General features: G+C 64.3%; 58 protein-coding genes, 1 tRNA gene and 1 pseudogene (2 of these 60 running past the window's edge). 29 read left to right on the top strand and 31 right to left on the bottom strand.

Annotated features, from left to right (window positions below):
* The 3 genes from MESCI_RS04805 to MESCI_RS04795 all read right to left on the bottom strand — a co-directional run.
* Positions 1–696, bottom strand: the 5' portion of a protein-coding gene (locus tag MESCI_RS04805) for a Bax inhibitor-1/YccA family protein (RefSeq protein ID WP_013528823.1). It extends 84 nt beyond the left edge of the window; the window shows 696 of its 780 coding nt (coding positions 1–696); it begins with the start codon at positions 694–696; the stop codon falls past the left edge of the window.
* Between the two features lie 227 nt (positions 697–923).
* Complete coding sequence (locus MESCI_RS04800; protein ID WP_013528822.1) at positions 924–3,473, bottom strand: ABC transporter permease; 2,550 nt, start codon at positions 3,471–3,473, stop codon at positions 924–926.
* On the bottom strand, positions 3,473–4,168 hold the full coding sequence (locus MESCI_RS04795) for an ABC transporter ATP-binding protein (RefSeq protein WP_013528821.1): 696 nt from the start codon (positions 4,166–4,168) through the stop codon (positions 3,473–3,475). Before MESCI_RS04795 ends, MESCI_RS04800 begins: the two co-directional genes overlap by 1 nt.
* 88 nt (positions 4,169–4,256) lie before the next feature.
* Between MESCI_RS04795 and MESCI_RS04790 the strand changes: the two genes are divergently transcribed.
* A complete protein-coding gene (locus tag MESCI_RS04790; RefSeq protein WP_013528820.1) occupies positions 4,257–4,901 on the top strand; it encodes an arylesterase in 645 nt (214 codons plus the stop codon).
* Positions 4,902–5,026: 125 nt separating this feature from the next.
* Positions 5,027–5,623 carry an RNA 2',3'-cyclic phosphodiesterase gene (thpR, locus tag MESCI_RS04785; protein ID WP_013528819.1) on the top strand — a complete coding sequence of 199 codons (597 nt, stop codon included), beginning with the start codon at positions 5,027–5,029 and terminating at the stop codon, positions 5,621–5,623.
* Here thpR and MESCI_RS04780 read toward each other — a convergent pair.
* Complete coding sequence (locus MESCI_RS04780) at positions 5,527–6,045, bottom strand: low molecular weight protein-tyrosine-phosphatase (protein WP_013528818.1); 519 nt, start codon at positions 6,043–6,045, stop codon at positions 5,527–5,529. The genes thpR and MESCI_RS04780 overlap by 97 nt on opposite strands.
* Before the next feature lie 50 nt (positions 6,046–6,095).
* On the opposite strand from MESCI_RS04780, the gene MESCI_RS04775 reads away from it, so the two are divergent.
* The 3 genes from MESCI_RS04775 to MESCI_RS04765 all read left to right on the top strand — a co-directional run bounded on the left by MESCI_RS04775 (position 6,096) and on the right by MESCI_RS04765 (position 7,650).
* Positions 6,096–6,392 carry a 4a-hydroxytetrahydrobiopterin dehydratase gene (locus MESCI_RS04775; protein ID WP_013528817.1) on the top strand — a complete coding sequence of 99 codons (297 nt, stop codon included), beginning with the start codon at positions 6,096–6,098 and terminating at the stop codon, positions 6,390–6,392.
* Between the two features lie 121 nt (positions 6,393–6,513).
* Positions 6,514–6,876: a YkvA family protein gene (locus tag MESCI_RS04770; protein WP_013528816.1), complete on the top strand. Its 363-nt coding sequence runs from the start codon at positions 6,514–6,516 to the stop codon at positions 6,874–6,876.
* A gap of 270 nt (positions 6,877–7,146) precedes the next feature.
* Positions 7,147–7,650, top strand: coding sequence for an invasion associated locus B family protein (locus tag MESCI_RS04765; RefSeq protein ID WP_013528815.1), 504 nt, complete (start codon positions 7,147–7,149; stop codon positions 7,648–7,650).
* 56 nt (positions 7,651–7,706) lie between these two features.
* Here the strand turns inward: MESCI_RS04765 and MESCI_RS04760 are convergent, their stop codons facing one another.
* The gene (locus MESCI_RS04760) at positions 7,707–9,056 is read right to left on the bottom strand and encodes a chloride channel protein (protein ID WP_013528814.1); all 1,350 of its coding nucleotides are present in this window, start codon (positions 9,054–9,056) and stop codon (positions 7,707–7,709) included.
* A gap of 379 nt (positions 9,057–9,435) precedes the next feature.
* On the opposite strand from MESCI_RS04760, the gene rlmN reads away from it, so the two are divergent.
* The 3 genes from rlmN to MESCI_RS04745 are packed head-to-tail and all read left to right on the top strand — an operon-like array spanning position 9,436 to position 11,596.
* Positions 9,436–10,671, top strand: coding sequence for a dual-specificity RNA methyltransferase RlmN (gene rlmN, locus MESCI_RS04755; RefSeq protein ID WP_013528813.1), 1,236 nt, complete (start codon positions 9,436–9,438; stop codon positions 10,669–10,671).
* On the top strand, positions 10,668–11,117 hold the full coding sequence (locus tag MESCI_RS04750) for a hypothetical protein (RefSeq protein WP_013528812.1): 450 nt from the start codon (positions 10,668–10,670) through the stop codon (positions 11,115–11,117). The genes rlmN and MESCI_RS04750 overlap by 4 nt, the downstream gene beginning before the upstream one ends.
* A complete protein-coding gene (locus MESCI_RS04745; protein ID WP_013528811.1) occupies positions 11,117–11,596 on the top strand; it encodes a hypothetical protein in 480 nt (159 codons plus the stop codon). Before MESCI_RS04750 ends, MESCI_RS04745 begins: the two co-directional genes overlap by 1 nt.
* Positions 11,597–11,602: 6 nt before the next feature.
* Here the strand turns inward: MESCI_RS04745 and MESCI_RS04740 are convergent, their stop codons facing one another.
* On the bottom strand, positions 11,603–12,244 hold the full coding sequence (locus tag MESCI_RS04740) for a LysE family translocator (RefSeq protein ID WP_013528810.1): 642 nt from the start codon (positions 12,242–12,244) through the stop codon (positions 11,603–11,605).
* A gap of 125 nt (positions 12,245–12,369) precedes the next feature.
* A pseudogene (locus tag MESCI_RS04735) lies at positions 12,370–13,311 on the bottom strand (putative bifunctional diguanylate cyclase/phosphodiesterase); the annotation flags it as partial.
* Between the two features lie 215 nt (positions 13,312–13,526).
* Between MESCI_RS04735 and MESCI_RS04730 the strand changes: the two are divergent.
* Both MESCI_RS04730 and MESCI_RS04725 read left to right on the top strand, forming a co-directional pair.
* Positions 13,527–14,750, top strand: a complete 1,224-nt coding sequence (locus tag MESCI_RS04730) for an argininosuccinate synthase (RefSeq protein ID WP_013528809.1) — start codon at positions 13,527–13,529, stop codon at positions 14,748–14,750.
* A gap of 5 nt (positions 14,751–14,755) precedes the next feature.
* A complete protein-coding gene (locus MESCI_RS04725; RefSeq protein ID WP_013528808.1) occupies positions 14,756–15,277 on the top strand; it encodes a hypothetical protein in 522 nt (173 codons plus the stop codon).
* Positions 15,278–15,350: 73 nt separating this feature from the next.
* Here the strand turns inward: MESCI_RS04725 and MESCI_RS04720 are convergent, their stop codons facing one another.
* On the bottom strand, positions 15,351–16,148 hold the full coding sequence (locus MESCI_RS04720; protein WP_013528807.1) for a lytic murein transglycosylase: 798 nt from the start codon (positions 16,146–16,148) through the stop codon (positions 15,351–15,353).
* A gap of 141 nt (positions 16,149–16,289) precedes the next feature.
* Between MESCI_RS04720 and MESCI_RS04715 the strand changes: the two genes are divergently transcribed.
* The 7 genes from MESCI_RS04715 to rpsP all read left to right on the top strand — a co-directional run bounded on the left by MESCI_RS04715 (position 16,290) and on the right by rpsP (position 23,184).
* Positions 16,290–17,537: a flavin monoamine oxidase family protein gene (locus tag MESCI_RS04715; RefSeq protein ID WP_013528806.1), complete on the top strand. Its 1,248-nt coding sequence runs from the start codon at positions 16,290–16,292 to the stop codon at positions 17,535–17,537.
* Positions 17,538–17,628: 91 nt separating this feature from the next.
* The gene (locus MESCI_RS04710) at positions 17,629–18,726 is read left to right on the top strand and encodes a zinc-binding metallopeptidase family protein (RefSeq protein WP_013528805.1); all 1,098 of its coding nucleotides are present in this window, start codon (positions 17,629–17,631) and stop codon (positions 18,724–18,726) included.
* 63 nt (positions 18,727–18,789) lie between these two features.
* Positions 18,790–19,389 (top strand): DUF1236 domain-containing protein, encoded by a 600-nt coding sequence (locus tag MESCI_RS04705; protein ID WP_013528804.1) that lies wholly within the window; start codon positions 18,790–18,792, stop codon positions 19,387–19,389.
* A gap of 170 nt (positions 19,390–19,559) precedes the next feature.
* Complete coding sequence (locus MESCI_RS04700; protein ID WP_013528803.1) at positions 19,560–20,510, top strand: CPBP family intramembrane glutamic endopeptidase; 951 nt, start codon at positions 19,560–19,562, stop codon at positions 20,508–20,510.
* A gap of 290 nt (positions 20,511–20,800) precedes the next feature.
* On the top strand, positions 20,801–22,411 hold the full coding sequence (gene ffh, locus MESCI_RS04695) for a signal recognition particle protein (RefSeq protein WP_013528802.1): 1,611 nt from the start codon (positions 20,801–20,803) through the stop codon (positions 22,409–22,411).
* A gap of 7 nt (positions 22,412–22,418) precedes the next feature.
* Entirely contained in the window at positions 22,419–22,745 is a 327-nt protein-coding gene (locus MESCI_RS04690) for a chorismate mutase (RefSeq protein WP_013528801.1), read from the top strand.
* Between the two features lie 37 nt (positions 22,746–22,782).
* The gene (gene rpsP / locus MESCI_RS04685) at positions 22,783–23,184 is read left to right on the top strand and encodes a 30S ribosomal protein S16 (protein ID WP_013528800.1); all 402 of its coding nucleotides are present in this window, start codon (positions 22,783–22,785) and stop codon (positions 23,182–23,184) included.
* Between the two features lie 84 nt (positions 23,185–23,268).
* Here rpsP and MESCI_RS04680 read toward each other — a convergent pair whose 3' ends face one another.
* From MESCI_RS04680 to MESCI_RS04670, 3 genes are all read right to left on the bottom strand, one after another.
* Complete coding sequence (locus MESCI_RS04680) at positions 23,269–23,532, bottom strand: YMGG-like glycine zipper-containing protein (protein WP_013528799.1); 264 nt, start codon at positions 23,530–23,532, stop codon at positions 23,269–23,271.
* Between the two features lie 134 nt (positions 23,533–23,666).
* Positions 23,667–24,077: a DoxX family protein gene (locus MESCI_RS04675; protein WP_013528798.1), complete on the bottom strand. Its 411-nt coding sequence runs from the start codon at positions 24,075–24,077 to the stop codon at positions 23,667–23,669.
* Positions 24,078–24,198: 121 nt separating this feature from the next.
* Positions 24,199–25,104, bottom strand: coding sequence for a bestrophin family protein (locus tag MESCI_RS04670; protein ID WP_013528797.1), 906 nt, complete (start codon positions 25,102–25,104; stop codon positions 24,199–24,201).
* Positions 25,105–25,292: 188 nt separating this feature from the next.
* Between MESCI_RS04670 and MESCI_RS04665 the strand changes: the two genes are divergently transcribed.
* Positions 25,293–25,700 carry an ACT domain-containing protein gene (locus tag MESCI_RS04665; RefSeq protein ID WP_013528796.1) on the top strand — a complete coding sequence of 136 codons (408 nt, stop codon included), beginning with the start codon at positions 25,293–25,295 and terminating at the stop codon, positions 25,698–25,700.
* Positions 25,701–25,856: 156 nt separating this feature from the next.
* Here MESCI_RS04665 and MESCI_RS04660 read toward each other — a convergent pair whose 3' ends face one another.
* Positions 25,857–26,891 carry an aspartate-semialdehyde dehydrogenase gene (locus MESCI_RS04660; protein ID WP_013528795.1) on the bottom strand — a complete coding sequence of 345 codons (1,035 nt, stop codon included), beginning with the start codon at positions 26,889–26,891 and terminating at the stop codon, positions 25,857–25,859.
* A 107-nt stretch (positions 26,892–26,998) separates the two neighbouring features.
* Entirely contained in the window at positions 26,999–27,148 is a 150-nt protein-coding gene (locus MESCI_RS32215) for a hypothetical protein (protein WP_164753489.1), read from the bottom strand.
* Between the two features lie 198 nt (positions 27,149–27,346).
* On the opposite strand from MESCI_RS32215, the gene MESCI_RS04655 reads away from it, so the two are divergent.
* Positions 27,347–29,221 (top strand): DEAD/DEAH box helicase, encoded by a 1,875-nt coding sequence (locus tag MESCI_RS04655; RefSeq protein ID WP_013528794.1) that lies wholly within the window; start codon positions 27,347–27,349, stop codon positions 29,219–29,221.
* 117 nt (positions 29,222–29,338) lie between these two features.
* Positions 29,339–30,049, top strand: coding sequence for a DUF805 domain-containing protein (locus tag MESCI_RS04650; RefSeq protein WP_013528793.1), 711 nt, complete (start codon positions 29,339–29,341; stop codon positions 30,047–30,049).
* Here MESCI_RS04650 and MESCI_RS04645 read toward each other — a convergent pair.
* From MESCI_RS04645 to leuD, 6 genes are all read right to left on the bottom strand, one after another.
* Complete coding sequence (locus MESCI_RS04645) at positions 30,039–30,527, bottom strand: GNAT family N-acetyltransferase (protein WP_013528792.1); 489 nt, start codon at positions 30,525–30,527, stop codon at positions 30,039–30,041. The genes MESCI_RS04650 and MESCI_RS04645 overlap by 11 nt on opposite strands.
* A gap of 4 nt (positions 30,528–30,531) precedes the next feature.
* The gene (gene leuB / locus MESCI_RS04640) at positions 30,532–31,635 is read right to left on the bottom strand and encodes a 3-isopropylmalate dehydrogenase (protein ID WP_013528791.1); all 1,104 of its coding nucleotides are present in this window, start codon (positions 31,633–31,635) and stop codon (positions 30,532–30,534) included.
* Positions 31,636–31,927: 292 nt separating this feature from the next.
* Positions 31,928–32,278, bottom strand: a complete 351-nt coding sequence (locus MESCI_RS04635; RefSeq protein WP_013528790.1) for a VOC family protein — start codon at positions 32,276–32,278, stop codon at positions 31,928–31,930.
* Between the two features lie 13 nt (positions 32,279–32,291).
* A complete protein-coding gene (locus MESCI_RS04630; protein WP_013528789.1) occupies positions 32,292–32,675 on the bottom strand; it encodes a RidA family protein in 384 nt (127 codons plus the stop codon).
* 221 nt (positions 32,676–32,896) lie between these two features.
* The gene (locus MESCI_RS04625; RefSeq protein ID WP_013528788.1) at positions 32,897–33,826 is read right to left on the bottom strand and encodes a hypothetical protein; all 930 of its coding nucleotides are present in this window, start codon (positions 33,824–33,826) and stop codon (positions 32,897–32,899) included.
* 69 nt (positions 33,827–33,895) lie between these two features.
* Complete coding sequence (gene leuD / locus MESCI_RS04620; protein ID WP_013528787.1) at positions 33,896–34,501, bottom strand: 3-isopropylmalate dehydratase small subunit; 606 nt, start codon at positions 34,499–34,501, stop codon at positions 33,896–33,898.
* 128 nt (positions 34,502–34,629) lie between these two features.
* Between leuD and MESCI_RS04615 the strand changes: the two genes are divergently transcribed.
* Complete coding sequence (locus MESCI_RS04615; protein ID WP_013528786.1) at positions 34,630–35,055, top strand: GNAT family N-acetyltransferase; 426 nt, start codon at positions 34,630–34,632, stop codon at positions 35,053–35,055.
* Positions 35,056–35,131: 76 nt separating this feature from the next.
* On the opposite strand, the gene MESCI_RS04610 is transcribed toward MESCI_RS04615, so the two are convergent.
* The 4 genes from MESCI_RS04610 to MESCI_RS04595 are packed head-to-tail and all read right to left on the bottom strand — an operon-like array spanning position 35,132 to position 40,154.
* The gene (locus tag MESCI_RS04610; protein WP_013528785.1) at positions 35,132–36,298 is read right to left on the bottom strand and encodes an NAD(P)/FAD-dependent oxidoreductase; all 1,167 of its coding nucleotides are present in this window, start codon (positions 36,296–36,298) and stop codon (positions 35,132–35,134) included.
* A gap of 29 nt (positions 36,299–36,327) precedes the next feature.
* Entirely contained in the window at positions 36,328–37,929 is a 1,602-nt protein-coding gene (locus MESCI_RS04605; RefSeq protein ID WP_013528784.1) for an ATP-binding protein, read from the bottom strand.
* Positions 37,920–38,612: a response regulator transcription factor gene (locus tag MESCI_RS04600; protein ID WP_013528783.1), complete on the bottom strand. Its 693-nt coding sequence runs from the start codon at positions 38,610–38,612 to the stop codon at positions 37,920–37,922. Before MESCI_RS04600 ends, MESCI_RS04605 begins: the two co-directional genes overlap by 10 nt.
* A 3-nt stretch (positions 38,613–38,615) precedes the next feature.
* Positions 38,616–40,154 (bottom strand): DUF4153 domain-containing protein, encoded by a 1,539-nt coding sequence (locus MESCI_RS04595; RefSeq protein ID WP_013528782.1) that lies wholly within the window; start codon positions 40,152–40,154, stop codon positions 38,616–38,618.
* Between the two features lie 340 nt (positions 40,155–40,494).
* On the opposite strand from MESCI_RS04595, the gene MESCI_RS04590 reads away from it, so the two are divergent.
* Both MESCI_RS04590 and MESCI_RS04585 read left to right on the top strand, forming a co-directional pair.
* Positions 40,495–41,370 carry an HpcH/HpaI aldolase/citrate lyase family protein gene (locus MESCI_RS04590; protein ID WP_024504050.1) on the top strand — a complete coding sequence of 292 codons (876 nt, stop codon included), beginning with the start codon at positions 40,495–40,497 and terminating at the stop codon, positions 41,368–41,370.
* Between the two features lie 51 nt (positions 41,371–41,421).
* Complete coding sequence (locus tag MESCI_RS04585) at positions 41,422–41,628, top strand: DUF1737 domain-containing protein (RefSeq protein WP_013528780.1); 207 nt, start codon at positions 41,422–41,424, stop codon at positions 41,626–41,628.
* Between the two features lie 187 nt (positions 41,629–41,815).
* On the opposite strand, the gene MESCI_RS04580 is transcribed toward MESCI_RS04585, so the two are convergent.
* The gene (locus tag MESCI_RS04580) at positions 41,816–42,238 is read right to left on the bottom strand and encodes a metallopeptidase family protein (protein WP_013528779.1); all 423 of its coding nucleotides are present in this window, start codon (positions 42,236–42,238) and stop codon (positions 41,816–41,818) included.
* A 182-nt stretch (positions 42,239–42,420) separates the two neighbouring features.
* Between MESCI_RS04580 and MESCI_RS04575 the strand changes: the two genes are divergently transcribed.
* Genes MESCI_RS04575 through MESCI_RS04565 form a run of 3 tightly spaced genes read left to right on the top strand, consistent with a single transcriptional unit; the run spans position 42,421 to position 48,207 of the window.
* On the top strand, positions 42,421–43,443 hold the full coding sequence (locus MESCI_RS04575; RefSeq protein WP_013528778.1) for an ImuA family protein: 1,023 nt from the start codon (positions 42,421–42,423) through the stop codon (positions 43,441–43,443).
* Positions 43,385–44,863, top strand: a complete 1,479-nt coding sequence (locus MESCI_RS04570) for a DUF6504 family protein (protein ID WP_013528777.1) — start codon at positions 43,385–43,387, stop codon at positions 44,861–44,863. Before MESCI_RS04575 ends, MESCI_RS04570 begins: the two co-directional genes overlap by 59 nt.
* Positions 44,860–48,207: an error-prone DNA polymerase gene (locus MESCI_RS04565; protein WP_013528776.1), complete on the top strand. Its 3,348-nt coding sequence runs from the start codon at positions 44,860–44,862 to the stop codon at positions 48,205–48,207. The genes MESCI_RS04570 and MESCI_RS04565 overlap by 4 nt, the downstream gene beginning before the upstream one ends.
* A gap of 96 nt (positions 48,208–48,303) precedes the next feature.
* Here MESCI_RS04565 and MESCI_RS04560 read toward each other — a convergent pair whose 3' ends face one another.
* From MESCI_RS04560 to MESCI_RS04545, 4 genes are all read right to left on the bottom strand, one after another.
* Positions 48,304–48,543 (bottom strand): Trm112 family protein, encoded by a 240-nt coding sequence (locus MESCI_RS04560; RefSeq protein WP_013528775.1) that lies wholly within the window; start codon positions 48,541–48,543, stop codon positions 48,304–48,306.
* 9 nt (positions 48,544–48,552) lie between these two features.
* Complete coding sequence (locus MESCI_RS04555; protein WP_013528774.1) at positions 48,553–49,224, bottom strand: LON peptidase substrate-binding domain-containing protein; 672 nt, start codon at positions 49,222–49,224, stop codon at positions 48,553–48,555.
* 106 nt (positions 49,225–49,330) lie between these two features.
* Complete coding sequence (gene trxA, locus MESCI_RS04550; RefSeq protein ID WP_013528773.1) at positions 49,331–50,332, bottom strand: thioredoxin; 1,002 nt, start codon at positions 50,330–50,332, stop codon at positions 49,331–49,333.
* A gap of 84 nt (positions 50,333–50,416) precedes the next feature.
* Positions 50,417–50,914, bottom strand: a complete 498-nt coding sequence (locus MESCI_RS04545) for a prolyl-tRNA synthetase associated domain-containing protein (RefSeq protein WP_013528772.1) — start codon at positions 50,912–50,914, stop codon at positions 50,417–50,419.
* A gap of 255 nt (positions 50,915–51,169) precedes the next feature.
* On the opposite strand from MESCI_RS04545, the gene MESCI_RS04540 reads away from it, so the two are divergent.
* Together MESCI_RS04540 and MESCI_RS04535 are read left to right on the top strand one after the other, a co-directional pair.
* A tRNA-Gly gene (locus tag MESCI_RS04540) sits at positions 51,170–51,244 on the top strand.
* 195 nt (positions 51,245–51,439) lie between these two features.
* Positions 51,440–52,003, top strand: coding sequence for a type 1 glutamine amidotransferase domain-containing protein (locus tag MESCI_RS04535; protein WP_013528771.1), 564 nt, complete (start codon positions 51,440–51,442; stop codon positions 52,001–52,003).
* A 43-nt stretch (positions 52,004–52,046) separates the two neighbouring features.
* On the opposite strand, the gene MESCI_RS04530 is transcribed toward MESCI_RS04535, so the two are convergent.
* Complete coding sequence (locus MESCI_RS04530) at positions 52,047–52,838, bottom strand: SapC family protein (RefSeq protein WP_245268589.1); 792 nt, start codon at positions 52,836–52,838, stop codon at positions 52,047–52,049.
* A 232-nt stretch (positions 52,839–53,070) separates the two neighbouring features.
* On the opposite strand from MESCI_RS04530, the gene MESCI_RS04520 reads away from it, so the two are divergent.
* Complete coding sequence (locus MESCI_RS04520) at positions 53,071–53,466, top strand: DUF6916 family protein (protein ID WP_244506879.1); 396 nt, start codon at positions 53,071–53,073, stop codon at positions 53,464–53,466.
* A 159-nt stretch (positions 53,467–53,625) separates the two neighbouring features.
* Here the strand turns inward: MESCI_RS04520 and MESCI_RS04515 are convergent, their stop codons facing one another.
* Positions 53,626–54,159, bottom strand: a complete 534-nt coding sequence (locus MESCI_RS04515; protein ID WP_164919851.1) for a GNAT family N-acetyltransferase — start codon at positions 54,157–54,159, stop codon at positions 53,626–53,628.
* Between the two features lie 18 nt (positions 54,160–54,177).
* Positions 54,178–54,183, bottom strand: the end of a protein-coding gene (locus MESCI_RS04510; RefSeq protein WP_013528767.1) for a DUF8189 domain-containing protein. Its footprint extends 1,308 nt past the window's final position; 6 of the gene's 1,314 nt are visible here — the last part of the coding sequence; the start codon falls outside the window, past its right edge — the gene reads right to left on this strand; its stop codon occupies positions 54,178–54,180.

Genomic DNA, 54,183 nt, shown 5'->3' with positions numbered 1-54,183 from the left:
CTTGCGGCCGGCAACGTCCGAACTGTCGCCCTCGAAATACATCTCCTTGATCTTCTGCGTGTCATAGGCGGTGAGGCCCGCGAAGACCAGCACGCCGATCGCCGACACGGCAAACGACAGCGCCGACGACTGCAGGAAGATGTTGATCACCGACGCGATGATGATGCCGAACACGCCCATGATCAGGAACGAGCCCATCGCCGTCAGGTCGCGCTTGGTGGTGTAGCCGAACAGCGACAGCGCACCGAAGGCGGCGGCCGTGGCGAAGAAGGTCTGTGAAATGCTGGCCGTGGTGTAGACCAGGAAGATCGAAGACAGCGACAGGCCGACGAGACCGGCATAGACCCAGAACGTCGTCTGCGCCGCCGAAACGCTCATCGACTGGACGCGGAACGACAGGAACAGAACGGCGGCCAGCGGCGCCAGCATCACCACCCAGCGCAGCGGCGAGCCGAAGATCGCGTAGCCGAAGGACGTCAGCATCTCGCCGCTCGGCAGCGTCGCGACAGCCGAAGCCGGATCGGTGGTGGTGGCCAGCATGATCGTGCCGACAGCGGCAAGACCGGTGATGAGGAGGCCAAGCCCCATCAGATTGTAAACCTTGATCATGTAGGCGCGCAGGCCCTGATCGATGTCGGCACCGACGCCGACGCCGGGCACGGCGCGCGTCTGGTAGTTGCGAATGGGATCAGCCATTGTAGTCCTCTATTGCTTCTGCCCCGTCCGGTGTCAGGTCCTTCCGGACCCAGGCGCCGCTGGCAGGGCTCCAGCATGCCTGTGGCGAAATATGATGGTTATTCGCGTCAAGAACAAGACCGTAACCGGATGTAACGGTTCGTGAGAGGGCGAAGCGCCGATTCCTCGGCTTTTCGGACGGCTTTCTTACCAAGATTTAATCCATGGTGCCCGTTCCGGGCCTGTCGTCACAGGTTGCGCAGCACCGGTGCTGCCTTGTGGCCGAGCACCCGCCAGGTGCCGGCGAGACCAATGCCGACCGTGATCACCAGCGAAAACAGAATGGTTGCCACCGCCACCTCCGGCATGAAATGCGACGGCAAAGTCATGATGCGCGCGACGACGAACCAGGCGGCTGCGCTGCCCGCCGCCAGCGCGAAAATGGCGGTGGCCAGCCCGATCAGCATATATTCGAGCGAGAAGGCCGATATCAGCATCGTGCGTGTCGCGCCCAGCGTCTTCAACACCACCGCATCATGGATGCGCGCCCGGTTGCCGGCTGCAAGCGCGCCGGCCAGCACCAGCACCGAAGCGATCAGCGCCACGCCAGCGGCCGCCCGGATCGCCGTGCCGAGCTGCCCGACCAGCCGGTTGACGACGTCGAGCGCGTCCTTGACCCGCACCGTCGTCACCGCCGGGAAGGCGCGGGTGACGGCGTTGAGGATGCGGGCGTCGTCGGCCGTCGATGCACTCTTTTCGGTCAGCGTCGCCATCCAGCCATGCGGGGCGCCCGCGAATGTGTTGGGCGAGAAGACCATGACGAAATTGATACCCATCGTCTCCCATTCGACTTGGCGGAAACTGGCGATCCTGGCCGTGACATTGCGGCCCAGCACATTGACGGTGATGGTGTCGCCGAGCTTCAGCCCGATCTCCTTGCCTTCTTGCGCCGAAAACGAAACCAGCGGTTCGCCGCTGTAATTTTCGGGCCACCAACTGCCCTCGGTCAGCGTCGCGTTCTCCGGCTGCCTGGTGTCATAGGTCAGGCCGCGATCCCCCCTCAGCACCCAGGCGCCTTCCGCCGGCACCTTCACCTTGTCGACGTCGACACCGTTCAGCGCCATCACCCGGCCGCGCAGCATCGGCACCTTGGCCAGCACGCCCTGCGGCGCCTCCTTGCCGATCAGCGCCGAGAAGGACGCGACATCGGCGCTCTGGATGTCGACGAAGAAGAAGTTCGGCGCCCGTTCCGGCAGGCTGCCCGAGATCTGTCGCCTGAGATTGCCGTCGATCAGCGCCAGCGTCACCAATAGCGTCAGCCCGAGCCCCAGGGACAGCACCACCGATGGCGTCAGGGCGCCTGGCCGATGGATGTTGCCGATGGCGAGCCTGAGCGCCACGAAGCGCACGCGCGGGCTTTTCCTGGCCGTCCATTGCACCAGTGCGCCGACCGCGCGCAGCACCAGGAAGGCGAAGACGGTAGCGCCGACAAAGATCGAGGCGATGCGCTGGTCGCCCGAGAACAGAATGGCCAGCGCCGCAAGCAGCAGCGCGATGCCTATGGCCGCCGCGACATAGGCGGGGCGCGGCAAGCCGCGGCCTTCCAGCCCCATTTCGCGAAACAGCGCGGTTGCCGGCACGTCGCGGGCGCGGCCGAGCGGCAGCAGCGCGAAAGCCAACGTCACCAGCAGGCCGAACAGCGCCGCCATGCCGAGCGCGCCGGGATAGAAGCCGCCTTCGGCCGGCACCGGAATGACGGATTGCAAGGCCGCGCTCGCCGCGAAGGGCATTAGTGCGCCGAGCACAAGGCCCAGCACGATACCCAATCCGGCTATGATCAGGATCTGCACGAGATAGACGGCAAAGACGAAGCCGCCCGAAGCGCCCAGGCTCTTGAAGGTGGCGATGACGCCGCGCTTGCCGTCGAGATAGGCGCGCACCGCATTGGCGACGCCGACGCCGCCGACCACCAGCGCCGTCAGCCCGACCAGGGTCAGGAACTGTGAGAAGCGTTCGATGTTGGACGACAGCGCGGGCGCCGCGTTGCTGCGCGTGCGGATCGACCAGCCGGCTTCCGGAAAATCCGTGGCGGCCTGATCCTGGATGGCCTTGAGCCTCGTCTCGTCGGCGTCCGCCGGCAGCCGGATTTTGTAGGCATTCTCGACCAGGCTGCCCGGCTGGATCAGTCCAGTGGCCGCCAACCCTTCGGTCGAGATCATCAGCCTCGGCGCGAAGCCGAAACCGTCGGACACGGCATCCGGTTCGGCGACCAGCTTGGCGCGCAGTTCGAAAGTGGCGGTGCCGAGCTTCAGCCGGTCGCCAAGCTTGACGTGCAACCGCTCGAACAGAAGATCGGGCGCTGCCGCACCGAAGACGCCGAACTCTTCGCCGAACAGTTCCTGTTTCGACAGCGCCGGCTCGGTCTCCAGCGTGCCATAGAGCGGATAGGCATGGTCGACCGCCTTGGCCTCGACCAGCGCCTGGTCGGATCCGTCGGCCAGACGCGCCATCGAACGCATGCTGGCGGTCCGCGAAACCGTGCCGAGCCCGTCAAGGAAGCTGCGCTCCGCCTGACTGGCGTCACGCTGGTTGATCTGGAAGCGAAGATCGCCGCCAAGCAGCGTCTGGCCCTGATTGGCGACACCGGCGGTGATCGAACGCGCCACCGAGTTGACGCCGCCGATGGCCGCGACGCCGAGCGCGATGCAGGCGAGGAAGATCAGGAAACCGGACAGGCCGCCGCGCATCTCGCGCAGCGAGAAGCGGACAGCGAGCCTCAACGTCCGGGACAGCGGCATCAGGCCGTCACCTTGACCGGCGCCGGTGCCTCGATCCGGCCCGAGCGCATCGAAACCTGGCGCGAACAGCGTGCCGCGAGCGCCGGATCATGCGTGACCAGCACCAGCGTCATGCCGCGCTCGGCCGCCTTTGCAAACAAGAGGTCAGCGACCTGCCGCCCGGTCGCCTGGTCCAGATTGCCGGTCGGCTCGTCGGCGATCAGGATGCGCGGCGACGGCGCCAATGCGCGGGCGATCGCCACGCGCTGCTGCTCGCCGCCCGACAATTCGCCGGGATAGTGGGTGACGCGGTCGCTGAGGCCAACCGCCGCCAGCTCGCGCGCCGCCACCGCGAACGGATCGGCATGGCCCGCCAGTTCCAGCGGCACCGCGACATTTTCGAGCGCCGTCATGTTGGGAATGAGATGGAAGGACTGGAACACGATGCCAATGTTTCGGCCCCGAAACGAAGCGATCTGGTCCTCGCTCTTGCCGTTGAGCAGCTCGCCGGCGATTCGGACCGTACCCGAATCGACCCTTTCCAGGCCTGCCAGGACCATCAGCAAGGTTGACTTGCCGGAACCCGAAGGTCCGACGATGCCGGTCGCCTCGCCGGTCGCCACATCGAGGCTCACCCCCTTCAGCACATGGACCGATGAAGCGCCCTCGCCAAGGGTCAGGGACACATCTTTCAGCGCGATGACGGCTTCTGTCAAAATGAAATCGTCCTATATCTGGGAATGAAGGCTCTGCTTGCCGGAAGCCGTCGACTGAAGAATTCCTAGCTCATATGGGGCCTGCCGCATGTCTTTCAAACGCAGTATTGCCGCAGGCTTCGTGGTTTTCCTCGCCATTTGCGGCGTCATGTCGTCGGCGCGTGCCGAGCCGTTCAAGATCGTCGGCTTCGGTGACAGCCTGATGGCGGGCTATGGCCTTGGACCCGACCAGGGCTTTACCGACAGGCTGCAGGCAGCGCTTGGCGCCAAAGGCCACGACGTGACCGTCGCCAATGCCGGCGTCTCCGGCGACACGACGAGCGGCGGCCTGGCGCGGCTTGACTGGTCGGTGCCGGACGGCACGCAGCTGGTCATCCTCGAACTCGGCGCCAACGACATGCTGCGCGGCGTCTCGCCCGACATCACCAAAAAGAACCTCGACGAGATGCTGAGCAAGCTGAAGCAGCGCAAGATTGCCGTGCTTCTGGCCGGCATGCGCGCCGCACCCAATCTCGGTCCCGACTACCAGAGCGCCTTCGACGCCATTTTCCCGGACCTGGCGAAGAAATACGACGTCGCGCTCTACCCGTTCTTTCTCGATGGCGTCGCCGGCCAGCCCGGCATGCAGCTCGAGGACGGCCTGCATCCGAGCGCACGAGGCGTCGACCAGATGGTCGAACGCATCCTGCCCGCTGTCGAGAAGGTGATCGCGGCGGTGCCGGGCGATTCCTAGCGGGTTGGAACTGTTTCCGCCCGGCGAGCTTTTAACAGGGACTGTGGCCAACAAACCTCTTGCTCCGTTTGACTATCGATGATTCGCTATGGGTGACAGTTCGATTCGAGGAAGGGAGGCTCTTCATGCCGCGTCTTTTCACCGCCCTCGAAATTCCGCGTGACGCTGCCCTTTCGCTGTCCCTGCTGCGGGGCGGCTTGCCGGGAGCCCGCTGGATCGACGTCGAAAACTACCATCTGACGCTGCGCTTCATCGGCGATGTTCCCGGCCATGTCGCCGACGAGATCGCCAACGCGCTCGACCGCGTCCACCGCCCTTCTTTCTCGCTGGCGCTGACCGGCGTCGGCGCTTTCGGCCAGAAGAAGCCGCATGCGGTGTGGGCGGGCGCTTCCGCCTCGCCCGATCTGGCCGCCCTTCAAGGTGAGATCGACCGCATCTGCCAGCGGCTCGGCATCCCGGCCGACCCGCGCAAATTCATGCCGCATGTGACGCTGGCGCGCTTGCGCAATTCGACCCCGCTGGACGTTGCCCAATATCTGTCGGCGCGCGGCAATTTCTCGACGCTGCCGTTCCGCATCGGCCGTTTCGTTTTGATGTCGTCGCGCGATTCGGTCGGCGGCGGACCCTACATCGTCGAGGAAGCCTGGCCGCTGTCAGGCACGGACGCCCGCGCCTCCAGCCTTGTCGCCAGCGCCTCCGACGCCTCGCGGATCATGCGATAGGCGGAAGCGAAGGCTTCTGCCTCGTCATGATAAGGATCCGGCACGTCGCGTGCCTTTCCCTGCGCGAATTCCAGGAACAGATGGATGCGGTCCTGCACGGCCGCCGGCGCCAGCGCCTTCAGGTCGGCGACATTCGACCGGTCCATGCCAAGGATCAGGTCGAAACGGTGGAGGTCCTGTGGCGTGACCTTGCGCGCCCTCTGCCCGGAAATGTCGACGCCGTGCCGCATGGCGACCGCGATCGCGCGTCGATCGGGGGCAGAGCCGGCCTCCCAGTCACTGGTTCCCGCCGAATCGAGCAGGATATCCCGGGCCGACCCGCGCTCGGCCCAAACGGCGCGGAAGACACCTTCCGCCAGCGGCGACCGGCAGATGTTGCCGAGGCAGACGAAGAGAATGGAATTTATAGGCTTCGCGCTCATCGATCCGTCGCTATGGTGAGGGTCGTTTTCGAATAGCACAGGATAGGGACATGGCGAGAGAGAAACTGGGCAGGCAAGCCGCTGAAGCCGCATTGACGGGCCTCGACGGCTGGGCGCTGGCGGAAGACGGCGCCTCCATCAAGCGCACATTCACCTTCGCGAATTTCTCCGAGGCTTTCGCCTTCATGACCCGCGTCGCGCTTGCCGCCGAGGCGATGGATCATCATCCCGAGTGGTCGAATGTATACAAGACCGTCGACGTGACGCTGAACACCCACGACGCCGGCGGCGTCACTGCGCTCGATATCGATCTGGCCACGAAAATGAACCGTTTTGCCGGCGCCTGAGGCCTGGTATCGCCTCGGCAGGCCCAAATCGGCACCGGCATCTTGTAGCGGGGGTCGGGTTTCACCACATTTTCCCCGCGGGCAGGCGCCGGATGCGCATGAGCCCCGCAAGGAGAGACTGATGGCGCAACAATCCGGTTTTGATTTCTTCGGCTTTGGCGGCAAGCCGTCAGACGAGAGCGAAGTGCGCGAGAAATTCTGGCGCACAGCCAAGAAGGCCGCGCGGCAGATCCCCTTCATGGAAGAGGTCGTGGCCGCCTATTATTGCGCCATGGACAAGAACACGCCGCTGCGCGCCAAGGGCATTCTGCTGGCCGCGCTCGGTTATTTCGTGCTGCCGGTGGATGTCATCCCCGACTTCGTCTTCGGGCTTGGCTTCACCGACGACATCGCCGTGCTCACCGCCGCGATCACCGCCGTCAGTGCCCATATCACCACTGCGCACCGGCAGGCCGCCAGGGACGCCATGGCCGAGAAGGGCTGAACACGCGCGCGGAACGCCGTTGAAGCCGGCTTTCGGCGACAGCGTAAAAAGTCAAACTCTTGCCGCTTTCGTGGCCTCCAAGTCGCCAAAGGGATGTCGCGCCACCCGCTCGCAGGGCGGCGGCGCGGGTATGGTGGCGGTTTCCTCGGGGTGAGGGTCCTTTTCTCTTCGGAAATTCACCGTTTGGTAACCCAGATTAAATCAAAATGAAGCGACGGGCAGGACGCCAAGCCGGCCTGCCTCCGCACCATTTGGAATACGGGAAAAGCGATGCGCGGATTGATTGCGATAGTTTCGAGTCTGGCCCTGGTGGCCGTGGCAGCGCCGGCACTGGCGCAGTCGGCGACCAAGATCGGCCAGCACAATGCCTGGGGCACCTACAGCTACCAGGCATCGGGCGGCAAGGTCTGCTATGTCCTGACCGTGCCGACCGACAAGCAGCCGCCCACGCTCGACCATGGCGATATGTTCTTCTTCGTCAGCCAGCGGCCCGGCCAGCAAGTGTCCTACGAGCCGCAATTCATTGCCGGCTACAATTTCCAGGAAGGCTCCAAGGCCACTGTGACCATCGACAAGAAGACGTTTTCGATGTTCACGCGCGGCAAATCGGCCTGGGTCGAGAATGCCGCCGAGGAGCCGGTACTGATCGCCGCCATGAAGACCGGCACCGACATGAAGGTGACGGCGAAGTCCGGCCGCGGCAATCCCACCTCCTATGTCTTCTCTCTGAAGGGCATTTCGGCGGCGCTGACATCGATCGCCAAGTGTAAATAGGCAAAGCTACTTTTTTTGAGAGAAAGGCCGGGCCGCGAAGCCCGGCCTTTTTTCTTTCATACTTGCCCCGGCCCGGCCTCCGCCCGGCGGCGCCGGATCGCCTCGGCGATGAAGACACGCGATAGCGCGTGATAGAGCGGCTCGTGCGAGATCATGCGCGCCGTGCCGTAGCCCAGCATCGAGGCCAGCATCAGCGCGATGACATTGTCGTGATTGCCGGTCATCTCCAGGATGATGACGAAGGCCGTCATCGGCGCTTGCACCACACCGGCGAAATAGCCGGCCATGCCGAGCAGTGCCGCCACCCCAGTGCTCGCGCCAAAGAGGAGGCCGAGCGAACTGCCGATGCCGGCGCCGACAGCCAGCGAGGGCGCGAAGATACCGCCCGGAATGCCCGAGATCATCGACAGCAATCCCGCCAGGAACTTTTCGGCGAAGAAGAACCACGGCAGCGGCGTGCCTTCGACGGCGCCCCGCGCCTGCACGTAACCGGTGCCGAAGGTCAGCCCGCCTGAGGCGATGCCGATCACCGCCACCGCAAGCCCGCAGATTGCGGCCACGACCAGGGCGCGCCGCAAAGGCTGCCCAGTGTTCCAGCGCCGGATCCGCCGCGTCGCCTTCAACGCCAGCAGCGAGAACAGCGCGCCGAACCCGCCGCCGATGACGCCGCAGGCAATCACCAGCGGCCACTCGGCGGCAAACGAGATGGTGTCCCTGGCGACGCCAAAATAGGTGTAGTTGCCGAGCAGCCCGAGCGAAGCGAGACCGGCCAGGATCACCGCCGTCAGCACCAGCCCGTTGGTTCGCGCCTCATAGGTGCGGCCCATCTCCTCGATGGCGAAGACGATGCCGGCCAGCGGCGTGTTGAAGGCGGCGGCAATCCCGGCGGCCGACCCGGCCAGGATCAGACCCCGGGCCTGCACCATGCCGCCCCAGCGTGCCGCCTGCAGCATCAGCGACGCGCCGACTTGCACCGTCGGACCCTCGCGGCCGATCGAGGCGCCGCAGAACAGGCCGACGATGGTGAGCATGATTTTGCCGGCCACCAGTTTGAGGGACAGGATGTGGCTGCGGTCCTCGTCGTCACGCAGATGGCGGGCGGCGATCGCCTGCGGAATGCCGCTGCCTTGCGAACCGGGAAAGAAGGTGTGGGCAAGCCAGGCGCACAGCACGAAACCCAACGGCGTAATGGCAAGCGGCAGATAGAAACGCCAGCCGCCTGCATCTCCTGTCATCAGTTGAAACAGTTCCTGCGCCCTGTCGGCCAGCACCGCGAACAGCACGCTGATCACACCGATGCCAAGCGCGCCGGCCCAGAACACCAGGCGCGGCTGCCAGACCCGCCGTGAGCCCCACATCGCGCGCGAACGCCGCAGCATGGGATATTTTCGCGATGTGCCGGCCATGTCTGTCCTCGAGCGGGGAATGTTTCGGCCTAACACAGCTGGGCAGTCTATTAAACTAGCGCCGGAAAAACCTGTCGTTGGCGCTCGCCTGAGTGCCAGGCGGAAGCATCGCTTCGGTGAAAGGTCGGCCCCCACTCCGTCGAGCTACGCTCGACGGAGTGGGGGAAGCCATCAGCCAAACGCGCTGCCGCCGCAAGACAGGCATTATCGGGAGAGAAATGCCCGCCATGACGAGGGGCGGTGCCGACGTCGTTCCAAGGCGATCGTAGATCGTAAAGCTAGCTGAGCATGACTCTGCCCTCAACCTGTGCTATGCGCCGCGCTTCCTTTCCGGCACGATGCGTGAAATCGGCCGCAAACCGCTTATATCAGTGCAACCATGACCCTTTCATTCGATCTCACCACTGACAGCGCCCGCGACGCGTTGCGTGCCCGCGCGGCACAGCCCGAAAAGCAGTCGCTGATCGGCCTGACGCGGATCGAACTCGCCGAGACTCTGGTTGCATCAGGCGCTGTGCCCGAGCGCCAGGCGAAAATGCGCGCCCAGCAGCTGTGGCACTGGATGTATGTGCGCGGCGTCTCCGATTTCGCCGGCATGTTCAACATCTCCAAGGATCTGCGTGCTGAGCTCGACAAGCATTTCACCGTCGCCAGGCCCGAGATCGTCGAGGAGCAGATTTCCGCCGACGGCACGCGAAAGTGGCTGTTCCGCTTTCCGCCGCGCGGCGCCGGCCGGCCTGTCGAGATCGAAACCGTCTACATTCCCGAAGAGGGTCGCGGCACGCTGTGCATCTCCTCGCAGGTGGGCTGCACGCTGACCTGCTCGTTCTGCCACACCGGCACGCAGAAGCTGGTGCGCAATCTGACGGCCGAGGAGATCCTCGCCCAGCTGCTCACCGCCCGCGACCGGCTCGGCGATTTCCCTGACCGCGACACGCCCGACGGCGCCATCGTGCCGGCCGAAGGCCGCAAAGTGTCCAATATCGTCATGATGGGCATGGGCGAGCCGCTTTACAATTTCGAAGCGGTGAAGAAGGCGCTGCTGATCGCTTCCGACGGTGACGGCCTGTCCCTGTCGAAGCGGCGCATCACGCTGTCGACCTCCGGCGTCGTGCCGGAAATCTTCCGCACCGGCGAGGAAATCGGCGTCATGCTGGCAATCTCGCTGCATGCCACCAATGACGATCTGCGCGACTTGCTTGTGCCGATCAACAAGAAGTATCCGCTGAAGGAACTGATCGCCGCCTGCCGCGCCTATCCCGGCCTGTCGAACGCCAAGCGCATCACCTTCGAATATGTGATGCTGAAGGACGTCAACGATTCCATCGAGGACGCCAAGGGACTGATCAAGCTGCTCAAGGGCATTCCGGCCAAGATCAACCTGATCCCGTTCAACCCGTGGCCGGGCACCAATTACCAGTGCTCGGACTGGGAGACGATCGAGAAATTCGCCGACTACATCAACAATGCCGGCTATGCCTCGCCGATCCGCACGCCGCGCGGCCGCGACATCCTCGCCGCCTGCGGCCAGCTCAAATCCGACTCCGAGCGCATGCGCAAGGTGGACCGGCTGGCTCTGGAAGCGATGATGATAGCGGGGCACGGCGAGGCGTGAACCGCCCCTTCGCCTGGCTAAGACGCCTCGCCATCATGGCGGTCGGCTATGTCGCCGCCGTGCTGACCTCGATCCTGGTGCCGGTGCTGCTGATCGCTCTTCTGGAAGGCATCGAAGACGGCAACTGGTCGATCATTTTCGCCTTCGACTGGCTTGGTTCGTTCCCGCTCGCCGTGTTGACCGTAATGATCGGCGCGCTGTTGATCGTCGGTCCGGCGCTTTTTGTCGCCGAACGGTTTTCACTTCGGGGATGGTTCTACTTCGCCGCCACCGGTGCGATCACGTCCATCGCCTTTGGCGTATCCATGCCGCGCTCGGCCAGCAGCTTTGTCTTCAATCCGGGCTTTCTGGGTTTTCTCGCCACCGCCGGCATCGCCGCCGGTTGGATCTACTGGCTTCTGGCTGGACGCAGGTCCGGCACGGGCCGGAATCTGGGCCGGGATTGATGGCGCGTCTCGTCGGCTACCTCATCCGTTTCACCGTCATCCTGTTCGGCTATGCCGTCGCCTCGCTGGCGGCGAGCGCCTTCCTCAACATCCTGTTCCTGGCATCGCTCGGCTACACGCCGGAGCATGCGCATCCGACGGCGACGGCTTCCCTGTATTTTTCAATTCCCTTCGCCGCCCTGTTCGTCGCCTATTTCGCCCTGATGCCGGCCTCTGTCGTCATCCTGCTTGCCGAAATCCTGGGCCGGCGCGACTGGCTGTTCTATGCGCTGGCGGGCGCGGTGGTTGCCGGTGTTTTCCTCGGGCTTGCCGACCACAGCGGTGACACCGCCTTCGCCGTCAGGGACACCAGCGCCATCATGGCCGTGATCGGCAGCGGCATGGTCGGTGGTATCTTTTACTGGCTCAGCGCCGGGCGCTGGGCCGCAAGCTGGTGGCAAGGCGAACCAGGATCAAAAGAGGATGGCTGGACAGGATGACGGCGCCTACTTCGCCTGCGCCGTCAGGATCTTGAGGGCGAAGGCGGAGAACACGCCGGCGAAGAGATAGTCGACCACCCGCGTAACGCGCGGGCTTGCCTTCATCGCCGCCGAAAACTTTTCCGCCGCCAGCACCATCGGCACCGTCACCGGGACCGACAGCACGATGAACATCGTGCCCAGGAAAAACAGCTTTCCCGGTGCGTTCGGATCATGTGCGGAGACGAACTGCGGCAGGAAGGTCATGAAGAACAGGATGATCTTCGGGTTGAGCAGATTGACGCCGAGGCCCGCCGCCCAGCTGCGCAACAGCGAAATCTCGGGTCCCGTCTTCTTCTCCGGCGAAAAGGCCGAGCCCCTGGTGATTGCCTGCCAGGCCAGGAAGACGAGATAGCCGGCGCCGAAGATCTTCAGCACGAAGAATGCCATCGGCGAGGCGACGATCAGCGCCGAGACGCCGACCACCACCAGCGTGGTGTGGATCAGCGTGCCGCAAAGCGCGCCGGCCATCGAGGCAAAGCCGGTGGCACGGCCCTGGCTCAGCGTGCGCGAGACGAACAGGGTCATGTCCGGCCCCGGCGTGATCGCCAGGATGACCGTGGCGATGGCGAACTGGATCAGCGTGGTGGTGTCTGGAATGAACGACATGAGCGGCCCCGGGGAATTGGGAGGCCTATACAGGATGCGCCATGTCGACGCCAGACACAGCAGCGATCCGATCTCGATCCAGCAGGCGTCTGCACGGCATTCGCTGGGCGCCGGCCGCGGCAGTCCTATGCCTGCCTGCTCAGCCGTATCCTCGCTGGCTCCTCCGCGAAGAGTCGATCGTTGCGGACATCGGTGTCCCCGGTGATCTGGTCGATCGGCTTGGGCCGGCCGAGAAAATAGCCTTGCGCCTCATTGCAGCCTTCGACCTGCAGGATGGTGAGCTGGACATGTGTCTCGACGCCTTCGGCGAGCACCGGAATGTCGAGGCTGCGGCCCAGCGTCAGCACCGCCCGGATGATGGCCTTGGCCTGCGGGCTTCGCTCGACATCGGCCATGAATGAGCGGTCGAGCTTGATCTTGTCGAAGGGAAACGAGCGCAGCGTATCGAGCGATGAATAGCCGGTGCCGAAATCGTCGATCGCGATCGTCACCCCAAGCGCCTTGACCTGGCGCAGGACATGCAGCGTGCGCACCTTGTCGGCGACGATCGTCGATTCGGTCAACTCCAGCTCCAGCCGTTTCGGCGACAGCCCGGTCTCGATCAGGATCTGATGGACGAGCTTGGCGAGATCGGCATGGGCGAACTGCACCGGCGACAAATTGACCGCGATCTTGTGGCCATTGCCCCACGAGGCCGCCTGCCGGCACGCGGTCCGCAGCACCCATTCGCCGATCGCCATGATCGAGCCGTTCTCTTCGGCAATCGGGATGAATTCGGCGGGCGGGATCATGCCATGCACGGGATGGGTCCAGCGCAGCAGCGCCTCGTAGCCGCAGGTGGCGCCGGTCGGGACCGAGGTCTGCACCTGATAGTGAAGCGAAAGCTCGCCGCGGTCGATCGCCTGGCGAAGGTCGGTGGCCAAGGCGCGGCGCGCCCGCGCCGTCTCGTCCATGGCGGATTCGTAGAAGCAGACGGCTCGCGTCACGTCGTTCTTCGCCCGGTACATGGCAAGGTCGGCGTTGCTGACCAACCTTTCCCGATCGGCTCCGTCGCGCGGATAGACCGCGCTCCGTGCTGAACTGCATCTTCTTAGTGCTGCGATGCGGGGCGCCATGGCACGGTCCCGCCAAAACGCCACGGCCCAGGCATCGCGCTCCCGCCATGCGCTGGACCAGAAGCCATGCATGCACGCGTGCTTGCTCGCTCTGCCGTTCCTGCTAAAAGGCGCTGCGACAAATCCGTGACGCCCAGGCTGGGGCGTCCGCCACCGACGGGGTAAAAATGTCCAAAACCAAAGACATCAAGAAAGTCGTGCTCTCCTATTCCGGCGGTCTCGACACATCCATCATCCTGAAATGGCTGCAGACCGAGTTCGGCGCCGAGGTCATCACCTTCACCGCCGATCTCGGTCAGGGTGAAGAGCTGGAACCGGCGCGCCGCAAGGCCGAGATGATGGGCATCAAGGACATCCGTATCGTCGATGTGCGCGAGGAATTCGTCGCCGACTTCGTCTTCCCGATGTTCCGCGCCAACACCGTCTATGAAGGCACCTATCTGCTCGGCACCTCGATCGCCCGGCCGCTGATCTCCAAGCATCTGGTCGATATAGCCCGGGAAACCGGCGCCGATGCGATCGCGCATGGCGCCACCGGCAAGGGCAACGATCAGGTTCGCTTCGAGCTCTCGGCTTACGCACTGAACCCCGACATCAAGGTCATCGCGCCGTGGCGCGACTGGACGTTCAAGTCGCGTACCGACCTGATGAATTTCGCCGAGCAGCACCAGATCCCGGTGCCGAAGGACAAGAAGGGCGATGCACCGTTCTCGGTCGACGCCAACCTCTTGCATTCGTCCTCCGAGGGCAAGGTGCTGGAAGACCCGTGGGTGGAGCCGCCGGAATTCGTTCATCAGCGCACCGTTTCGCCGATGGACGCGCCGGACAAGGTCACCGAGATCGAGATCGAGTTCCTGAAGGGCGATCCGATCGCGCTGAACGGCAAGAAATTGTCGCCGGCAACCATGCTGGCGACACTCAACGATCTTGGCCGCGACAATGGCATCGGCCGGCTCGACCTGGTCGAGAACCGCTTCGTCGGCATGAAGTCGCGCGGCGTCTACGAAACGCCAGGCGGCACCATCCTGATCGCCGCCCACCGGGCCATCGAATCGATCACGCTCGACCGAGGTGCGGCCCACCTCAAGGACGAGTTCATGCCGCGTTACGCCGAGCTGATCTATAACGGCTTCTGGTTCGCGCCCGAACGGCTGATGCTGCAGGCGATGATCGACAAGAGCCAGGAAGACGTCGAGGGCACGGTGCGGCTCAAGCTCTACAAGGGCAACGTCATGGTCACCGGCCGCAAGTCGAAGAAGACGCTTTACTCCGATGCGCTGGTCACTTTCGAGGACGACCGTGGCGCCTATGACCAGAAGGACGCCGCCGGCTTCATCCGCCTCAATGCACTGCGGCTGAGAACGCTGGCAGCGCGCAACCGCGCCAAGTAGGGCGGATGCGCGGTTTCGGTCGCTGCCTGGCGCCGCTGGTTGTTCTGGCGACGCCGGCCGCCGGCCAGGAGTTCGACCCCGCCTCTCTTGACCTTCCCGCGCTGATCGAGTGCAGGGCGGACGTTCCGACCTACAACGACTTTGCCCTGTGGCTGTCCAGCGCACCGGGTGCCGTTGAAACGCTTGGCTGGAAGGAGGTTGCCTCCGGCAATCCGTTTCTCAGCCAATACGAACTGCCGGCCAAAATCCGCGTGTTCAACCGCGAGACAGGATCGATCGTGTTTACCGCTGCGGGGCCGATGGCCGTGCTCGACGGCGTTGCCGCGCCGGAGCTTGCAAAAGAACTCGACGTCATGGCCGTGTTTTCCACGCCGCAAAAATTCCTTGGCGAAAAGGCCGTTTTCCAAAGCACCGAAGAGTCGGAAGGATTGACCTTCTCCACGGACGTCAAGCTCAACGTCTCGACCGTCGAGTCCCATCCCGGCAAGACCCTGGCCGGCTGCTCCTACACGCTCGAAATCAAATAAAAACCCGGCATTCACGCCGGGTTTTCGATCAAGTCAAAAAATGGCCGGGGCCTTCTGCCCGGTGCATGGTCCGTCAATCGCCGTCGATCGCCGTGGCAATGCGGGCGATGGCCTGCTGATAGACGCTCGCGGAATTCCAGCCGGCAATCGCGCCCATATTCGCACTCGCGCTCGCACCTGCCCGCCAGCCATGACCCTTGAGGAAGTTGGCGGTGGAAGCCAGCGCCGTGCCCTTGTCGCGCAGGTTTCCGCCGCCGACGCCATATTTCAGGACGTTTCCTGGCAGGAACTGCGTGTGTCCGATCTCGCCATGCGCGGCCCCGACCGACGAGGCAGTCAGCGCCCCGCGATCGACCAGCTTCAGGGCGGCGATCGCATGCGGGTAGAAGAACCCCGGGCGGCGGCAATCATAGGCAAGCGTCAAAATCGCAGAGACGGTGTTCTGGTTGCCCATGGCCGAACCGAAGCCGGTTTCCATACCCCAGATGGCCAGCAACACGCCCGGCGACACGCCGTAATTCGCTTCGATCTTGGAGAACAGCGCCGCATTCGACTTCTTCAGCGACCGGCCCTTGGAGATAATCGCCGCGCCGCCGCGCCGCCGCATGAAATCGTCCACCGAGCCGCTGAAGGCCTTGTGAATGCCGCGGTCGACTGAGATGGTCTTTGTCGCGTAGTTTGCCCCGGCCAGAGCGGCCAGCCCCTTGGCGCCTACACCTTCCGACCTGGCCTGCGCGGCAAAGTCCTGCTTCCAGGCCTCGAAGCCGGCGCCGGTCTTGCCGCAGCTGGCCGCTGCCTGTGCGCCCGTCGCCAGCGCAAGCACCGCCACCACGGCCGCTGCAAACATCTTTCCCTTGGCAAGAATTGCCATGTTGATCTCCTGGTTGCCTGAATCACGTCCCAATTGCGAACTTGCCAGCGAAACGCGCACTTGTCACTGTCACCGCTGCAATGCTGGCGAATGCCGTGGAATTTGCCTAGGATCAAGTGATTATTGTGGCAAGGGGGCTGCATGCAAGACGTTGATGTCGTCATCATCGGCGCCGGCTCGGCGGGTCTTGCCGCTGCCAAAACCCTGCAGGCGGCGGGGCTTTCCTTCACGCTGCTCGAAGCGATGGACAGAATCGGCGGGCGAGCCTGGACCAGCGACCAGCATTTCGGCGTGCCTTTCGACATCGGCTGCGCCTGGCTGCATGCCGCCGACCGCAATCCCTATTTTCCCGAAGCGCAAGTGGCAGGCTGGACGTTGCATCATCACGACATGAATGTCGATCATCTCTACTACCGCGAGCGCAAGGCGAGCGAAGCGGAAGAAGCCGACATGAAGGCCGCCGACGCAAAGCTGTTCGAACTGCTGGCCAGGCATGAAGTGAAGGACGGAGATGACGATCGTCTTTCGGCGCTGTTGGCAAAAGGCCATGCGCCGCGCGCCGCCGCCACCTTCGCCGGGCCGATGGATTTCGGCGCCGACGAGGACGAAATCTCGATCCTGGACTTCCAGGCCGCCGCCGATCTCGACCCGAACTACTTCAGCAAGGAGGGCCTTGGCGCGCTGGTGGCGCGTTTCGGCGCCGGCGTGCCGGTCGAACTGTCGACGCCGGTGCGTAAGATCCTGTGGGACGTGCCCGGCGTCGCCTGCGTCACCGATCGCGGCACCGTCCGCGCCAAAGCGGTGATCGTGACCGCTTCGCCGGCGGTGCTCGCCTTCGAGGAGATCGCGTTCTCGCCGGCCCTGCCCGACACCCATTTTGGCGCCTTCTTCGACCTGCCGATGGGCATGCTGACCAAATTGCCGGTCGAAATATCGGGCACAAGGCTCGGGCTGCAGCCTTTCGACGACCTGCTGATCGAACGGATGGCCAGGCACGACATCTATTTCCTGTGCTTCCCGTTCGACCTTGACCTGATGGTCGGGTTCGTCGGCGGCGATTTCGCCTGGGAAATGTCGGCGGCCGGCGAGGCGGCCGGCATCGACTTCGTCGTCGACCGGCTGTGCGGCATCTTCGGTGGCGATACGCGCAAGCATGTCGGACGCGCCATGATGACCAATTGGGGCGGCGAGCGCTTCGTGCGCGGCGCCTACGCCGCCGCCCGCCCTGGCCGTTCCCTGGCGCGCGCCGCGCTCATGCAGCCGGTGGCCGACAAGATCTTCTTCGCCGGCGAGCACTTGGCCGGCCCGCTGATGCAGACCTGCGGCGGCGCACGGCTGTCGGGCGAAGCGGTGGCAAGACAGGTTGTCGCCCAGCTTGCGGCCAAATAGCTTCAGGAAAATGTGGAACGCCGCGCGGCTGTTCGCGTTGGGCACGGGCCGCCGTGAACATCTATGTCACCTCCGGTGAATTGAGACCGACATGAAACTCTTCGACTGCCCCCATTGCGGCCATCGCATCTATTTCGAGAACGCCCAGTGCCTGAACTGCGGGAACCCCGTGCTCTACGATCCCGAGCACGCTTGTTTCGCGCTGGCGAGCGCCGACGGCATCTTCCAGTGCACCAACGCCGATGAATGCGCCTGCAACTGGATGGCCGAGCCCGGACACGCCTTTTGCCGCGCCTGTGCGCTCAACCAGTTGATCCCGGATCTCTCCGTCGACGGCAACCGCCGCCGCTGGATCCGTGTCGAAGCGGCGAAGAAGCGCGCCATCTATTCGCTGCTGGCCTTCGGGCTGCCGGTGGCGCCCAAGCAGAACCCCGCCGACGAGATCGGGCTGGCCTTCGACTTCCTCGCCGATCCGATCGGCGGCGGCCCCGGCGGCGAGCGGATCCTGACCGGCCACGACAATGGCCTGATCACGCTCAACGTCGCCGAGGCGGATTCGGCCGAGCGCGAGAAGCGGCGCGTCGAGATGGGCGAGAACTACCGCACCTTGCTCGGTCATTTCCGTCATGAGCTTGGGCACTATTACTGGGACCGCCTGATCCGCGACGATCCGCACCGGCTCGAAGCTTTCCGCGCACTGTTCGGCGATGACCGCGCCGATTACGAACAGGCGCTGAAGGCCTATTATGCCAATGGTGCGCCGCCCGACTGGCAGCAAGGCCACATCTCGGCCTATGCGACCTCGCATCCATGGGAGGACTGGGCCGAGACCTGGGCTCACCACCTGCACATCACCGACACGCTGGAAATGGTGCACGCACTGAACTTTCCGCTCGGCCGGCTGGAGACGGTGGAGGCCAACGACTTGCCGCGCGGCGACACAGGCGGCGAATTGCAGGCCGCACCCTCGGAGCCGCCGACCGCGCCCGAGTCTTTCGAAAAGATCCTTGCCCGCTGGCTGGTGCTGTCGGAAGCCTCCAATTCGATCAACCGCTGCATGGGCCTGCCGGACCTCTATCCCTTTGTCATTTCGGACGTCACGGCGCGGAAATTGGACTTCGTTCACGAACTTCTGACCGATTTGCCTGGAGAACAGGGAACAAATCGTGAGTTGGCACAGGCGCTTTAGCGGGAACGCATGAGCTGCTGCCCCGTTTTCGCTGGCGAGGGACCATGAAAACGGAGAGAAACCATGAAATCCCTGTTGTTTCCGGCGGTCGCCGGAATGCTGACCGTGATGTCGGGCGCCGCGTTTGCCGACACCGCCGTCTCAGCCATCACCGACCTTAACGTTCGCGCCGGACCCGGCCCGCAATACCCTGTCATCGGCGTGCTCGCCGCCGGTCAGTCGGCAACGCTCAATGGCTGCATCGAAAACAGCAAATGGTGCACCATAGCCGAGGCCGGCGGCCAGGGCTGGGTCTATTCCGACTATGTGACGGCCGATATAGGCGGCAGCCGGGTGGTGCTGACGCAACGGCGCGCCAGCGTTGCTGTCGTCTCGCCGCCGGAGGACATCGGCAACTACTCGACCGATTATACCGGCGCGATCATCGCCAGCGATCCGGTCGTGGATGACTTCCCGCCGCCCCCGGTTGAAGTCCGCACCTATGTCGACACGCATCGCCTCGATCCCATCTATCTGGAAGGCGAAGTGGTCACCGGCGCGACCCTGCCCGACACCGTCGAGCTGCGCGAGATTCCGGACTATAATTACCGCTATGTCTATGTGAACGGCCAGCGGGCGCTGATCGATCCGCAGACCCGGCGCATCATGTACGTCGTGCGCTGACGACAATTGGCATAAGCGGCCGCTGCCACAGCAGCGGCCGCCGGCAGGCGGCACCGCAGCGTCGCCTCTTGTGCGCCGACGCTGCTCTGAGCATTGTCCTTTGCGGAAAACTTCCGATTTTTCCGGCGGTCGGTTAGTCAATAGGCGATGACTTTGGCAAAGGAGCCCGCGTGACCATCGATCCGGCCGCCTTCGAGCGCTACAGGCATTCGCCGAACGCCAGGACGACCTTGCCGCGCCTGTTGCTCGGAACGGGGATCGTCGTCCTTTTTTGGGCAGCAACCACCGTGGCCGTGCTGGTCGGCGGCACCTATGCCTTCTTCGCCCGGCAGGCGGCCCCATCATCCGGCATGCAGGGTTTCCTCGCCTCGCCCATCGGCATCCTCACCGCGCTCGTCTCGTTCGCCGGCATCTGGATCGGCCTGTGGGTCGCGATGCGCTGGGTGCATGGCGAGAAGCTGTCGGCGCTGCTCGGCAACAGCCGGCGTGTTTCATGGTCCGGCTTCCTCAAGGGGCTGATCGCGGTGCTGATCACCTCGTTGATCTCCGAAATCCTGCTCTATCTCTTGCAGCCGCAGATCGCGCGCGGCCCGATCAGCCTGTCGTCCTGGCTGCTGTTTGCGATCCCGATCGCCGCGCTCACTCTGTTGCAGACCTCGTCGGAAGAGTTGCTGTTTCGCGGCTACCTGCTGCGCGGGCTGGCCAGCCGGTTCAAGAGCCCGTTCATCTGGGCGCTGCTGCCGGCCCTGCTGTTCACCTCGCTGCATTGGAGTGCGAGTTCGTCGCCAGCCATCAACGCCTGTGTGCTGGCGTCGATCGCCGCTTTCGCGTTGCTGCTGACGCTTGTCGTTTACGCAACAGGCAATCTCGGCGCCGCGCTGGGTGCTCATCTCGGCAACAACCTGACCGGCTTCCTGCTGATCTCGCATCAGGAAAGCTACAATTCCTTCGCCCTGTTCAACGCCAGGCCGCTCGAGGGACCGGGCTGGGCAACGTCGGATGCGGTTCTCATCGCCTTCATCGGCATCGCCTGCAGCCTGCTGACCATCGGGCTGCTTTTGCATCCGCGCTCGCCGCTCAAGGTCGCCGCCGAGCTTCCGGACCGCGCGAGCACGGCCTGAATGCGGGTCCGGGAACGACGCTACCCGGCCCTTGTCTTGACTCTTGCGCAGATTTCCTGTCTACACGCCTCGACTTCCGCGACGAGTATCCCTCCGAGCAAGCCGACCAGGACGCCGAAACCTCTTTGAGGTGAAGTGCTGTAAATCGATCCTGGAGGCCAACACCCGGCAGCGCTGAGCGCCCCCGGGTGCTTTTTGGTTTTGGCTTTTGCTTGGACTTTTGGTTGGACACTGGGCGCGAACGCATTACCTCTCGGGCACCATCCGGGTGCCAGGGAAAAGGAAAACGAATGTTTGAATCGCTACAGGAACGTCTTGGTTCGATCCTGAACGGCCTGACCGGCCGCGGCGCGCTGTCGGAGGCTGATGTCTCGGCGGCGCTGCGCGAGGTGCGCCGTGCGCTGCTCGAAGCCGACGTGGCGCTGGAAGTGGTGCGCTCCTTCACCGACAAGGTGCGCGAGAAAGCCGTCGGCGCTGCCGTGGTCAAGTCGATCAAGCCCGGCCAGATGGTCGTCAAGATCGTTCATGACGAACTGGTCGACATGCTCGGCGCCGAAGGCGTCGCCATCGATCTCAATGCCCCGGCGCCGGTCGTCATCATGATGGTCGGCCTGCAGGGTTCCGGCAAGACGACCACTTCGGCCAAGATCGCCAAGCGTCTTTCCGAGCGTCAGAACAAGAAGGTCCTGATGGCCTCGCTCGACACGCGGCGCCCCGCCGCGCAGGAGCAGCTTCGCCAGCTCGGCGAACAGGTCAAGGTCGCCACGCTGCCGATCATCGACGGCCAGTCGCCGGTCGACATCGCGCGCCGCGCCGTGCAGGCGGCCAAGCTCGGCGGCCACGACGTCGTCATCCTCGACACCGCCGGCCGCACCCATATTGACGAGCCGCTGATGGTCGAGATGGCCGACATCAAGAAGGTATCGAGCCCGCACGAAATCCTGCTGGTCGCCGATTCGCTGACCGGCCAGGACGCCGTCAACCTGGCCAAGAGCTTCGACGAGCGCGTCGGCATCACCGGTCTCGTGCTGACCCGCATGGACGGCGACGGCCGTGGCGGTGCTGCCCTTTCGATGCGCGCCGTCACCGGCAAGCCGATCAAGCTGATCGGCACCGGCGAAAAGATGGACGGGCTGGAGGAATTCCACCCCAAGCGCATCGCTGACCGCATCCTCGGCATGGGCGACATTGTCTCGCTCGTCGAAAAGGCCGCCGAGAACATCGACGTCGAACAGGCGGCGGCGATGGCCAAGAAGATGCAGTCGGGCAAGTTCGACCTGAACGATCTCGCCGGCCAGCTTCAGCAGATGTCGAAGATGGGCGGCATGGGCGGCATCATGGGCATGATGCCCGGCATGGGCAAGATGAAGGACCAGATGGCCGCCGCCGGTCTCGACGACAAGATGTTCGGCCGCCAGCTCGCCATCATCTCGTCGATGACCAAGGCAGAGCGCGCCAATCCCGATTTGCTCAAGCATTCGCGCAAGAAGCGCATCGCTGCCGGTTCCGGCACCGACGCGGCCGAAATCAACAAGCTGCTCAAGATGCATCGCGGCATGGCCGACATGATGAAGGCGATGGGCGGCAAGGGCAAAGGCGGCGGCCTGATGCGCGGCATGATGGGCGGCCTCGCCTCCAAGATGGGCCTCGGCGGCATGATGCCCGGCGGTATGGGTGGCATGATGGGCGGCGGCATGCCGGACCTGTCGAAGATGGATCCCAAGCAGCTCGAAGCCTTGCAGAAGCAGGCGCAGGCAGCCGGCCTAGGCGGCGGCATGAAAGGCCTTCCCGGCGGCGGTGGCCTGCCCAGCGGGATGCCAGGTTTGCCCGGCGGCATGAAACTTCCCGGGCTTCCCGGCCTCGGCGGTGGCGGGCTGCCCGGCCTTGGCAAGAAGAAGTGAGGACGCCATGAACGAAGAAAAGGACATGGCCGACGCCCGCGCCCTCCTGGCAGATTACCGGGCGTCGATCGACAACATCGACGCAGCCCTCATCCACATGCTTGCCGAGCGCTTCCGCTGCACCAAGGCGGTTGGCGTGCTGAAGGCGACTCATGGCTTGCCGCCGGCCGACCCGGCACGCGAGCAGCAGCAGATCGCCCGGCTTCGCCAGCTGGCGAAGGATGCCCATCTCGACCCGGATTTCGCGGAAAAGTTCCTCAACTTCGTCGTCCGCGAAGTGATCCGCCACCACGAACAGATCGCCGCTTCTAACGGCGTGACGAAAACCAACTGAAACCCAATCAACGAACTTAGTTTTTAGGAGAAAAGAAATGCCCTTGAAGATCCGACTGGCCCGTGCGGGCTCGAAGAAACGTCCTTACTACCACGTCGTCATTGCCGACGCCCGTTCGCCGCGTGACGGCCGGTTCATCGAGTCCATCGGCTCGTGGAACCCGCTGCTGCCCAAGGACGGCGAACGCGTCAAGGTCGACGCCGACCGCGTCAAGCATTGGCTGGCGCATGGCGCCCAGCCGACCGACCGCGTGCTGCGCTTCCTCGACGAGGCCGGCCTCGTCAAGCGCGACGCCCGTTCCAACCCGAAGAAGGCCGAGCCGGGCAAGAAGGCGCAGGAACGCGCTGCTCTTCTGAAGAAGGCGCAGGAAGATGCCGCTGCTGCCGTTGCCGCCGCCGCGGCTGCACCGGCCGAGGCGGAAGCCGCAACCGCCGAATAAGTATTTGCTCTATCGCATCCAGGAAAACGGCGGGCCATGTGCCCGCCGTTTTTTCATTCGACCCTGTCTGTAAAAGCCGCCCGGTCAATAGCCGCGCGGGCAGCGGTCAATATAGACGCGGCCACGGCTATCGCGGTAGCGGCATTCGCCACGCTCGCTCGCCCGGCCGATCAGCGCGCCGGCAACAGCGCCGACAGCACCACCGACGACGGCGCCTTCAACCGGATCGCCGGCGACGGCCGCACCGACGGCAGCGCCACCGAGGCCGCCTACGGCCGCGCCTTTTTCCGTTTGCGAACAAGCGGCGAGCGGCACCAGCAGCGCCATCAAAAGCATCGTTTTCTTCATCGTCGTTCCTCTCCGATAGGAGCCGCCTCCGCCGCCGGGCGAATCTCTAACTCGCAACTCGACGATTCGATCCCTGAGATATTGCCCGGCAAAGGGTTCAGGCTTCGAGCCGAAAGCGGTGCTTCGATCTGGATCTAACGGCTGAACGGGATCAGCGCGCGGAGCCTGGGATCGCGCAGATACAGGCCACCCCACAGGATAATGCCGAGATAGACGCCGAACAGAATGTGCGAGAACAGCGGGTTGTCGACGCGGACATTGGTGGCGATGGCGCCGCCCATATAGGCAGTAAGCAGGATGGCGCCGAGCACCGAGGTGCGCGGCAGCGCATAGAGAGCGGTCGAGATCAGGCCGATGACGCCAAGCATGCGCGCGACATTCGGATCGGCCGGCCAGCCAAGCGGTACCATCGTCTGGACGACGATATCGAGCGGCGGCAGCTTGATGGCGCCGTCGAAGATCATGAACAGCACGATGACGCCGCTGAGCGCGCGGCCGGTCCACAAAGCGCCCGGCGAGACGGGCGCGGTTTCGGAAATGCTCATGATGGTCCCTCCTGATGGTTCTATCCCCTTCTTGCTGGGGTCGAACCAAGGACGTGGCATGGAGCGGCGATCCGACAGCGGGGCGGATTCTTTTAATCCCGCTAAGCCCGCGCGCCTTTGCCTACGAAAAATAGAACTTTTCCGCCGGGATCATCTTCGGCGGCGTTTCGCCAAGCGCCTCGAACACCGAGATTTCGCAGACACGGCAGAGGCTGTCGAGAGCGAGGTCGTTGGCTTCGGTGCCGAACGGATCCTCGAGCTCTTCCGACAGCGCGTCGAGGCCGAAGAAAGTGTAGGCGATCAGCGCGGTGAACAGCGGCGTCGCCCAACCGGTGGTCGAGATCAGGCCGACCGGCAGCAGCAGGCAGACGATATAGGCCGTGCGATGCACCAGCAGCGTATAGGCGAACGGCAAGGGCGTACCGGCGATCCGCTCGCAGCCGGCCTGGATGGCCGCGACCGACGCGAGCCTCTCATCGAGGATACGAAAGCCGATCGTGTCGACGTCGCCCGCCAGGCGCTGCGCATTGGCACGCCGGCCCATCCGCCTGACCATCTCATCCGCCGGATTGGAAAAGGCTGCTGCCTTGTCCGCCTCCGCGTCGATGAAGGCACGGGCATCCTTCATGCTGTCGATCTTGCGCAGCTGCCCGCGCAGGAAATGACAGAAGGCGAGCGCTTCCATCAGCAAGGCGCGCTGTTCAGTCTGGTCCGGGATGAGGCTGGTGGTGGCGCGTGCCAGGTTGCGCATTTCGAAGACCAGCGCGCCCCACAGCTTGCGCGCCTCCCACCAACGGTCGTAGGCGGCGTTGTTGCGGAACGAGAGATAGATCGACAATGTCACGCCGACCAGGCCGAAAGGCGTGATGTTGAAGACGCTGAAATCAAGCTGGAACCGGCGCGCCGCGGCCAGGACGATCGCGGAATAAAGCGCGAAGCCCAATATTTGCGGCAGAATGCGTGGCACGACCGAACCGCGCATGATGAAGAACAGCTGCAGGAATGTGGGGCGCGGGCGAACGATCATCGAAGGCCTTTCACGGACCGGCACTGGCCCTCAGCTTCTCTATTGTGCGATGCGACAGCTCTGCAAGCCCAGCCGCCAGCGACATCGCCATGTCGTCCTTGCAGCGCCTGGACTATCGGCACGCGCCGGTCGCGGATATTGAAGAGCACGTGGGCTGCGGCCCGTTTTTTGCAGGCGAGGGAAGACAGATGGCCGGCGAAACCGATCTCAAGACACTGCTGGCGTCGATGACACCGGAGCTGCTCGCCGGCGCCTATGTCTTCGTCACGCTGGCACCCGGCGTCCCTCAGCCGGAAGGCGTTGAGCCGGTGATGGTGTTTCGCGAGCGCGAGGGTGTGACGCTGATCGTGACCGAGGAGGAGGCCAACGCCGCGGCACTGACCGCTTCGTTCCGCTGCCGGATGCTGACGCTGAACATCCATTCGTCGCTGGAAGCCGTCGGCTTCCTCGCCGCCATCACCACGCGCCTAGCCGCCGCCGGCATGGGCGTGAACCCGGTTTCGGCCTTTTATCACGACCATCTGTTCGTTCCCGCCGATAGGGCGGAGGAGGCACTGAAGCTGCTGATCGGGCTGGCCGAGGACAACCGAGTGTAGCGCATCGGCGAAGCTGCCGATCTCCCCCTCGTGGGGGAGATTGGCCTTCATCAATGCTCCGCAAACCTTCAGCATCCCGGCCGAGGGCGGAGCCCGCGACCGCGGGCCAGCCGCGCTAGCGGCGGTGCGGCCCGTGAGCGAAAACTAGATCAGCCGTCAGGCCGCCTTCTTCTTCGGCTGGATCAGGCCGCGCTCGACCAAAAGCTCGGCGATCTGCACCGCGTTGAGTGCGGCGCCCTTGCGCAGATTGTCGGAGACGATCCACATCGACAGGCCGTTGTCGATGGTCGAATCCTCGCGGATGCGCGAGATGAAGGTGGCGTCCTCGCCGGCCGATTCCAGCGGCGTGATGTAGCCTCCGTCCTCTCGCTTGTCCAACACCTGGCAGCCTGGGGCTTCACGCAGGATATCCCGCGCGTCGTCGGCGGTGATCGGCTTTTCGAACTCGATGTTGACCGCTTCCGAGTGGCCGATGAACACCGGCACGCGCACGCAGGTCGCCGTCAGCTTGATCTTGGGGTCGAGCATCTTCTTGGTCTCGGCGACCATCTTCCACTCTTCCTTGGTGGAGCCGTCGTCGAGGAAGACGTCGATGTGCGGGATGACATTGAAGGCGATGCGCTTGGTGAACTTCTTGACCTCGACGCCATCGGCGACGAAGACCGCGCGGGTCTGGGTAAAGAGTTCGTCCATGCCTTCCTTGCCGGCGCCCGACACCGATTGATAGGTGGCGACGACGACGCGCTTGATGGTGGCGAAATCGTGCAGCGGCTTCAATGCCACCACCAGCTGCGCCGTCGAGCAGTTCGGATTGGCGATGATGTTCTTGCGCGTGAACAGCGAGATCGCGTCCGGGTTCACTTCCGGCACGATCAGCGGCACGTCCTGGTCGTAGCGGAAGGCCGACGAATTATCGATGACGACGCAGCCCTGCTTGCCGATCTTCGGCGACCATTCCTTGGAGACGCTGCCGCCGGCCGACATGATGCAGATGTCGGTGTCGGAAAAATCATACTGGTCGAGCGTCTTCACCTTCAGCGTGCGGTCGCCGAACGACACTTCCGTGCCCTGGCTGCGCCGCGACGCCAGCGCCACGACTTCGCTTACCGGAAAGCCGCGCTCTTCCAATATGTTGAGCATTTCCCGGCCCACATTGCCCGTGGCGCCGACGATCGCTACCTTGAAACTCATCGAAAAATCTCCTGTCCCTCTCCGCTTGGTTTTTGGAGAAACCCGCTGGCCGCTGCGGGTTCCGTCCCCCGGGCCGAACCCGGGAGAGGGTGGTTAGGCCAAGGGAATCACACCGTTTTGGTGGTGGTTTTGCCAGTTTTCTTGGCCAAGAATGCGGTTTTGCTGAAACGAGGAGACGCGCCGACGCGCCCGGCCCAATGATGTGCATTGAGGCTGGGGGCATCGAATGCAGGAAGAGCCGTCAAAAGGCCGCGCATCGAAACTGTCCCGTTCGGTGCCGGCTTTTACGCGGTTTGCGTCAAGAGTCAATTGCCGAGCGGCGCCTGGTTTTGCGCGCGCCCTGTACAATCGCGGCTGCGCGAAGTACGAACGGCCAAGATTGTTTGGCTGGCGCGAGGCCCGCCCCGGCATGTGCTCCGTGATGAGCGCGGACCCTAAAATTCCGAAAGAGTGAGATGTCCAACTTCGAAGCACTTGTTCCAGCGCTTGCCAGGGCGCTGGAGAAACGCGGCTATTCCGAGCTGACGCCCGTCCAGAAGGCGGTCGTGGCGCCCGAGCTCGGCGAGGCCGATGCGCTGGTTTCGGCGCAGACCGGCTCCGGCAAGACGGTGGCCTTCGGCCTCGCTCTGGCGCCGACCCTGCTTGAGGGCGCGGAGCGCTTCGGCTACGCCGCCGCACCACTGGCGCTGGCGGTGGCGCCGACGCGCGAACTCGCCTTGCAGGTGACGCGCGAACTGGAATGGCTCTACGAACTGACCGGCGCCACCGTGGCGTCCTGCGTCGGCGGCATGGACATGCGCTCGGAGCGGCGGGTGCTGGAGCGTGGCGCCCATATCGTCGTCGGCACGCCCGGCCGGCTGCGCGACCACATCACCCGACGCTCGCTCGACATGTCGGCGCTGAAGGCGGTGGTGCTCGACGAGGCCGACGAGATGCTCGATCTCGGCTTTCGCGAAGACCTCGAATTCATCCTCGACGCCGCTCCGGCCGAACGCCGGACGCTGATGTTCTCGGCCACGGTGCCGCGCTCGATCGCCACGCTCGCCCAGGGCTATCAGCGCGATGCGGTGCGCATTTCGGCCGCCGGCGAGGAGAAGCAGCATCTCGACATCGAATATCGGGCGCTGAGCGTCGCCCAGCCCGACCGCGAGAACGCCATCATCAATGTGCTGCGCTATTACGAAGCCAAGAACGCGCTGGTGTTCTGCAACACGCGTGCCGCCGTCAATCATCTGACCGCGCGCTTCAACAACCGCAACTTCTCCGTCGTCGCCCTGTCGGGCGAGCTCAGCCAGAATGAGCGCAGCCATGCGCTGCAAGCGATGCGGGACGGCCGCGCAAAAGTCTGTATCGCCACCGATGTCGCGGCGCGCGGCATCGACCTGCCCAATCTTGAGCTGGTCATCCACGCCGATTTGCCGACCAACCCGGAAACGCTGCTGCACCGCAGCGGCCGCACCGGCCGCGCCGGGCGCAAGGGCGTCAGCGCGCTGATCGTGCCCAACAGCGCCCGCAAGCGCACCGAACGGCTGTTGCAGAACGCCGGCCTCAAGGCGACATGGGCGAGCCCGCCCTCGGCCGACGACGTGATGCGGCGCGACGACGAGCGCATCCTTGCCGATCCGGCTTTCGATGAGCCGGTGAAGGAGGACGAGCGCTCCTTCATCGACGCGCTGCTCGCCAGGCATGGCGCCGAACAGGTGGCCGCTGCCTTCGTGCGCCAGTGCCGCGCCAGCCGCTCGGCCCCCGAGGACCTCATGGAGATCGCGCCCTTCACGCCGTCGCGTGAAAGACCGGCGGGCGAAGGTTTCGCGCGCCGCGACGAGGCGCCCAGCCGCCGCGACGATTTCGGCGACAGCGTCTGGTTCTCGCTGTCGATCGGGCGCCGGCAGAATGCCGAGCCGCGCTGGCTCATCCCGATGCTATGCCGCACCGGCAGCATCTCGAAGCGAGAGATCGGCGCCATCAAGATGCAGCCGGAAGAGACCTACGTGCAGATCGCGGCGGATTGGGCAGACCGCTTCCTGGCCGCGATCGGTCCCGACCGGAAGCTGCAAGGCAACATCCTGGTGAAGCGGCTCGACGGTACGCCCGATCTGTCGCGCGCCGGCTATCAGCCGCCAAGCCCCGACAAGAAGCCGCATCGCGGCAAGGCGCCGTTCGATCCCAACGCGCCGAAGCGCAAATTCGAAAAACGTGCACCGGCAGCAGCCGATCAGCGCCCGGCCGCCCCGCATGATGCAAAGCCATGGGCGAAGAAGCCGGGCAAGCCGAAATTCGACACCTCTGGTGCACCCAAGCACAAGAAGGCGAAGAAGCGGCCTTCGTAAGACCGGGCAACGAGCCTCATCCGCCCGCATGACGCCGGCCGCATCCCGATGCGGTCTTGCCCATCGGTTCGGCCATGTGCCACACCTTGGCAGGGACGTGGCAAGTGGGGGTGGCAAATGCGCGGCAAAGTGCTTCACTATGACGAAGTCCAGGGCTTCGGCTTCATCACCGGAGCCGACGGCAACCGCTACACCTTCACCCGCGAAAACCTGCGCCGGGAAACCACTATGCGGAAGGGCGCGGGCGTGGAATTCCAGGCGGGCGGCGGCCAGGCGCGCGACGTCTTTTTGATCGCCGCCGAGACGGCTGCGCCGGCCGGCGACGCTGGTACGAGCGCCGCGCCGACTCAAGCCGGTAACGAACCATCCGCTTCTGCGCCACAGGCCCAGCATTTCGGCCGTTCCTCCGGGCCGGCCGAGCCCACCGATCTCTGGGGCTATTTCTGGCGTGGCGTGACGCAGAACTATTTCAATTTCGCCGGACGTGCCCGCCGCAAGGAATATTGGGGTTATTTCCTGTTCTGGGTGGTCTCGCTGCTTGTCATCGGCGGCATCGGTCTTTTCGCCGACAACGAAATGGGCAATTTCGACAGCAGCGTATCGGCGGCGGTAACCGTCGGCCTTTGCGGCACCTTCGTCCTGGCGACACTGCTGCCCAGCCTCGGCATGACCGTTCGCCGCATCCATGACATCGGCCTCTCGGGCTGGCTTTATCTGGTGGTGCTGATCCCGACCATCGGCAGCCTGATCATCCTGGTCTTCGCGCTGATCCCGACGCAGGCCCGCGAAAACCAGTGGGGACCGGTGCCGGCGGGCGTCAGGGTCTAGGGATGATCGCCTTCAGCGCCTCGCCCGAAAGCCTGAGAAAGACCTTCTGGCCGTGGCGTTCTGCGCCAAGCCGGTCGTAGAAGCGCTGCGCGCCTTCGTTCCAGTCCTCGCTGGTCAGGTCGATGCGGCCGATGCCTTCGCGCAGGCAATGATCGGCGAGAAAGCCGATCAGCGCCCGGCCGACACCAGCGTCGCGGGCTTTGTCGCGCACGAACAGGTCCTTGAGGCACAGCAGCCGCTCGAGATCGATACCGGGATGCGCGATCGCCACCGACGCCAGGCCGCTGACCTCGCCCTCGACGAAGGCGAGCGCGAAATGCGGATAGGCCGGGCTTTCCTCGCCAAGCCATTTTCGTGCCGCAGACAGGGCCCGGTCGGCATCGAGAGGCGGTTGCCGATAATGTTCCGCCATCTCGCAAAACATGGCCGCGAGCGTCGTCGCGTCCTCGATCGTCGCCCAGCGGACGTCGACCGTCACGGTATTAGCCCAGGAATTTGGCGATGATCGCGTCGCCCATCTCAACCGTACCGACCTCGGTCATGCCATCGGACATGATGTCTTTCGTCCGCAGGCCCGCGTCGAGCACGGCGGCGATCGCGCCTTCGACGCGGTCGGCTTCATCGACCATGCCGAAGGAATAGCGCAGGCACATGGCGAAGGAGGCGATCATGGCGATCGGGTTGGCAATGCCCTTGCCGGCAATGTCGGGCGCCGAACCGTGCACCGGCTCGTAGAGCGCCTTGCGCTTCTTGGTCTTCACGTCAGGCGCGCCGAGCGAGGCCGACGGCAGCATGCCGATCGAGCCGGTCAGCATAGCGGCGATATCGGACAGCATATCGCCGAACAGATTGTCGGTGACGATGACGTCGAACTGCTTTGGCCAGCGCACCAGCTGCATGCCGCCGGCGTCGGCCAGCATGTGGTCGAGCTTGACGTCGGAATAGCGCGCCTTGTGGGTCTGGGTGACGACCTCGTTCCACAACACGCCCGACTTCATCACATTGCGCTTTTCCATCGAGGTGACGTGGTTCTTGCGGGTGCGCGCGAGTTCGAAGGCGACGCCCGAAATGCGCTCGATCTCGAACGTGTCGTAGACCTGCGTGTCGATGCCGCGCTTCTGTCCGTTGCCGAGATCGATGATCTGCTTGGGCTCGCCGAAATAGACGCCACCGGTCAGCTCGCGCACGATCAATATGTCGAGACCTTCGACCACCTCCTGCTTGAGCGAGGAGGACGCCGCCAGCGCCGGATAGCAGATGGCCGGGCGCAGATTGGCGAATAGCTCCATGTCCTTGCGCAGGCGCAGCAGGCCGGCTTCCGGGCGCACCTCATAGGGCACCGCATCCCATTTCGGACCGCCGACGGCGCCGAACAGCACCGCGTCGGCCGCCATCGCCTTTTCCATGTCGGCATCGGAGATCGCCGCGCCATGCGCGTCATAGGCACAGCCGCCGACCAGCCCCTCATCGGTGGCAAAACCGCTGCCGAGCCTGTCGTTCATGACCGCGATCAGTTTCTTGACCTCGGCCATGGCCTCAGGACCGATGCCGTCACCGGGGAGCAGGAAAAGATGCTTCGTTGCCATGGAGAAACCGTCCTGGAAAGATTTGAACCGCGGCCTTGCTAAACGCCAAGCGACTTGCATGCAAGCAGGAACGCAGCGATCACGGATGACCCGATTCGTTGGTGATCCGTAGCGCCCCCCTCTGCCCTGCCGGGCATCTCCCCCTCAAGGGGGGAGATTGGCAGCATTATCGTTTCGCCTCTTCTTTCTGACGTGGAGATTGGCGAACGCCGAGGCGACATCCAATCTCCCCCCTTGAGGGGGGAGATGGCCGGCAGGCCAGAGGGGGGCGCTATCCCGCCGGCATACGTCATCACTGATGCGAGAGAATGTTGACCAGCCGGCCGAACGGATCGCGCACGTAGAAGCGCCGCACGCCCCACGGTTCGTCGGCCGGTCCGTATTCGATGGCAAAGCCCGCCGCCTTCATGGCATCGAGCGCTGCATCGACATCGTCGACCTCGATCGAGAGATCCGGCACCGGCGTGCCGGAACCGCCTTGCGCCATGAAGCTGACCTGCACCTGCATCGTTTCATCGGAGCCGTAGGTTGCGATCCAGCCGAGATCCATCAGCACGTCGAGGCCGAGCACATCGTGGTAGAAGCGTTTTGCCGCCGCGACATCCGCTGTCTCGATATTGGCAACAATGCGCTGGACTTTCATCGTCGGTCGCCCTTCAGGCCGTGCGCCGCAGCGCCGTCACCTCGATCTCGATCTTCATTTCCGGTTTGTTGAGTTGGCAGACGATCATCGTCGCTGCCGGCCTGATGTCACCGAACGTCTCGCCGAGGATCGGGAAGACTACATCCACGAAGGCCTGGTCGGTGATGTAGTAATGCGCCCGCACCACGTCAGCCATCTCGAAGCCGCCGTCCTTCAGCGCCTTGCCGATCGTCGCCAGGCAATTGCGCGTCTGCGCCTCCACCGTTTCCGGCATCGTCATCGTCGTATAGTCGTAGCCGGCGGTGCCGGAGACGAAGCACCAGTCGCCCTGCACCACGGCGCGCGAATAGCCGGCGGTCTTTTCGAACGGCGAACCGGTGGAGATGAGTTTGCGCATATGAGGGGCCTTGCTTGGGTTGTCGGCCAGCATTAGCAGGCGGAACGGCGCGGGTCGTGGGCCAAGCCAGGCAAACTGTTATCCCGGAAGCGAAGCGCGAACCTCCGAGATTGGTTGAAGCATCCCTTCCGTCGTCATCCTATGGCGGAGCAAGGAGCGTAGCGACGCGGCGCAGACCATGGGATGACGAAAGCGAGGGGGTGCTGCGCAACGCTAAAGCTTTAATTTGCCGCCCCCAGCGCCTTGTCCAACGCCGCCTTCACATCCGCCGGCCATGTCGCCACATCAGGCCAGGCGTTCGGCTGGCCATTGTCGCCGCGGCGCGCAAAATAGAGCCTGTGCTGGGCCGGGTCGACCGCCATGAAGCCGTCATTGCCGCCGCAATCATGCGGCACGCAGCCGCTGGCGTAGAAGGCGCCCGAAGCGGTCTTTTCGGTGCCGCCGCCGACCAGCAGGCTGGTCGCCATGTCGGCCATGTCCTTGCCGAGCAGCTTTTCCGCTTCCTTGTAGACGGCCTCATTGTGGAAGGCGTCGATGATGTTCTGGTACTTTTCCGGATCGATGTCCTTCCAGTCCGTGCCGGGTTCCGGCATGTAGGTCAGATTGCCCGAAATCGTCAGCCCGTCGGTCGGCGACCATTGCAAAGCCGGTTTCTCATCCCCCGGCAACAGGTAGGGCACGAAATAGATGGCGTTGTCGGACACCGCCGAGGGCGGGGCGCCGCACTGGTCCTGCTCGACCGTGGTGCTCTGGATCGTGCCGCCTTCCGGCTTCCAGACGATCACCGTCGCCGGCCCGCATTGGTTGCCGCCGTCGCCGACATCGAACAGCGCCACCTTGACGCCGCCGACCTCGACTATTTTGTCGAAGAAGACATCGTAATTGCTCGCCAGCTGCTTGCCGTCATAGGCAAGCACCTTCTCGCCGTACTGTTCCTTCTGGGTGATGGTCAGCGTGCCGCCTTCGAATGGCACCGGGGCCTGCTTGTCGTCATCGGAAGCATCGGCGGCGTTCGTCCCCTGATCGGCGGACGGCTGCTCCGTCGCCGGGGCCGGCTGTGTGGCGGGCGTCTGGGTCTGCGCAGACGCGCTGGCGATTTGCCCCAGCAACAAGGCCAGCCCGCAAAGGCCGGCAAGAAGCGAACGTGTCATGACTGTCCCTCCACTCAGTCGCCGCGAACCGGCCCGAAAGGCCAGATCCATCCGTCCGGAGCGCGCCGCTCAGGCCCAGGGGCGCTGTTCGGCGTTCCGCTTCTCGAACGAAGCGATGGCGCCGGCTTTCTCCATGGTCAGGCCGATATCGTCGAGCCCGTTGAGCAGGCAGTGCCGCTTGAAGTCGTCGAGGTCGAATTTGACCACGCCGCCATCCGGCCCACGGATTTCCTTGGCTTCGAGGTCGACCGACACGGTGGCATTGGAGCCGCGCGAGGCGTCGTCCATCAGCTTCTCGAGATCCTCGGGGCTGACGGTGATCGGCAGGATGCCGTTCTTGAAGCAGTTGTTGTAGAAAATGTCGGCGAACGAGGTCGAGATGACGCAGCGAATACCGAAGTCGAGCAGCGCCCATGGTGCGTGCTCGCGGCTGGAACCGCAGCCGAAATTGTCGCCGGCGACCAGGATCTGCGCCTTGCGGTAGGCCGGCTTGTTGAGCACGAAATCCGGGTTTTCCGAACCGTCGTCCTTGTAGCGCATTTCGGCGAACAGGCCGGTGCCGAGCCCGGTGCGCTTGATCGTCTTGAGGTAATCCTTGGGGATGATCATGTCGGTGTCGACATTGACGATCGGCATCGGAGCGGCGACGCCGGTGAGCTTGGTGAATTTTTCCATGGCTTTTGCCCGTGTTTTCGTTGCGGGGGAATTTGCTGAGGCCCGGTTTACACAAAGCCGGCGGCAAATAAAAGGCAACTGTTCGTGCATGGTGGCACAAGCCAGCCCGATGGTGCAATCTGGCGGCCATGGCAGAAAACGCACACGTCCTCTACGAAAGAGAACCCGCGCTCGACATCGCCGAATTCCGTCGCGTGCTGGTCGAATCCGGCCTCGGCGAAACACGGCCGATCGATGATGAAGCGCGGCTGCGGGCGATGCTGTCGGGCGCCAATCTGGTGCTGACCGCGCGCCTTGATATTCAGGGCAAGCCGCTGATCGGCGTCATCAGGGCGATCACCGACTTCTCCTGGGTCTGCTACATCTCCGAACTCGCCGTTTCCCGATCGGCACAGGGGCTCGGCATCGGCAAGGGCCTGATGGACGAGGCGCGCCGGCAGCTTGGACCATCGGTCGCCATCAGCCTGATCTCCATGCCCGATGCCGTAGGCTTCTACGAACGTATCGGCATGAAGCGCATGGCCGACGCCTTCTGGTTCGACCGCAAGGGCTGAGGCTCGCTGGAAATACTGTTCCGCAACCGTAGCGATCCTTCGCGCCAGCGTCAAAAAGGACATTCCCTTTGCCCGCTCAAATCACATTCAATTCCCGGAACGCCCTTCCCTCCGCCACCCGCTCATACCCGAACGCCGAGCAATCCACCGTGCGATAACCGCCATGCACGATCAGCTCGGCCAGCGCTTTGCCCACTGCTGGCGCCTGCTGCAGGCCGTGGCCGGAAAAGCCGTTGGCGAACAGGAAATTGCCGACGTCGGGATGCGGACCGATCACCGCGTTCTGGTCGAGCGTGTTGTAGTCGTAGTGGCCGGCCCAGGCACGGGTCGGCTTGATCGCCTCGAAGGCGGGAATACGGGTCGCCAGCACCGGCCAGATCACCTCTTCGAACAGTGGCCAATCTACCTCGAAGTCGCCGGGATCGGGTGCGCAGTCGCCTTCCTCCGGTTCGGCGCCGCCGGTGAGGTAGACCGAGCCTTCCGGACGGACATAGATGCCGGAGGGATCGACCAGCAGCGGCATGTCGGCATATTTCTCGCGCGCCTCGAAGACGAAGACATTGCGCTTGCGCGGCTCGACCGGCAGCTCGAGCCCGGCCATGGCAGCCACCTTGCCGGCGTTAGGGCCGGCGGCGTTGACGACGATGCCAGCCTCCAGCGTCTCGCCATTGCCCAGGCTCACTCCCGTGACGCGGTTGCCATCGCGCGCGATGCCGGTGACATCTGCGGCGATGAAATCGACTTTCTTCTGCCGCAGCGCCTTGCGGAACAGCGTCAGCATCGCATGCGCGTCGAACCAGCCTTCGCCGGTGCGGCCATAGGCGCCGGCTGAAATGCCCTCGGTCGACAGCCATGGGAACCGGCGCACCAGCTGATCCGCGTCCTCCAGCACAATGTCGGCGCCCTCGGCGATCTGCGCCTGGTGATTGCTCCTCAGGATCGGCAAGCCGTCCTCGCCGGCAAGGATGAGGTAGCCGCCCTCGCGAAAGCCGATATCGGCGTCATCCCCGAACTCTTCCTTCAGCCGCCGGAACAGCTTCAGCGTGAACTGCGACAGGCGGATGTTTTCCGGGATCGAGAATTGCTGGCGGATCGAGGCCATGGACAGCGTCGTTGCCGCATGCGCGAATTGCGGATCACGCTCGATCAGCGCGATCGTGCCGGAAAACCCTTGCTCACGCAGGTAATAGGCGACCGAGGAGCCGACGATGGCTCCGCCGATGATGACGATGTCGTAGCGCATGTTCTCTCCGATCCGGCCGATAGTGTCCTTCATGCCACCGGCAGAATGACCTCGAAGCGCGTGCCGCGCTCGCTGTCAACCAGCGCGATCATACCATCATGCGCTTTCAGGAGGGCCAGCACGATGCCGAGGCCCATGCCGGTGCCGCCCTGTTCGCGCCGCGTGGTGAAGAACGGCTCGAAAATGCGCGCCCGGTTGCTCGGCGAAATGCCGGCACCGTCGTCGCTGACCAGGATGCTCGCCTTGCCGCCGGCGCTCGTAGCGGAGACAGAAACCTGCATCGCGCCATGCCTGGCCGAATTGTCGATGAGATTGGCCAGCACGATAGCCGCGTTCTCGGCCGATATGCGCAATCTGATGTCGCCGCCGGCCCCGATGCTAACCGCGAGCCTGTTGTCGACGGGCAGCAGCGACAGTGCCGCACCGAGCGATGTGCTTTCGCCGCTCGGCGCCAGGTTTTCGGCGCGTGCCAGGTCGAGCAGGCGCCGCACCAGCAGATTGAGCCGCCCCGCATCGGTGACGATATTGTTGGAGAAACGCCGCCGCTCCGCATCGTCCATCGCGCCACCGGAATCGCGCAGCAATTCGGCCGCGCCCTGGATCGCCGTCAGCGGCGATTTGAGCTCATGCGAGACATGTGTGGCGAAAGTCTGGACCGAGTCCGAGCGCGCCTGAAGCTTCTCGGCCATGTCGAGGAAGGCGGCGGACAGCTCCGCCATCTCTCGCGTGCCGTGGTGGTCGAGCGGCCGGATCGCCGTGCGGTCGCCGGCGGCGATGCGCTCGGTGCGGTCGATCAGCGCATAGATCGGCCGGCTGACGGTGCGCAGGAAGATGAGACCGATGAGCAGCGTGCCGCCGAGAATGGCGATCGCCGCCAACGTCACCTTGCCACGTTCGCCATAGAGATGCTTGATGATGTTGTTGGGCGTCCGCGACACATAGACGACGCCGGCGACCTGGCCGTCGACAGCGACCGGCAGAGCGACGAAGACACGCACCTTGGTGCCGCGGCTGACCGAATAGAGCGGTGGCGTCGGCTGGTCGGGAATGCGCAGCCTGAGCGCGCTGGCATAGTGGCCGGCAAGTGCTGTGCGCACCTCTTCGACCGCACTGAGCGACTGGCCGACCTCGCCGCGCCCGGCAATGACGACGCCCCGGGGGTCGAGCAGCCGGAAGCCGGCCAACGTGGTTTTCTGGGTGGCGTCGAGGATGCCGGACAGGCGCGCGCCGATCACCGCGAAGGCGGGATCGACGATCGCCGGCATCGCCGCCGGCCGGGTCGGCAGGACATAATCCGAGGCAAGATCGAGCTGCGGTTCGATTGGCCTGTAGAGCGGGTCCGGATTGACGCTGCGGCTTGAATCCCCACTTGGCTCCGGCATCGGCGCACCGAGCTTTTCCGGTGGGATGCCGGCGTCACGTACATCCCGCGCATAGATGGCGGCGATGGCAGCGCCTTGCGCGATCAGCTCCGCCTCGGTCTGGCGGATCAGCTGGTTCTCGTAGAGGCGGAAGAAGAACAGGCCGACCAGTGGCAAGGCCATCACCATGATCAGGATGGCGACGACGACCGTGGCAAGCCGTGGCCGCCATTTGCGGCCGATCCATTTGCTGGAGGCCGTCAGCCGCATCGGCCAAGCCGGAAGCCGACGCCATGCACCGTCTCGATGACATCAGGGCAACCCACGGCTGCCAGTTTGGCGCGGATGTTGCGGATGTGGCTGTCGACGGTGCGGCCGGCGACGTGGATGTTTGCGGCATAGGCGCTGGCCGTCACCGCGTCGCGGTCGAGCACATGCGCCGGCCGCGCCAGGAACCCCTTCAGGATCGAGAACTCTATTCCTGTCAACGATAACGGCTTGCCGTCGAAGCTGGCGGTATGGCTGGCCGGCGCCAGAGCCAGTTTGCCATGCGAAAACCGCCTGTCGTCGGCCGGTTCGGGCACCGCCGGGCGGGCGCGCCGCAGGATGACGTTGACGCGGGCAACCAGCTCGCGCGGGCTGAATGGTTTCGTCACATAGTCGTCGCCGCCCATTTCGAGCCCGAGAATGCGGTCGATCTCCTCGTCGCGCGCAGAGAGGAACAGCACCGGCACATCGGATATGTGCCGCAGCCGCCGGCAGACCTCCAGCCCGTCCATTTCCGGCATGCCGATATCGAGCACGACGAGGTCCGGTGCCCGGCGGCCGATTGCCTGCAAGGCGGCGGCACCGTCGGCCACCCCTGTCGTTTTCATGCCGGCCTTCTCCAAGGCAAAGCAGATCACCTCGCGGATGTGCGGGTCATCGTCGGCGACGAGGATGTGATGCGGCATGGATCAGCGGCCCGGCATGGAAGGTTCGATAGCGGAGGGAATCACGAACGGCTCCTTGGTGTCGAGATATCGAAGCAGCCGCCAGTCGCGAAAGCTCCAGGCCCGCCAGTTCTGCTGGATGGTTCGATACCAGATTTCATCGCTGCCGCGCACGCCGGCCAGTTCGCGGACAGTGCCGGCGGCTGTCGTCTTGCCCTGGTGCTCGAGGAAGCGATCGAGCGCGGGAAACGCACCCGGACCGAGCGAGTGAAGATACCAGGCGTCTAGGGGAATGCCCTGGCCGGTCATTTCGAGGGAATGGTCGACATTGTAGTTGGCGATCGTTGCTGCGAAATTGATGAAACAGCCGGCATAAAGCGTCAGGGATAACGTCAGAAGATTGGCGGACAGCAGCCATTCGTTGGATTTTCTAAGCGCGATGCGGGCAATGATCAGGGCAAGGCCTGCTGCCACCAGCCCCATCCAGACAAAGGCGGCGACGCGCCAGTAGGTCAATGCATAGATGCCGACATAGAGGTCGAGCCGCAGGATCGACGAGATGACCAGCATGATGTTCTGCGCCACCCAGGCATAGACCAGCCGGCGGATCAGCGGATCGGCCGAGGTCTCGCTGCCTGGCCGCAGCGCTGCCAGCACGAAGCCGGCGGCAAGCAGTGCCGTGACGATCAAGGGATAGGCGCCACGATGCGCGTAGGAGGCGTAGCTCAGCCCATCGGGAAGCGCTGCCCCGCCCCACAGATAGGCGGCGTCGAGCGCCGTCTGCAGCGCAAACAGGATGTTGAAGACGATCAGGGCGCGCAGGATGGCGGCCTTGCCGAACAGGATGTCTTCGATGGTGGTGGCGGTTTTGCCGGCTTGAGCGCTGACCGCCGGCAACGCGCGCGGGATGCGGCGAACCAGGCGCGGCAGGCGCGGTCGCAGAAAAGCCCAGACAGCGGCGAGCACGAACAGCCAGAAGGCAATCCGCGCCAGCTGGATAAGATCGAGCAGCCTCACGAGATCGATCAGCGACAGCCAATAGTCGATGACCGGATTGGCGGCACCGAACAGCGCCAGGAAGACCGCGCCCAGCGTCAGCGGCATCACCCAGACGGCGATCGCCGCCAGCCGGATGCGACGCCCACCGAACCGCCGCGCCGTCCTGCGCCAGCGGATGAAATCAATGACGAAGCGGAACGGCGCCGCCAGCCCGAACAGCACGATCTGCCCGGCAATGCGGGCGATGCTGTGCCGCAGCCGGCCGCTCAACGAAAGCGCGAAGACGGTCAGCGCCGCCAGCGCGATCGAGACCGACAGGGTGCTGACGTTTTCAGCCAGCGGCAGCAGCGCGACAAGCAAGGCGATGGGCTTGAGCCAGACCCGGCCGTCGTTGAAGGCGGCCGGGTGCACAGCGACGACCGCCGCGGCAATCAGCAGGGCGAACAGGAAAACCGTGATCCCGGCGGGCTGGCCATAGAACAGAAAATCCGCGAGCGCTGCCAGCAGGATGGCGACACCGAAACGGCTGCAATAGCTCGGCGCGGCGGAGAACAACGCTGTCATGACCTGGCTTTCCTGATGGCTTCCAGCCGAACCGTTGGCGGGCTTCTGCGGACAAAGGGAATGAGGGTTGCGACGGGACACGCGCGCGGCGGATCGGCCAGCCACCAGCCCTCGCTACGCAGTCGGTGAGGCAGGGACCAACGGGGCTTTGCTCGCTTGTGCATGCCGCTTGTCTCGCAAGCGGGCGGGGAAACGGCAGGGCGGATCCGAGGAGGTTTTCCGCAGGCCCGTGCAGTTTTCGTGCAGGGGTAAACGCTGCCAATCTCCCCCCTCGAGGGGGGAGATTGGCAGCTTCATGCCCGAGCTTGCCTCACCCGCCCACAAGCGGCATAGATCAGCCATGGAAACCTACCGTCCGCGCCGCTCCGTGCTCTACATCCCGGCCTCCAGCGACAAGGCCTTGGCCAAGATCGCGCAGCTTGCCTGCGATGCCATCATCATCGACCTGGAAGACGCCGTCGCTCCGGCCGACAAGATCGCCGCCCGCGAAAAACTGGCCGGCATTTTCGCCGGCCATTCCGAGAGACGCTGCGAGATGATCGTGCGCATCAATGCGATATCAGGCGAATGGGGCGCCGACGACCTGCTGGCTGCCGCAAGCTGCGAACCCGACGGCATCCTTCTGCCCAAGGTCGACACGCCGCGCGACCTGCTCGAGGCCGGCGACGTGCTTGACGACAATTTTACCCCCGACAGCGTGAAACTATGGGCGATGATCGAGACGCCCAAGGCGCTGCTCAACATCGGCGCCATCGCCGAACTTGGCCGCGATCCGGCCTCGCGGCTCAATTGTTTCGTTGCCGGAACGAATGATCTGGTCAAGGAGACCGGCATTCTGGCGACGCCTGATAGGCGCTACCTCGTGCCATGGCTGATGCAGATGGTGCTGGCCGCACGCGCCGGCGGCATCGACATGCTCGACGGCGTCTCCAACGATTTTCGCGACCTCGACGCCTTCGCCCATGAATGCGCGGAAGCCGCGGCCATGGGGTTCGACGGCAAGAGCCTCATCCACCCGGCCCAGATCGAAGCCGCGAACCGCGCCTTCGTGCCGTCCACGGAAGCGGTGGCCGAGGCACGCTCGGTGAAGGAAGCCTTCGCGCTCGCCGAGAATGCCGGCAAGGGTGTGATCGCGCTGAACGGCAGGATGGTCGAACGGCTGCACCTGGCGCAGGCCGAAAAACTGCTGGCGAAGGCAGCCGCCATCGGGTCATAAATGCTCGATGGATGCGAGTGGGCTACAGCTACTCACGACAGGAATTGAACAATGAAACTCTACCGCTTTCTGTCCGCTCCGGACGATGCCAGCTTCTGCCACAAGGTGACAGCGGCGCTGAACAAGGGCTGGCATCTGTTCGGCTCGCCGACCTATGCCTACGACAAGAAGGCCAAAGCGATGCGTTGCGGCCAGGCCGTGGTCAAGGATATCGACGGTCAGGAATACGGGCCCGATACCAAGCTGAGTGACTGGTAGATTTGAAAAGCTCCGACGCAGCGTGTGTTGAGATTCAGGTCAGGCCGAGTCGAAAATGGTGGTTTCCGAGAACCGGAGCGGAGCGTACTTTTGGGTACGTGAGCACAGTTCTACCGCGACGCGGTAGAGCGGGGAAGCGCAGGAAGCCATCATTTGCAGGCCGGCATCACCTGAATATCAGCGCACCCTACTCCGCCGCCTCTTCGATCTTCTCCATATCTTCGTCCGACAGGCCGAAATGGTGGCCGATCTCGTGGATCAGCACGTGGGTGACGATGTCGCCCAGCGTCTCTTCGTTCTCGGACCAGTAATCGAGGATGGCGCGGCGGTAGAGCGTGATGCGGTTCGGGCCTTCGCCGGTCTGCGGGTTCCAGCGCTCGGCGATGCCGCGTCCCTCGAACAGGCCGAGCAGGTCGAATGGCGTTTCCAGCGACAGATCGTCCATGATTTCGTCGGTCGGGAACTCGGCGATCTGGATGACGATCTCGCCGGTCAGTTTGCGAAAATCCTCCGGCAGATGGGCGTACGCCTCCAGCGCCAGGAACTCCATTTCGTCCATCGAGGGCGAGAGTTCGTCGTGCCAGGTGCGGGTCTTGTAGATGCGGGCCATGCTTTGTCCTTTGATCCCGGCATATAGGCTTTCGCACCGGAATCGGCAAATGAACGGGCCGATGCGCCTGCGCCATCCCTGCAGAGAGGAATAAATTCCCCATGACTCTGCTTGACTCTTGGGATGCGCTCTGGAATCTATAGGAACATAACAGGAACAATTGTGAGTGGAAGCTGACCGTCATGGCGATGACCGCCGTGGCGCGGGAGACTGTTTTTGCCCTGCGCCGCCAGATCGCGAAAATCGAGGGAACGCTGCCCGAGCGCTTGGCTGCGCCGGCAGCCGCACCCTTTGATGCTGACGTCAACACTGATCTCACAATCGTCCGGCGTGGCATTGCCGCGGCATTGCCGGATGCGTTCCTGCCTATCGGCGTTGGGCGCCTCGATGCCGCCCTGAGCGGCGGGCTGCCGAAGGCCGCCCTGAGCGAAATCCATGGGCTTGAAACCCGCGATGCCGGGGCCGTCGCCGGCTTCGCTTTGTCGCTCACCAGCCTGATCCTCAAGCAAACGCCGGGGCTGCCGGTGCTGTGGATCGGCACATCGGAGATTTTTCGCGAGGCCGGCTTTCCCTATGCCAGGGGGCTTCACGCCTCGTTCGGCATCGAGCCGGAGCAATTGCTGTTTTCCGAGGCGCCAAGGCTCGTCGATGCGCTGTGGGTCGCCGAGGAGGCGGCCCGGATGACGGCGCTCGCCGCCGTCATCCTGGAAATCCGCGGCAATCCGCAGCGGCTTGACCTGACCGCGACACGCCGGCTGCATGCAAGGGCGCAAGCGGCCGGCCGGCCGGTGTTCCTGCTGCGGCAGGCGGCTGGGCCCGAACCGACGGCGGCACCCGTCCGCCTCATCGTCGCCTCGGCGCCGGCGGTGCCGCGCGACACCATCGCCGGGCCGCTGGCCGGCTCGATCGGCCGCCCGGCCTTCACCCTCACCATCGGCAAGAGCCGCACGGCCCTGCCTGGACAATTCACACTGGAGTGGAACCCCGATGAACGCGCATTCAACGAAAGAGCGGGCGAGGCAAGAGACCGGGCAAAGAATCCTGTCCCTGTGGTTTCCCTATCTGGCGGTGGAAAGAATCCTGCGCCAGCGTCTGGGGCGGTCCTGGCGTTCCCGGCCGTCGGATCACCCATCTCACCCGCCGCTCGTGATCAGCCATCGCGACCGCAACGCACAGCGCATCTCGGCCCTCGACGAGCGGGCTGAGGCGCTGCACCTGAAGCGCGACATGGGCATCGCCGATGCGCGCGCCATGCATCCGTCGATCGACGTCGTCGAGGCCGATCCGGAAGCCGATCGCCGCCTGCTCGAAGGCCTCGCCGACTGGTGCGACCGCTACACCCCGCTGGTGGCGCTGGACGGGGCAGACGGCCTGTTTCTCGACGTCACCGGCTGCACCCATCTGTTCGGCGGCGAGCGCGCCATGCTGGACGACATCCTGTCGCGCTTCTTCCATCAGGGTTTCGATGTCCGCGCCGGGCTTGCCGCGACGCCGGGCGCTGCCTGGGCGGCGGCACGCTTTTGCGGCGACCGCATCGTTGTGTCAGGCGAGGAGGAGGCGCTGCTGGCGCCCCTGCCGCTGGCCGCATTGCGCATAGAACCTTCGACCCGCACCAGCCTGGAAAGTGTGGGCCTGCGCACGGCGGGCGCCGTCATGGCGGCACCGCGCGCGCCGCTCGCCCGCCGCTTCGGCGCCCTGCTGCTCCTGCGCCTCGACCAGGCGCTTGGCCGGCTCGACGAGGCGGTGTCGCCGCGCCTGCCCGTCGCGCCGCTTTCGGTCGAACGCCACCTCGCCGAACCCGTCACCCTGACCGAGGACATCGAACGGCTGGTGGGCATGCTGGCGGCGACCTTGAAGACCGACCTCGAGCGCCGCGGCGAGGGCGCCCGGACGCTGGCGCTGCTGCTCTTTCGCGTCGACGGCGCCGTCAGCCGCATCGCGCTCGGTACCTCGCGGCCGATGCGCGAACCCATGCTGATCCAGAAACTGTTCCATGAAAGGCTGGCCGCGCTCGAACAGGATATCGATGCCGGCTATGGTTTCGATCTGGTGCGGCTCTCGGTGTTGGCATCAGCCACCTTCGACATGCAGCAGGCCGATCTTGCCGGCGAGGTGACCGACGACGGCGCCGATATCGCGCTGTTCGCCGACCGCATCCGCGCCCGGCTCGGCGATGGCGCGGTTCTCCGGCCGGTCGCGGTCGAAAGCCATCTGCCGGAACGTGCCGTCGCCACCATCCCCTTCACCGACGCGCCGTGCCGGACCACGCCGCCGAAGAAGCCGGACAGGCTGCAGGCACCAAAAACCATATTTCCGCCGGAACGACCGATCCGGCTGTTCCGCTCGCCCGAACCCATCGATGTGCCGGCCACCGAAATGCCGGAAGGACCGCCGCTGAACTTCCGCTGGCGGCGCGCGCTCTACCGGGTCAAGCGCGCCGAAGGGCCGGAACGCATCGCCGCCGAATGGTGGCGGGAAGCGCCAAGCGACGAGGAGGCATCGACGCGCGACTATTTCCGCATCGAGGATGCCGACGGCCGCCGCTACTGGCTCTACCGGCAAGGCCTCTACGGCGGCGCCTCGCAAGTCCCGCCGCGCTGGTTCCTGCATGGAGTCTTCGCATGAACGCGCTGACCGTCATTCCCTATGCCGAGTTCGGCATCCAGTCGAATTTCTCCTTCCTGCGCGGCGCCTCCAAGCCGGAGGAGCTGGTGGTCGCGGCCAAGCTCCTGGGCTTCTCGGCGATCGGACTTGCCGACCGCAACACGGTGGCCGGCGTGGTGCGCGCCTGGCAGCAGGCCAAGGTCGAAAAACTCTCCTATCACCCCGGCTGTCGGCTGGTTTTTGACGACGGCACGCCGGACATCCTCGCCTATCCCCAGGACCGCAAGGGCTGGGGGCACCTCTGCCGCATGCTGACGCAAGCCAATCTGCGCGACGAGAACGAAAAAGGCGCCACCCTTCTCCAGCGCGGCGACCTGCTCGAATGGGGTGACCTGATGTCGCTGGCGGTCCTGCCCGGTCTGTCGACGGGGGCGCAAGACAGTCTTGCCTTGCTTGGTGAGCTCAAGGGCCGTTTCGGCAGGAACCTGCGGCTTGGCGTTTCGCCCGACTACGCCGGCAATGACCGTTTCCGCATCGAGCAGGCGGCAACACTTGCCGAGAGCGCCGGCATTCCGCTGATGGCGACCAACGACGTTCTTTATCACACCGCCGAACGACGCCCGTTGCAGGACGTGCTGACCGCGATCCGCCTCAACACGCCCGTTGCCGAGGTCGGGCTGCAACTCTCCGCCAATGCCGAGCGCCATCTGAAGCCGCCGATGGAGATGGGCCGCCTGTTCCGCCGGCATCCGCAGGCGCTGGCCGAGACGCTGCGGTTTGCGCAAGAGCTGACTTTTTCGCTTGGCGACCTCCAGTACAACTACCCCGACGAGCCGACGGAATCGGGTCTTGGTCCACAGGCTGAGCTGGCGCGACTGGCGCGGGAGGGGGCGGCGAACCGCTATCCGGCTGGTGTGCCGGATTCCGTGACCAAGCGCATCGAGGAAGAGCTCGCTTTGATCGAACGCCTCAACTATGCCCGCTATTTCCTGACTGTCTACGACATCGTCAAGTTCGCGCGCAGCAAGGATATTCTCTGCCAGGGACGTGGATCAGCCGCCAATTCGGTCGTCTGCTTCTGCATCGGCATCACCGAAGTGGGGCCGGAAAAAATCGATTCGCTCTTCGAGCGCTTCATTTCCGAGGAGAGAAACGAGCCGCCGGATATCGACGTCGATTTCGAGCACGAAAAGCGCGAAACCGTAATCCAGTACATCTACGAGAAATACAGCGGCAAGCGCACGGCACTTGCCGCCGCCGTCATCAGCTATCGCGGCCGGTCGGCGCTGCGCGAAGTGTCGAAGGCGATGGGCCTGTCCGAGGATGTCAGGGCATCGCTTTCCGGCTCGATCTGGGGTTGGTCGACATCGGAGCTTGGCGAGAAGGAAGCCCGCGCCGGCGGCCTCGACCGCACCGACCCGGTGTCGAGGCACGTGATGGAGCGTGCCAATGAGATCATGGGCTTCCCCCGCCATCTCTCCCAGCATGTCGGCGGCTTCGTCATCACCAGGGACCGGCTCGACGAGATTGTGCCTATCGTCAAGACGGCGATGGACGAGCGCAAGATGGTCGAATGGGACAAGGACGATCTCGACGCGGTGAAGATCTTGAAAGTCGACGTGCTGGCGCTCGGCATGCTGACCTGCCTGCAACGCGCCTTCACCTTGCTCACGGATCACTATCCTAATGCGCGGGATGAGTATGGGCAGCCCTATGTGTTGGCCACCCTGCCGCCGGAGGACAGGCAAGTCTACAAGATGATCTGCCGCGCCGACACGCTCGGCGTCTTCCAGATCGAATCGCGGGCGCAGATGTCGATGCTGCCGCGTCTCAAGCCAGACAATTTTTACGATCTCGTCATCGAGGTGGCGATCGTTCGGCCGGGCCCGATCCAGGGCGACATGGTTCATCCCTATCTGCGCCGCCGGCAAGGCAAGGAACAGGCCGAGTATCAAAAGCCGGAGCTGGAAGCGATCCTCAAGAAGACGCTTGGCGTACCGCTGTTCCAGGAACAGGCGATGAATATCGCCATCGTCGCCGGCGGTTTCAAACCGGGCGAAGCCGATGAACTGCGCCGCGCCATGGCCACCTTCAAGCGCACCGGCACCATCGGCAATTACCGCGACCGTATGATCAATGGCATGGTCGGCAAGGGCTACACGAAGGACTTCGCCGAGCGCTGCTTCAAGCAGATCGAGGGCTTTGGCGAATACGGCTTTCCCGAAAGCCATGCTGCTTCCTTCGCCCTGCTCGTCTATGCCTCCTGCTGGTTCAAGACCTTCTATCCCGACGTGTTCTGCGCCGCGATCCTGAATTCGCAGCCGATGGGGTTTTACCAGCCGGCCCAACTCGTGCGCGACGCAAGCGACCATGGCGTCGACATCCGCGACGTCGACGTCAATTTTTCGGTGTGGGATTGTACGTTGGAAAAGGCGCCTTTCGATCCGGCCCGCATCCTGCCACGCCATGCCGAAATGCGCGACGTCATCGAGACGAAGCATGCCGTCCGGCTCGGCTTCCGCCAGATCAAGGGCCTGTCGAAAGAGCGCATGGAGGCTTTCGTCGAGGGGCGCGGCTCAGGCTATGTATCCGTCAGGGATGTCTGGCTGCGCTCCGGCCTCGATGTCGGCGAGATCGAAAAACTGGCGCAGGCCGATGCCTTTCGCTCGCTCGGTCTTGATCGTCGCGAAGCCTTGTGGGCGGTGCGCGCACTCGACGGCAAGAGCGCCGCCGAAAGGCTGCCGCTGTTCGACCAGCCGGCGCTTCGCCTGCGCGAGCTGGAACCGGAGACGAGGCTGCCGAAAATGCCGCTCGGCGAGCATGTCATCCACGATTACCGCGCGCTCGGCCTGTCGCTGAAGGCGCATCCGGTCGCCTTCCTGCGCGAGCGGCTCGACCGCGCCGGCGTCATCCCGAATGCGAATCTTCCTTCCGTGCGCGACGGCAGGCGCGTCTCGGTCGCCGGCCTCGTGCTGGTGCGGCAGCGCCCCGGCAAGGGCAATGCGATCTTCCTGACGCTGGAGGACGACAAGGCGGTGGCCAACATCATCTTCTGGCAAAGAACCTTCGACCGCTATCGGCCTATCGTCATGGGGGCCCGGTTCGTCAAGGTCACCGGGAAATTGCAGTCGGAATCGGGTGTGGTCCACATCGTTGCCGAGAAGATCGAGGATCTGACGCCCTGGCTGACCGTGCTTCTGGAGAAGGTCAGCGAGACTGCACCAGCGGTTCCTCAGAGAGACCTCGCCAAGGACGGTTCGGATCGCTCCAGCCCCGCCAAACAAAGCGCGCCGATCCGGCAGGATCTCGCAACGCTGTCGGAAGAAGCGGAACAGGTCATGCCCAAGGGCCGCAATTTTCAGTAGGCAAGGCCATGCCAAGAACGGAACGAAGCGGACGTCGGCGATCCTTCGCGCCCCCCCTCTGTCCTGCCGGCCTATTGGGTACAAGAAACGTGCCCCTCAGCCCGGCCCACCCAGACGCGGCGGTGGCGGGGCCAGCACATCCTCCACCGAAAGCGTCCGCGCCTCGGAAGGCAGCATGATCGGGATGCCGTCACGCACCGGATAGGCAATCTTGGCGACCCTGGAAATCAGTTCGCCGCGCTCCGGATCCCAGGCCAGCGGCCCCTTGGTCAGTGGGCAGGCCAGCAACTCCAGCAGCTTGGGGTCGACCTTCTTCCCGTCACGTCCGTCCGCCATCGCGCCCTCTTACTGCAAACTCGACCCAAAATCCTCATTCTCGCGCGCCAGCGCCATTTCGGTGATGGCGATCAGCGTCTCGGCCCGGGTCTTCAAATCCGCCGCTTCGAGCAGCGCCTGTTTCTCGGCTGGCCCGTAGGGCGCCATCATCGACAACGCATTGACCAGCATGGCATTTTCGGCCCGGCTGACGCTTTCCCAGTCGGCCTCGAGGTCGTTGGCCTGCAGATAGGCGCGAAATGCCTTGAGCAGCGATGGCCGGTCGATCTCGTTGCCCGCCTGGTCCTCATCGAGATCGGCAAGGAAAGGCGAGGGCTTGCACTGGCGAAACGGCGTCTTGACCGTCAATTCATGGGCGATGCGGAACCGGCACACGCCCTGCAGCGAAATCAGGTAACGGCCGTCGCCGCTCTCGGAAAAGGCGATGATGCGCCCGGCGCAACCGACATTGCAGAGTTCCGGCTCACCGTCGTCGCGCAAGGCGCCGTCGAGACTGGGCTGGATGACGCCGATGAGCCGCGAGCCGGCGATCGCCTCGTCCACCATCTGCAGATAGCGCGGCTCGAAGATGTTGAGCGGCATGCGGCCTCCCGGCAGCAAAAGCGCCCCCTCGAGCGGAAAGATAGGGATCGTCGACGGCAAATCCTTGGCGAGCCGGTAATGCGCGTTTCCCGCTTGCACCTCATTCCTCCGATCGCGCCATCAAGAAGCGCGTGAGTTCTTGGCCCTAATCTGGCGCAATCATCGCCGACGCCAAGCCCGTGCGGCAAAACAACCGGCAGCCGGCTCAGGAAAACAGCAGCGCCGACAATTTGCGGCGCGCTGCCAGCGTCGCCTCGTCGGTCATGCCCCAGGCCTCGAACAGCTGCAGCAATTGCGTCCTCGCGCCATCCTCGTTCCAGGCCCGGTCGGCCTTGATGATGGCCAGCAGATTGTCGGCTGCGGCCGTACGGTCGCCGTTGGCGTTCTGGATCATGGCCAGATCGAAACGCGCCTGGTGATCTCCGGGATTTTCCGCAAGGCGCCGCTCGAATTCGGCTGGATTGCCAAGAGCCGCCGCCTGCGCCGCAACCGCCATCCTGGCGCGCAGGGCTGCCAGTGACGGCGCATCCTTCTTGGCCTCCGGGGCTGTTGCCAAAAGCGCCTCGGCGCCTTCCGTGTCGCCGGCCTCGAACAGCAGCTCTCCCAGTCCGGCGATCGCCTCGATCGTCTCCGGCGCCTGCGCCAGGATGGCGTCATAAATGTCGGCCGCGGTCTGCATGTCGCCGGCGTCGCGCGCTTCGGTGGCCGCTGCCAGGGCTTCCGCCACCGGCGGCGCGCCATTGCCCTTGCCGCCGACCTTGGTGATGAATTCGTTGATCTGGCTCTCCGGGATGGCGCCCATGAAGCCATCGACCGGCTGGCCGTCCTTGAAGGCGATGACCGCCGGGATCGACTGGATGCCGAGCTGGCCGGCGATCGACGGATGGTCGTCGATGTTCATCTTGACCAGCTTGACCCTGCCGCCGGCGGCCTTGACCGCCTTCTCCAGCTGCGGCGTCAGTTGCTTGCAAGGTCCGCACCAGGGCGCCCAGAAATCGACCAGCACCGGCTGGCGGCGCGATTCCTGGATGACATCGGCGGCAAAGGCAGCCGTCGTCGTGTCCTTGATCACATCGGCGGGAGCGGCGGGCGTATCGCCAAGCGCGACTTTCGCCGGCGCCGGCGCGGTTCCACCATACTGCACCGAGGTGGTGTACTGGCCGCCATTGCCGCCAAAGGGGCCGCCGAACGGATTGTTGTCGCTCATCTCTTTACCCTTCCGTGGCGCCGCCGGCCGGCAGCCAGGCGCCCTATGCTTCAGACCATCGGTTTTAAGCCATCCATGTGGCGATCACGCGGAGACTTTCAAGATAGCAGCATCGTGCCCGGTTGCCTCGACGAATCTGATCAGGTCGCTCGCTGCGATCGATGTCGTCGCCTCATTGGTCAGCGGATGCCCATTGATCACCGCATGCTCCATCAAATCCTTGTCGAGCACGAGCTTGACCCTGTTTGCCGTGTCGTTGATGATGCCAAAGACCGTGACGGCGCCCGGCGTGACGCCGAGCAGCTCCATCAGCATCTCCGGTTTGCCGAAAGAAACCCGGCTGGCGGCGCCGATCACCTGGTGGATCTGCTTCAGGTCGACGACCGCGTCCTCGCCGACGGTGACCAGGAAGAAATTGTCCTTCTTGTCCTTCAGGAACAGGTTTTTCGTGTGCCCGCCGGCGATCTCGCCGCGCAGCGCCTGCGAATCGGCGACGGTATAGAGCGGTGGATGGCGCCTGGTCGAGGCAGCAATGCCCAGCTCGGCAAGAAAGGCAAAAAGTTCGGCTTCGGTCTTCGGCATCGGTTTCGTCTTCGTCCCGTTTGTGAGCCCATGCCGTTTACGGCCAATGGGGCGGCCGACACAAGACCGTCATGTGACATCACGGTGAGCGGCACCCGCCCTTTGCGGTGGCGCCCCCGCCGCGTGCCACTCGCGCGCCCGCCGGCGGCTTGCCGGCCTCGCTTGCCGGGTCGTAAAAAAGCCTGCGATTTCCCTGTTGCAATCGCCGCGCTCTTCAGCCATATAGGCCCGGCTTGCGGCCAAGACGCCGTGCGAGCGGGTGTAGCTCAGGGGTAGAGCACAACCTTGCCAAGGTTGGGGTCGAGCGTTCGAATCGCTTCACCCGCTCCAGTTTCCTCTAAGGAAATCAAGCATCGAAAAGCCGCGGTCGCCCGCGGCTTTTTCGTTTTTGGACATTGTCGAACTGGGAGCTTGGGCCGAACTGCGCTTCGTCCATCCGCCTCTCATGTCACATAAAGTTACAGCCAGGAACGCTTCCCGCCTCGCCTCGTTAGCCCTCCACCACCTAACGATGGAGAAAAACCAATGCAGGATATTTCCGGTAAGCGCGTCGCTATCCTTGCGACAAACGGGTTCGAACAATCCGAGCTTGAAGTTCCGCTCAAAAAATTACGCGAGGCGGGCGCCGAGGTCGATGTCGTGTCGCTCGCAAGCGGCAAGATCAAAGGCTGGGACCTCAAGGACTGGGGTCGGGAGATTCCTGTCGACAAGACGTTGGATGAGGCGCGGTCGGACGACTATGACGCGATCGTCCTGCCTGGCGGGGTCATCAATCCGGATCTGCTGCGCGTCGAGCGAAAGGCCCTGGACTTCGTCGAATCGTTCTGGTCGGCCAAGAAGGTCGTCGGCGCGATCTGCCATGCGCCCTGGCTTCTCGCCGAGACCGGCATCGTAAGGGGTCGCCGGGTCACGTCTTACAAATCGATCAAGACCGATGTGATCAACGCCGGCGGTCTGTGGGAGGACACCGAAGTCGTCACCGACCAGGGGCTCGTCAGCAGTCGCAATCCCGGCGATCTCGACGCGTTCTGCGACAAGCTCGCCGAGGAGATCAGGGAAGGGCGGCACGACAGAAGGGTTGCTGCCTAGCCGCCTGTCCGCCCAGACGATCGGTCGCGCAAGCTTCTCACAGTCAGCCCTTCGCCCCATCCGCCTTCCGCAGCGATGCCTGATGCACCAGCGAGGTCCAGCTGTTGGTCGAGGCGAGGTGGCAATAGAGCAGGCCGAGCGCGCCTGATTTGCGCAGGTCGAGAAACGCCTCGTCGCTCAATTTGTTGAAGGCCGGCTCGTCGATCACCTGGAAGTCGGTGAGGTTGAGCACCTCGCCACCCTCCAGCGTCACCTTGCTCTGGCGCGGCGAAAACAGGCCGTGCGCATCGATCTTTTCGACCATCTCGCGGGTGGCTCGGAAGTCGATCTGGAACTGGTTGCAGAAGGCGAGCGCCTGTCTGGTCGCTTCGGTCGGCTCGTTGCCGGTGAAGAACGGCAGGATCTTGTCGTCGCGCAACGGCGCCAGCAGCTGGTCGACGACACGGTCGCTGGACCGTTCGACGCACAGCGTCAGCCGGCCGGCCGATGTCGGGTCTTCGGCCAGGATGAAGGGGAAGCGGCGGACATAGGCGGGGATGTAGTGCGGCCCGGTCCATTTGCCGTCGGCATCGACGAACAGGTTCTCGTTCTGGCGCACGCCGGTGATGATCACCGGCGACTTGGCCGGGCCGATGAAGACGATCGGGTAGGAGCGCATCGCCGCCGGCATTTCCGACGCGACCACCGGAATGGCATGCGCCGAGCGGGCGAAGCCGAAGTCACTGCGCGCTGTCAGGCCGAGCGAGCCGTGCCGCGCCGGATTGAGCGCCTCGGGCCTCGAATAGAACAGCGGCAACGCATCGCTCGGCACGTCCGTCTTTGCATCCGCCATCATCCGTCTCCCGCACGCCCATCAGGCTGCCAATGGTCCCGAAGCCGGGATCTATGCTTGTTTGCGCTGATCTTGGATCGAAAGGAATCCCGCGCAGGAACAAAGTACTACAGCGTCTCTTACGCGCATAAAAGGACAGGCGGTGCTGTATTTTGGGATTTGCGGCGATCGATTGTCTTGGGGAACACGACCGCCGCCTGCCCGCCTCTGGACAGCTTGCGGCGAAGCGGCGACAGTGCCGCCGCTGGAGCAATTCCGGGAAAAGTGTGCAGCGGTTTTCCCTTGGCAATTGCGGAGAAACAAAAAGCTGGATCGGATCCGAACGCTGAACCGCTCCAGCGCACAGATTGAGGCAAACGGGATGGCGTCGGTGTCGGATTTCGAGCAGGGACAAACCTTCACCATCGAAGTCGGGGGCAAGCAGATCCCGCTCGAACTGAGCGCGGTCAAGCCCATCGCCGCCAGCCCGCGCCTGGGTGGCGGTTTCTCGCTGCTGTTTAGAGGCCCGCGCGACATCGCGCTGCCGCAGGCGACCTACCTTTTCACTGGCACAGGCGGCACCCACGAGATCTTCATCGTACCGGTCGCGGCCGACGCGACGGGGCGGCTCTACGAGGCGGTGTTTAATTGAGCTTAACGCAGCAGACTCATCGAAATCCATGCCGCTGCTGTGCAGAAATTTGCGAAAGGCTGGCGGGACAGCGCCCCCCTCTGTCCTGCCATCGTCTCACGAACCTGCGCACCGCTGCCGAAGTAACCGATAGCGCCGCCTGCGGTAGGCCTCCAGTCGTCACAAACCGACCCTCCCGCGCCCCGGCGCACATTCCATCAAATCATAAACGCCCTTGTCCTCGACAACCACGAAACCCAGCGCGACATAAAGCCGTCTCGCCGGATTGTGCTTCTCGACGTGGATCGAGGCTGATTTGCCGGCTAACCATGCCTCGTCGATAAGGTCGCAGAGCAGTGCGGTGCCGTGGCCCTTGCGGCGATGATGCGGCAGGAAGGCAATGTCGATGATGCGGTGCTGGCTTGGCCAGCGCTCGATGTAGAGCCGGCCGATGTCTTCGCTACCGCGTTCCACCACCAGCCAGTCGGCCTCGGGATAGTGCTTTCTGTAATGCGCGTGCTGCGCCTGGAACTGCATGCCGAGGAATTCGGCCTTCTGCGCGTCGCTCCACGACCTCACCGCGAGTTCTTCCATGCGCGTCGAGGCGTAGAGCCGCGACAGGAACGGCAAATCCGCCTCTGTCGCAGGGCGGAAGCCGAGCCCGGCCTTGTCAGACCGGGACCAGGCCGGACGTGCCTGTTTCGTTTCTGCCACGCTGCCGGAAATCAACCGTCAGAC

The organism is Mesorhizobium ciceri biovar biserrulae WSM1271, from assembly GCF_000185905.1.
GTDB lineage: Bacteria > Pseudomonadota > Alphaproteobacteria > Rhizobiales > Rhizobiaceae > Mesorhizobium > Mesorhizobium ciceri.
The sequence above is the reverse complement of the archived record's forward strand: the minus strand, read 5'-3'. Positions and strand labels throughout refer to the sequence as shown.

Bases quoted from the DNA above. Each gene is read 5' to 3' on its own strand.
- MESCI_RS04800 (WP_013528822.1), bottom strand. From the start codon at position 3,473: ATGCCGCTGTCCCGGACGTTGAGGCTCGCTGTCCGCTTCTCGCTGCGC.
- MESCI_RS04790 (WP_013528820.1), top strand. From the start codon at position 4,257: ATGTCTTTCAAACGCAGTATTGCCGCAGGCTTCGTGGTTTTCCTCGCC.
- thpR (WP_013528819.1), top strand. From the start codon at position 5,027: ATGCCGCGTCTTTTCACCGCCCTCGAAATTCCGCGTGACGCTGCCCTT.
- MESCI_RS04780 (WP_013528818.1), bottom strand. From the start codon at position 6,045: ATGAGCGCGAAGCCTATAAATTCCATTCTCTTCGTCTGCCTCGGCAAC.
- MESCI_RS04775 (WP_013528817.1), top strand. From the start codon at position 6,096: ATGGCGAGAGAGAAACTGGGCAGGCAAGCCGCTGAAGCCGCATTGACG.
- MESCI_RS04770 (WP_013528816.1), top strand. From the start codon at position 6,514: ATGGCGCAACAATCCGGTTTTGATTTCTTCGGCTTTGGCGGCAAGCCG.
- MESCI_RS04765 (WP_013528815.1), top strand. From the start codon at position 7,147: ATGCGCGGATTGATTGCGATAGTTTCGAGTCTGGCCCTGGTGGCCGTG.
- MESCI_RS04760 (WP_013528814.1), bottom strand. From the start codon at position 9,056: ATGGCCGGCACATCGCGAAAATATCCCATGCTGCGGCGTTCGCGCGCG.
- rlmN (WP_013528813.1), top strand. From the start codon at position 9,436: ATGACCCTTTCATTCGATCTCACCACTGACAGCGCCCGCGACGCGTTG.
- MESCI_RS04745 (WP_013528811.1), top strand. From the start codon at position 11,117: ATGGCGCGTCTCGTCGGCTACCTCATCCGTTTCACCGTCATCCTGTTC.
- MESCI_RS04740 (WP_013528810.1), bottom strand. From the start codon at position 12,244: ATGTCGTTCATTCCAGACACCACCACGCTGATCCAGTTCGCCATCGCC.
- MESCI_RS04730 (WP_013528809.1), top strand. From the start codon at position 13,527: ATGTCCAAAACCAAAGACATCAAGAAAGTCGTGCTCTCCTATTCCGGC.
- MESCI_RS04725 (WP_013528808.1), top strand. From the start codon at position 14,756: ATGCGCGGTTTCGGTCGCTGCCTGGCGCCGCTGGTTGTTCTGGCGACG.
- MESCI_RS04720 (WP_013528807.1), bottom strand. From the start codon at position 16,148: ATGGCAATTCTTGCCAAGGGAAAGATGTTTGCAGCGGCCGTGGTGGCG.
- MESCI_RS04715 (WP_013528806.1), top strand. From the start codon at position 16,290: ATGCAAGACGTTGATGTCGTCATCATCGGCGCCGGCTCGGCGGGTCTT.
- MESCI_RS04710 (WP_013528805.1), top strand. From the start codon at position 17,629: ATGAAACTCTTCGACTGCCCCCATTGCGGCCATCGCATCTATTTCGAG.
- MESCI_RS04705 (WP_013528804.1), top strand. From the start codon at position 18,790: ATGAAATCCCTGTTGTTTCCGGCGGTCGCCGGAATGCTGACCGTGATG.
- ffh (WP_013528802.1), top strand. From the start codon at position 20,801: ATGTTTGAATCGCTACAGGAACGTCTTGGTTCGATCCTGAACGGCCTG.
- MESCI_RS04690 (WP_013528801.1), top strand. From the start codon at position 22,419: ATGAACGAAGAAAAGGACATGGCCGACGCCCGCGCCCTCCTGGCAGAT.
- rpsP (WP_013528800.1), top strand. From the start codon at position 22,783: ATGCCCTTGAAGATCCGACTGGCCCGTGCGGGCTCGAAGAAACGTCCT.
- MESCI_RS04680 (WP_013528799.1), bottom strand. From the start codon at position 23,532: ATGAAGAAAACGATGCTTTTGATGGCGCTGCTGGTGCCGCTCGCCGCT.
- MESCI_RS04675 (WP_013528798.1), bottom strand. From the start codon at position 24,077: ATGAGCATTTCCGAAACCGCGCCCGTCTCGCCGGGCGCTTTGTGGACC.
- MESCI_RS04670 (WP_013528797.1), bottom strand. From the start codon at position 25,104: ATGATCGTTCGCCCGCGCCCCACATTCCTGCAGCTGTTCTTCATCATG.
- MESCI_RS04665 (WP_013528796.1), top strand. From the start codon at position 25,293: ATGGCCGGCGAAACCGATCTCAAGACACTGCTGGCGTCGATGACACCG.
- MESCI_RS04660 (WP_013528795.1), bottom strand. From the start codon at position 26,891: ATGAGTTTCAAGGTAGCGATCGTCGGCGCCACGGGCAATGTGGGCCGG.
- MESCI_RS32215 (WP_164753489.1), bottom strand. From the start codon at position 27,148: ATGCGCGGCCTTTTGACGGCTCTTCCTGCATTCGATGCCCCCAGCCTC.
- MESCI_RS04655 (WP_013528794.1), top strand. From the start codon at position 27,347: ATGTCCAACTTCGAAGCACTTGTTCCAGCGCTTGCCAGGGCGCTGGAG.
- MESCI_RS04650 (WP_013528793.1), top strand. From the start codon at position 29,339: ATGCGCGGCAAAGTGCTTCACTATGACGAAGTCCAGGGCTTCGGCTTC.
- leuB (WP_013528791.1), bottom strand. From the start codon at position 31,635: ATGGCAACGAAGCATCTTTTCCTGCTCCCCGGTGACGGCATCGGTCCT.
- MESCI_RS04635 (WP_013528790.1), bottom strand. From the start codon at position 32,278: ATGAAAGTCCAGCGCATTGTTGCCAATATCGAGACAGCGGATGTCGCG.
- MESCI_RS04630 (WP_013528789.1), bottom strand. From the start codon at position 32,675: ATGCGCAAACTCATCTCCACCGGTTCGCCGTTCGAAAAGACCGCCGGC.
- MESCI_RS04625 (WP_013528788.1), bottom strand. From the start codon at position 33,826: ATGACACGTTCGCTTCTTGCCGGCCTTTGCGGGCTGGCCTTGTTGCTG.
- leuD (WP_013528787.1), bottom strand. From the start codon at position 34,501: ATGGAAAAATTCACCAAGCTCACCGGCGTCGCCGCTCCGATGCCGATC.
- MESCI_RS04615 (WP_013528786.1), top strand. From the start codon at position 34,630: ATGGCAGAAAACGCACACGTCCTCTACGAAAGAGAACCCGCGCTCGAC.
- MESCI_RS04610 (WP_013528785.1), bottom strand. From the start codon at position 36,298: ATGCGCTACGACATCGTCATCATCGGCGGAGCCATCGTCGGCTCCTCG.
- MESCI_RS04605 (WP_013528784.1), bottom strand. From the start codon at position 37,929: ATGCGGCTGACGGCCTCCAGCAAATGGATCGGCCGCAAATGGCGGCCA.
- MESCI_RS04600 (WP_013528783.1), bottom strand. From the start codon at position 38,612: ATGCCGCATCACATCCTCGTCGCCGACGATGACCCGCACATCCGCGAG.
- MESCI_RS04595 (WP_013528782.1), bottom strand. From the start codon at position 40,154: ATGACAGCGTTGTTCTCCGCCGCGCCGAGCTATTGCAGCCGTTTCGGT.
- MESCI_RS04590 (WP_024504050.1), top strand. From the start codon at position 40,495: ATGGAAACCTACCGTCCGCGCCGCTCCGTGCTCTACATCCCGGCCTCC.
- MESCI_RS04585 (WP_013528780.1), top strand. From the start codon at position 41,422: ATGAAACTCTACCGCTTTCTGTCCGCTCCGGACGATGCCAGCTTCTGC.
- MESCI_RS04580 (WP_013528779.1), bottom strand. From the start codon at position 42,238: ATGGCCCGCATCTACAAGACCCGCACCTGGCACGACGAACTCTCGCCC.
- MESCI_RS04575 (WP_013528778.1), top strand. From the start codon at position 42,421: ATGGCGATGACCGCCGTGGCGCGGGAGACTGTTTTTGCCCTGCGCCGC.
- MESCI_RS04565 (WP_013528776.1), top strand. From the start codon at position 44,860: ATGAACGCGCTGACCGTCATTCCCTATGCCGAGTTCGGCATCCAGTCG.
- MESCI_RS04560 (WP_013528775.1), bottom strand. From the start codon at position 48,543: ATGGCGGACGGACGTGACGGGAAGAAGGTCGACCCCAAGCTGCTGGAG.
- trxA (WP_013528773.1), bottom strand. From the start codon at position 50,332: ATGAGCGACAACAATCCGTTCGGCGGCCCCTTTGGCGGCAATGGCGGC.
- MESCI_RS04545 (WP_013528772.1), bottom strand. From the start codon at position 50,914: ATGCCGAAGACCGAAGCCGAACTTTTTGCCTTTCTTGCCGAGCTGGGC.
- MESCI_RS04535 (WP_013528771.1), top strand. From the start codon at position 51,440: ATGCAGGATATTTCCGGTAAGCGCGTCGCTATCCTTGCGACAAACGGG.
- MESCI_RS04530 (WP_245268589.1), bottom strand. From the start codon at position 52,838: ATGATGGCGGATGCAAAGACGGACGTGCCGAGCGATGCGTTGCCGCTG.